This window comes from Pseudochrobactrum sp. B5, assembly GCF_001939785.1.
Lineage (GTDB): Bacteria > Pseudomonadota > Alphaproteobacteria > Rhizobiales > Rhizobiaceae > Pseudochrobactrum > Pseudochrobactrum saccharolyticum.
The window spans coordinates 458539-516209 of the sequence record NZ_MOYL01000001.1 but is presented as its reverse complement, the minus strand read 5'-3'; the positions used below and the strand labels follow the sequence as shown (position 1 = coordinate 516209).

Below are 57671 nucleotides of genomic sequence, written 5' to 3'. Positions count from 1 at the left end.
AAAACAGGGTGAGGAAAACAAGACCTAATGTTGTCCAGAGCGGGCGGTGTGTCAGCGTAAAATACTGCTTCCATGATGCAGCGGAACCGCGCATCAGCCACTCGGTCAGCATCACGACAGACAGGGTGAGGAACAGCGTTCCGGCTGTGGCAATCAATGCGCGCCAGAACCAGTGCCTGCGGGCAAAATATGCACAGAACCGGCCATTGCGCCGCGCCGCCTTCCGCTTATCCCCGTGATTCAGCGCGCTGTCAGAATAAGGGACAGTATGCGGTGCATGATGAGGGACCGGCGTTGCAAGATTGCTCAATGGGCAGCTTCCAAAATAACAGGAACTTTCCGGTTCCTGCAGCGTTACACGATGCGTCTGCCTGTTTGTCTCTGCCGGTAATTTTACCGGTCATTGCTGATAAAAAAGCAGTCACAAAGACTTCACAAAAACTTCACACAGGTGTTAGCTTTTAGGTAAACAGGCAGTCCGAAGCAAGAGATGACAAAGAGCAAAGACGACAAATTCCACCGCCGGATATGCTCCGGCACTGTTCTGCATTCAAAAAAACAAATTTGTAAAAAAACGTCACAAATAATGAAACATCGCCAGAACAATAATTCTCTATATTTTTCAAAGAGATGTAATTTTATTCGATATTTTTCCTCAGAAATATCTGGAAAAAAATTATCGCAGGCTTGTAATGTAGTTTTAAGATTTGTGATGTGTCGTGTAGGCTTATCATGCGGTGTAAACAGCCGCACGGCACTGCCGGGCATGATGTTTGCCAACTAAAAGACACGGAGCCTTTATGACAACTGCCCCGCTGAACAGTCAGATCGACTCCCCGCAGTATTTTCAGCCTGCTTTATCAGAGAATGATTTTCGTTTGCTCTTCACACAGCACCCTATTCCGATGTGGCTGTATGATCCGATTTCGCTCAAATTTTTATTGCTGAACGATGCTGCTTTTGAATTTTACGGCTATACGCCGGAGCAGATGAGCCGGATGACTGTGCTGGATATCCGCCCTGAATCCGAGCACGAACGCATGATCGCTGCCATCCACGCAGAAACTGACTTCGGAAAGCCGCAAATCTGGAAACATCTGAAAGCCAATGGCGAGACGATTGAAGTCATCACCTATGGACGGCGTACAAATTTCAACGATCAGCCTGCTATTCTCGCGATCATTCAGGATCAGACCGAAATCCGCAAAGCGCGCAATGAAATCAGCCAGACCCGCTCATTGCTCGACAGCCTGATCAAAAACCTGCCGATCGGGGTTTTCATTAAAGATATGCAGGATAGCGGGCGCTATGTTCTGTTTAATGAAACAGCCAGCGCCATTACCGGCAAAGAATCTGCGCATGTCATCGGCAAAGCCGATCATCAGGTTTTCAGTGAAGAAGATGCCCGCAATTTTATCACGCAGGATCAATATGTGATGGAGAGTGACAGTGTTTTTACTGTCGAAAATGAAATTCCGTTGCGCAGTCACAGCCGCCATGTACGGGTAATGAAACGCACAATTCCGTCGCAAAACGGAGAAAAGCCGCGTTATCTGATCGGGTTGATGGAAGATATCACGGAAGAACAGGCTCTGCAGGCGCATCTGACCTATACGGCCATGCATGACTCGCTGACAAATCTGCCGAACCGTGTCTATTTTTCGCGCCATACGACGGATTTATTCTCCAAAAAGGAAGCAATCCAGAGCCATGCCCTGCTGTTTCTTGATGTTGATCACTTCAAACATATCAATGACAGTATCGGCCATGCGGCAGGCGATGCCCTGCTCTGTCAGGTTGCGCGCCGTCTCAGCGCCTTTCTGAAACCGCAGGATTTTATTGCCCGTCTTGGCGGTGATGAATTTGCGATCATCCATCCTTTTGACCCGAAAAACCCTGATCACCGGCAGGAAATCGGCCATTTTGCAGAGGAAATCACCAATCTGTTCAGCAAGCCGTTTCATCTGGACGGCAGTCCTGAATATGTCGGCTGTACCATCGGTGTTGTCATTGCCCCCGAAGATGGTGAGGATATTGATACGCTGTTGCGCAATGCCGATCTGGCGCTTTATGCTGCCAAGGCAGACCGGCGCGGTGTCTACCGTTTTTATGAAAGATCCATGCGTGAGGCGGTCGAAAAACGCCACCGCACGGCTTTGGAATTGCATACCGCTCTGCAAAACAACGAATTTGTGCTGTTTTATCAGCCGATTTTCTCGCTGACGACAGATCTGATTACCGGTTGTGAAGCTTTGTTGCGCTGGCAGCATCCGACACGCGGACTGGTCGCACCGGATGATTTCATTCCGATTGCCGAAGATACCGGTATCATTTCTGCAATCGGTGCCTGGGTTCTGCGGCAGGCCTGTCAGGATGCCATTTCATGGCCGGAGAAAATCAAAGTTTCTGTCAATCTGTCGCCAGTACAGTTTAACAGCCGCAACATGCTGGACATGGTGAAATCCGCCCTTGAAGAAAGCGGCTTGCAGGCCAACCGTCTGGAACTGGAAATCACCGAAACAGTGCTGCTGTCCAATACCGAGCATAATACCGAATTGTTATTCGAATTGCGCAATCTGGGCGTGAGCATTGCCATGGATGATTTTGGCACCGGCTATTCGTCCCTTAATTATTTGCGCACTTTCCCTTTTGACAAGATCAAGATTGATCGCAGTTTTGTGTCCAATATTGATAATGACAAACGCAATCTGGCGATCATTCAGGCTGTGGTTTCTCTGGGCAGCGCGTTCAATATTGTAACGACGGCAGAAGGCGTGGAAACACAGGAACAGCTCACGCGCCTGAAAGACGAACAATTCGGTGAGGTACAGGGATTTTTTACCGGAAAACCGATGTCACAGCGCGATGTTTGTGACTTCATCGCGGGATATGACGGATAAAGAGACATAAAATCAAATAGTTAAGATAAATACATTTCTTTCGGAAAAAGCTCTTGACCTTCCCATCATGGGAAGCCCTATCTTCTTGTCAACATCAACAAAAGCGCTGACATGCGCCTGAAACTGACAAGAAAGGCAGGGCTTCCGCAGGCGGGACTTTCCGCATAATCAGCCCTGAAGATCATCATGACACAATCCGTTTCCTCCACTGTTCTGCTCTCTGTTGACGGTATGGGCTGCGGTTCCTGCGTGGCAAAAATTGAGAAAACCGCCAAAGCCGTTGAAGGTGTCAGCACCGTCAGCGTTGATCTGGCGAAAAAACAAGCCAGCATCGGTTTTTCGGCTCCGGCAAATGCCGCGACAATTGCCAAAGCCATTGATGCGGCAGGTTACGAAACAAAAATCCTCGGCTAAAGGCAGGAGTTTCTGTCATGACCAAACATAGTCACCCTGAGCAGACACGCTCGGGTCAGCCTGTTGTTACGCTTGATATTGACGGCATGACCTGCGCCTCCTGCGTCGGTCGTGTGGAAAAAGCCTTGCTCGCTTTGCCGGGCGTCAACAGTGCGACAGTCAATCTGGCGACACAACAAGCAACCGTGCGTTTTGCAGATAAGCCGGATGCAGGCCTTGCTGCCGAAGCTATCAAGAAAGCCGGTTACACCGCGCATATTCCGCAACCACCGGCACAAGTGGTGCTGGAAGTGGATGGCATGACCTGCGCATCCTGTGTCGGACGCGTGGAAAAGACCCTGCAATCCTCTGTCGGCGTTGCTGCAGCCTCCGTTAATCTGGTGACCAAACGCGCCAGCATCACGCTCAGTGATCCGTCAGTCACGCCGCAAATGCTGGCAGATATTGTCACTAAAAGCGGTTATCCGGCACAGCCTGTGGCAGCGGCCGCTCCTGCAAGTGGTGCGGAACGCCGTGCAGAGAAAAATGATGCCGAGATTAAAACCCTCAAGCGCGATGTACTGATTGCCGGTGCTTTGGCGCTGCCGGTTTTCATCACGGAAATGGGTTCGCATCTGTTCCCGCCGCTGCATCATTTTATTGCTGGTACAATCGGCACGCAGAACAGCTGGTATCTCCAGTTCATTCTCACAACACTCGTATTGTTTGGTCCGGGTCTGCGTTTCTTCCGTATCGGTATTCCTGCACTGTTGCGCGGCGGTCCGGACATGAACTCGCTCGTGGCTGTCGGCACATTGGCAGCATGGGGCTTCTCCGTAGTCGCCACCTTCATGCCCTCTGTCCTGCCAGCGCAAACCGTCAATGTCTATTATGAGGCAGCAGCGGTTATCGTTACGCTGATCCTGATCGGCCGCTGGATGGAAGCCCGCGCCAAAGGCCGCACATCCCATGCCATTGCCCATCTGCTCGGGCTTCAGGCCAAAACCGCTCGTGTGGTGCGTGACGGCGTGACACAGAATATTCCGCTGGAGGATGTGCGTGCAGGTGATCTGGTTCTGGTGCGTCCGGGTGAGAAAGTGCCGGTCGACGGCGAGATCACGGAGGGTACGTCTTATATTGATGAATCCATGATTACCGGTGAGCCTATTCCCGCCACGAAAAATGTCGGTGACACGGTTGTCGGTGGTACGGTCAACAAGACCGGCGCCTTCACCTATCGCGCCACCAAGGTTGGTGCGGATATGGTGATCTCGCAGATCATCCGCATGGTTGAAGACGCACAGGCCGATAAGCTGCCGATCCAGAACCTGATCGACAAGGTCACGACATGGTTTGTGCCTGCGGTTATGCTCGCAGCCTTTGTCACCTTCCTGATCTGGTTTATCTTCGGCCCTGAACCGGCCTTCACCTTTGCGCTGGCTAATGCCATTGCCGTGCTGATTATCGCCTGTCCTTGTGCCATGGGTCTGGCAACACCGACCTCGATCATGGTCGGTACCGGTCGCGGTGCGGAAATGGGTGTGCTGTTCCGCCGTGGCGATGCCCTGCAAAGCCTGCGCGATGCCGACATTATCGCTTTCGACAAAACCGGCACGCTGACCATTGGCAAACCTGTGCTGTCGCAGTTCCATACATTCGGCAATCAGAGTGCTGATGAGATGCTGGCTTTGGCAGCCGCGTTGGAATCCCGCTCAGAACATCCGATTGCGACTGCTGTGGTGCAGGCTGCGGAAGACAAGGGGCTGAAACAGCCGGAAGTCAAAGACTTTGAAGCTGTACCGGGCTTCGGCGTCAGTGGCATGGTTGACGGTCAGCCCGTCCATGTCGGCGCAGAACGTTTCATGAAAAAGCTCGGCATTGATGTCAGCACCGGTGCAGAGGCCGCAGCAGCAATGACTGCCAAAGCGCAATCCGTGCTCTATATGGCACGGGATGGTGCACTGGTCGCCGCCTTCTCCGTGGCGGATGAGCTGAAACCTACAACCAAAGCCACAATTGATGCCCTGCATAAGCTTGGCCTGAAAGTGGCGATGATTACCGGAGACAGCAAAGTCGTGGCAAATGCCATTGCTAAAGAACTCGGTATTGATGAGGTATCAGCGGAAGTTCTGCCGGATGGTAAAGTGGAAGCACTGAAGCGTCTCGCAGGTTCTGACCGTAAAATCATCTTTGTCGGCGACGGTATCAATGATGCACCGGCATTGGCTGCGGCTGATGTGGGTGTGGCTGTGGGCACCGGCACGGATATCGCTATTGAAAGCGCCGATGTGGTGCTGATGAGCGGCGATCTGACTGCTGTTGTGGATGCGATTGCTCTGTCCAAAGCGACAATCCGCAATATTCGTCAGAACCTGTTCTGGGCATTTTCCTATAATACCGCGCTTATTCCGGTTGCAGCAGGCCTGCTCTACCCGTTTTACGGCATCCTGCTCTCGCCGGTACTGGCTGCGGCAGCCATGGCATTGTCGAGCATCTTCGTGCTGACCAATGCGCTGCGCCTGCGCAGTTTCACCAGCACACGTTTATAAAAGCACCATCCTCCCAAGGCTAATGCTTTTAAACAAAACGCCGCCCGTAACAGGGCGGCGTTTTCATTGATTAGAGAATTGATTTACTTATTGTTTTACAGAATTTCCTGCGCTTTTTCCTGTCAGAATTAACTGTATCTGCGCCGATTCATTTGTTCTATTTTCAAATAAATGTTTCGAAGCACTTCCCGCTGTGCTTTACTGATCTATATTCTTCCCCATTCAATAAATAAGGGGTAGCATTGTGTTAGTTTCATTAACAGCCATCCTCTTTGCGTTCATAGGCATCGCGCTTGGTTATGGTGGCATAAAACTCGCCCTGCTGGGCGGCAGCCTTTATTACATTATTACAGCGGCCGGTTTCTTACTGACCGCCATACTGCTTTTCACCCGCCGTGCTGCGGCACTCTGGGTCTATGCCCTGATCATTCTCGGCACACTCGGCTGGGCATTTTATGAAGTCGGTTTTGACTGGTGGCCGCTCGGCTCACGCGGCGGCATTATTGTGCTGCTGGGTCTGTGGCTGTTGCTGCCACCGATCCGCAAAGCGCTCAGCCCTGCCAGCAGAGAAGTGGCACCAACGGTTGAACAGGCTCGCGCAGGCAGTGCCAGTCCTCTGCCGCTGCTGGGGGCAATCGCGGCCGCATTGATTGTTGCCGGTATCTCAATCACCAAAGATCCGCATAATCTCGACGGTTCTCTACCCACAGAAGCGGTCGCGGCAACACCGGATATGGGCAATACGGTACCGGATGGCGAATGGCATCAATATGGCCGCACGCAATATGGTCAGCGTTATTCACCGCTCACACAAATCACACCGGAAAATGTGGCTAGCCTGCAGCTTGCATGGCAATACCAAACCGGCGATGTGCGCCAGCCGCAGGATGTGACGGAAACCACCTATCAGGTGACACCGCTCAAGATTGAAGACACGCTTTATCTCTGCACGCCGCATAATATTGCCATTGCGCTGGATGCGGATACGGGCAAGGAAAAATGGCGCTATAACCCTGAGGTCAGCGCCAATACCCAGCGCCAGCACCAGACTTGCCGTGGCGTGACCTATTGGAAAGACCAGAGCGTTGCCGCAGATCAGGCCTGTTATGAGCGGGTTTATCTGCCGACATCCGATGCGCATCTGATAGCACTGGATGCCAAGACCGGCCAGATTTGCGAGAGTTTTGCTGATAAAGGTGTGCTCGATCTGACCCGTGGCATGAAATATAATCCGTCCGGCTATTATTACTCCACCTCCCCGCCAACTGCGATGGACGGAAAAATCATCGTCGGCGGCGCGGTGAATGATAATTTCTCGACGCAGGAACAGTCGGGCGTTATCCGCGCCTTTGATATTCTCACCGGTCAGCTGTTGTGGAACTGGGATTCCGGTAATCCTGATGTCACCACACCGATTGCGGACGGTGAGCATTACACCACCAATTCACCGAATAGCTGGTCGGTGTTCAGTGCCGATGAAAATCTCGGCCTCATCTATATACCGCTCGGTAATCAGGTGCCGGATCAGCTCGGTATGGGGCGCAGTGAGGCGGTAGAGAAATATTCTTCCTCCATCACAGCTCTGGATGTGAATACCGGACAGGTGCGCTGGGTACGCCAGACTGTGCATCATGATCTCTGGGATATGGACGTGCCTGCTCAGCCCGTGCTGCTCGACATTACCAATAAGAGCGGACAAGTTGTGCCCGCACTGGTAGGTCCAACCAAGCAGGGCGATATTTATGTGCTCGACCGGCGTACCGGTGAAGCGATTATTCCTGTGACCGAAGTTGCAGCCCCAACAGGTGCAATACCGGAAGACTTCTCCGCACCGACACAGCCGCTTTCCGGTCTCAGCTTCAATCCTCCGCCGCTGACGGAAGCCAATATGTGGGGGGCAACGATGTTCGATCAGCTTGCCTGCCGCATCCAGTTCCGCTCGCTGCGCTATGAGGGTCGTTACACCCCGCCTTCCCTGCAGGGTACAATTGTCTATCCCGGCAATTTCGGCGTCTTTAACTGGGGCAGCGTGGCAGTTGATCCGAAACGTCAGGTGATGTTCGGTATGCCGACCTATCTGGCCTTCACCTCACGCCTTGTGCCTGCGGATCAGATTCCGCCGAAAGGTGAGGATGAAAAAGCCAGCGAGCAAGGGTTGAACCGTAATGATGGCGCGCCTTACGGCGTATTTATGGGGCCGCTCCTGTCACCGCTTGGCATTCCGTGCCAGTCGCCGCCATGGGGCTATGTGGCCGGTGTTGACCTGCGCACAGGCAAGATCGCCTATAAACATAAAAACGGTACGGTAGAAGATATGGCACCGGTGCCAATTCCGCTGAAACTTGGCGTTCCGGGTATCGGCGGGCCGATGATTACCGCAGGCGGCGTTGCTTTCCTCGGTGCAGCGGTTGACGATTATCTGCGCGCCTATGACCTCACCACCGGTAAGCAACTCTGGCAGACACGCCTGCCTGCGGGTGGCCAGTCCACACCGATGAGCTATACCGGCAAAGACGGCAAACAATATGTGCTGATCGTTGCCGGTGGCCATGGTTCAGTCGGCACTAAAGCCGGTGATTATGTAATGTCTTACAAGCTGCCATAAGCCATACAGACATATAAAAAAGGGCGGAATTTCCGCCCTTTTTTACGTCACGCCTTGGGAGCAATTAAATCGTACAAATCGTCGAGCGGGTCAGAAAACGCACTTCACGGCCATTATCGAGCGAGAACATACCTCCCCGCCCCGGCACCACATCAATAATCAGATCCGTATGTTTCCATGCTTCATATTGCGAACGGCTGATATAAAACGGCGCACCGCCAATCTCACCCAATTGCACATCCTGATCACCGATCAGAAAATCACCTTGTGCATAGCACATCGGCGATGAACCATCACAGCAACCGCCGGACTGGTGAAACATCACAGGGCCATATTCTGCCTGCAATTCGGCAATCAGTTTGAGGGCGTCAGGCGTCGCAGTCACTTTGTTCAGCGGTGCTGTATTCGTGTTCATTTCTGCTTCAGTCATGACACCCTCCACTTTGTGATCTATTTGGTCATATCCATCACGATACGGCCTTCGATTTCACCTTTGCGCATCTTGTCGAAAATCGCGTTGATATTCTCCAGCCTGTCAGTGCTGATCGTCGCCTTCACTTTACCATCTGCAGCGAAATCAAGCGACTCCTGTAAATCCAGCCTTGTGCCGACAATGGAACCGCGCAGTGTCACGCCATTCAGCACCATGTTGAAAATCGACACCGGAAACTCACCGGCAGGCAGACCGTTGAAAGCAATCGTGCCGCCACGCGACATCATCCCCAGCGCCTGCTGGAACGCTTTTGGCGAGACCGCTGTCACCAATGCGCCCTGCGCACCGCCATCGGTCAGTTTTTTCACTTCGGCTGCCGGATCATTGCTGGTTTTGGCATTGACGGTTGCGACTGCCCCCAGTCGTCGCGCCAGATCAAGTTTGGCATCATCAATATCGACAGCCACAACATTGAGCCCCATGGCTTTGGCATATTGCACCGCCATATGGCCAAGCCCGCCGATACCGGAAATCACCATCCAGTCACCGGGTTTGGTATCCGTGACTTTCAGCCCTTTATAAACGGTCACACCAGCGCAAAGTACCGGCGCGATTTCGTTAAACTCGATATTCTTCGGCAAATGGCCGACGAAATTCGGATCAGCCACCACATAATCGGCAAAACCGCCATTCACAGAATAGCCGGTATTTTCCTGAGATTCACACAAGGTCTCCCAACCACCGAGACAATGGTTGCAATAGCCGCAAGCCGTATAAAGCCATGGAATACCAACGCGATCACCTTCCTTGACATGTTTGACACCGGCACCGACGCCGGAGACATAGCCCACACCTTCATGTCCCGGAATAAATGGCGGATTTGGTTTCACCGGCCAATCGCCTTCAGCCGCATGAAGATCGGTGTGACAGACACCGGATGCCTGAATAGCAACCTGAATTTGCCCCGGCCCAGGCACGGGGATCGGCACTTCATCAATTGTCAGGGGTTTTCCGAATTCACGTACAACAGCGGCTTTCATAGTTTTTGCCATAACAATCTCCTTTGGCAGAAAGAGAGGCACTCCTTCTGCTCCATTCATGACACCAACATTACGGAAAGTCGGCGAGCCGGATGACCGGATCACCGTGGCTGAAGCATTTCACAATCAGGCCGGATCAGCCTGACAGCCGTGGAATGCAACCACATTCAGAGCGTTTGCAACGCATCCTACTCACTGCGTTCGCTCTCATTTTTTGTTATGCATATCTCCCCCGAAACCGGTCATGACTTCGGGGGAGATCATTTCGTCAGATCAGAAGAAGCCCAGTTTCTTAGGGCTGTAGCTCACCAGCATATTTTTGGTCTGCTGGTAATGATCGAGCATTTTCAGATGATTTTCGCGCCCTATTCCGGATTGCTTGTAACCACCGAAAGCCGCGTGTGCCGGATAAGCATGGTAGCAATTTGTCCAGACGCGCCCTGCCTGAATACCACGGCCAAAGCGGTAAGCACGGTTGCCGTTACGCGTCCACACACCGGAACCAAGGCCATAAAGCGTGTCATTGGCAATCGAGAGCGCTTCCTCATCCGTTTTAAAGGTCGTGACAGAAACCACAGGACCGAAGATTTCTTCCTGAAAAATCCGCATCTTATTGTGGCCTTTGAAGACCGTCGGCTTCACATAGAAACCGCCGGCCAGATCACCGCCAAGCTGGTTACGTTCGCCACCGGTCAGCACTTCCGCGCCTTCCTGACGACCGATATCCATATAGCTGAGGATTTTTTCCAGCTGTTCCTGCGAGGCCTGCGCGCCGATCATGGTTGCCGGATTGAGCGGATCGCCCTGCACAATTGCCTCAACGCGCTTCAGCGCTTTTTCCATGAATTTGTCGTAGATTTTTTCATGGATCAGCGCACGGCTCGGGCAGGTACAAACCTCACCCTGATTGAGCGCAAACATCACAAAGCCTTCAATGGCTTTGTCGAGATAATCATCATCTTCCGCAGTCACATCTTCAAAGAAGATATTCGGCGATTTACCACCCAGCTCCAGCGTGACCGGAATAAGGTTCTGACTGGCATATTGCATAATCAGACGGCCGGTAGTGGTTTCACCGGTAAAGGCGATTTTGGCAATGCGCGGGCTGGAAGCCAGCGGCTTACCGGCTTCGAGGCCGAAACCGTTGACAATATTCAGCACACCGGCAGGCAGCAGATCGCCGATCAGTTCCGCCAGCACCAGAATAGAAGCCGGTGTCTGCTCAGCCGGTTTCAGCACCACACAGTTACCCGCAGCCAGTGCCGGTGCCAGTTTCCACACCGCCATCAGGATCGGGAAGTTCCACGGAATAATCTGCCCGACCACGCCCAAAGGTTCATGGAAGTGATAGGCGACTGTATCGTGATCGATTTCAGAAATGCCGCCTTCCTGCGCACGGATAGCACCGGCAAAATAGCGGAAATGGTCAATCGCCAGCGGCATATCGGCATTGGTGGTTTCACGGATCGGCTTGCCATTGTCCCAGGTTTCAGCCTCGGCCAGCAGTGCCAGATTATCCTGCATCCGGTCAGCGATTTTATTGAGGATCAGCGCACGTTCTGCGGCACTGGTGCGCCCCCATGCTTCTTTCGCGGCGTGGGCGGCATCGAGCGCCAATTCCACATCCGCTGCATCGGAACGGGCAATCTCGCAGAGAACCTGTCCGTTGACCGGTGAAATATTCTCAAAATAACGTCCGGATTTCGGTTCGACCCATTTGCCGCCGATGAAATTGCCATAACGTTTGGCAAATTTAGGATGAACTGTCCGGTTTACTTCAACCTTGTTCATTGTCTCTCTCCCTGTTTTTCGCTCATTATCAGCACGCTATCTCTCCTCAGATAGACATGCCTGAACTCACAAATAATGTTGCGGGAAATACGCGGCTTGTCATGAGGCCAGCGGAGCACTCATCACAAACTCTTGCCCGCAATGTCGCAAGAATGAGACAGTTTGAGAGATGGCTTTAAATTCGTGCATCCCGTCCAAAAAACATTTCACATTTTCCGGAATGCCGCGCGGCTCAGCCGTTTCGTCTGATTTGCAAACGGTTGAGCTTACGATGCAGGGTTGCACGGCTCATGCCAAGAATTTTGGCTGCCGAGGAAATTTTCCCCTCAGCCCGTGCAAGGGCGCGGATAATGACACCGCGTTCAGCTTCGGCCATATCCATATCCTGCTCAGCCAGCGTTCCGAAGAAATCGGCCGCAGGAACCGGATCTTTCAACCCGTCTTCGCCCAACCCCAGTGCCAGACGTGCGGAACGGCTGGCACCAATCACCATATCATCACGATCAATTGCCAGCAGTGCGCCGCTGTTATGCTCAGTGACAGGTGCCAGAACAATGCGGGCTTTCTGGAAATGATAGCGGAAATAATCTGTCTCAATCTTGCGTGCCGCGTCATTCACCGCAGCAAAAATCAACCCTGCATAGGCCTCAGTCAGGTCAGACCGGCAGGAGGATACATCAAGCACCGCAACAAGTTGCCCTGTATGATCGTGGATCGGGGCAACAGAGCAGGAAAGCCCAGCATTTCTTGCATGAAAATGCTGGTCACGGTGAATTGTCACTGCGCGTTGCTCGACAATACAGGTGCCAATGCCATTGGTGCCCTCACAGGCTTCACTCCAGACGGCACCCGTCCACAGTCCCCATTTATGAAATGTCTTATCGTCCGCAACAGCCCCGCGCCGCTCCACCGGCACACCAGTACCGTCAGCCAGTAATACACAACAACCGATGCCGCCAACTGACAGAAACAGACGATCCAGCACCGGTTGTGCCAGATGGGTCAGCGGCTCGACATATTCCTGCACTTCGCGCAGTTTCTGAGCGGTGATAGTTTGGGGTTTGCCGGGATCCTGTGGTTTCAACCCGTGCAGACGGGCAGACCGCTGCCATGAGGCAACGAGAGCCGAGCGCGCTGCACCGCTGCCACGAATGGCAGAGTGAACCCGCTCCGCATGAGCGCTGAAGACTGACTGACCTGCCGCGGCGGATATTTCGCCTGACTGAATGCTCATTGCTGGCTCTCCTCCAGAGCTTCACTCAGTGTCTGCACAGAGAATGGTAGTCCAGATTTATGCTGCTGTGAAGAGCATGAGGATGAGACCCAAAGGAGGAGAAACTATGGCTGTAAAAACAAACACCGCAGCCGGAAGTTTCCTGCTGCGGTGTGAAACTATAAGTGGATAATATGAAAAACGTTACGCCGCTTCCTCATGATAACCGGTTTCGGTTTTCATAAACTGATCCAGCGCCGCGATCTCGTTTGCTGTCATGACCAGCCCGCGTTTGCTGCGTCGCCAGACAATATCTTCTGCGGTCAGTGCCCATTCCTGCACCATCATATAACGCACTTCAACTTCATAAAGATCGGCGCCAAAATGCTGACCGAGATCTTTATAATCCGCTGCATTGCCCAAAATCCACTGCGCGCGCGTACCATACATGCGGAACAGTCGTGCCGCATGAGACGGTGCCAGAAAAGGATAATGCGCAGCAAATTTCGCGCTCATCCGGCCAAAATCCTGCACCGGAAAATCACCACCCGGCAATGGCGCCTTATGTGTCCATGGCGCACCTTTTTTACCGAGAAAATGCTCAATCTTCTGCATCATATGCTCGGATAAACGGCGATAGGTCGTGATTTTGCCGCCGAAAATATTAATCAGCGGTGCTTTATTCTCACCGGCATCATCCTTCAGCACATAATCGCGCGTGGCTTCCTGCGCCTTATCGGCTCCGTCATCATAGAGCGGACGGACACCGGAATAAGCCCAGACAATATCTTCGCGCTTTACCGGCTCGCGGAAATATTCACTGGCGGCAGAGCACAGATAATCGCTCTCGGCATCAGTGATTTCCACTTTCGCCGGATCACCGTGATAGTCCTGATCTGTGGTGCCGATCAGCGTAAAATCATTTTCATAAGGAATAGCAAAAATGATGCGCCCGTCATTATTCTGGAAGAAATAAGAACGATCGCCGTCGAATTTCTTACGCACCACAATATGGCTGCCCTGCACAAGACGCACATTATGCACCTCGGCCAGACCTTCCACACCGGCAAGCACACGGTCAACCCACGGGCCGGCAGCATTCACCACGAGCTTTGATGTCACCTCACTGGTTTTGCCCGAGCGCAAATCCAGCAATGTCAGATGCCAGATATCAGCTGTGCGCCGCGCAGCAATGACTTTGGTGCGGGTGCGGATTGTTGCGCCGCGTTCCTTGGCATCCATCGCATTGAGTGCCACAAAACGCGCATCATCAACCCATGCATCGGAATATTCAAAAGCCTTGGTGAACAGGTCTTTCAGCGGTGCCGCAGCCTTATCGGTTTTCATATTCAGGGTGCGGGTTGCAGGCAGCAATTTGCGCCCGCCAATATGGTCATAAAGGAACAATCCCAGACGCAACAGCCATGCCGGACGCACACCGCCGCGATGATAAGGCAGAATGAAACGCATTGGCTTGACCACATGCGGGGCATTAGCCCAGATCACTTCGCGCTCCATCAGGGCTTCACGTACCAGCCGGAATTCATAATGCTCCAGATAGCGCAATCCACCATGAATAAGTTTGGTTGCACGGGAGGATGTACCGCTTGCCAGATCTTTCATTTCGGCCAGACCGGTGCGGAAACCACGCCCTGCAGCATCGCGGGCAATGCCGCAGCCATTAATACCGCCGCCAATAATGAAAATATCGTAGTCCGTATTTGCAACCACGTCGCAAGCTCCGCCGAAAATCATGTCAATTCAATACGTAACTGCTTGAAGCACGGTAAATTGACACGGCTGTGACACATGAAAAACGGCGCACCGGAATCGTCTTCAATCCGGCATCATCCGCAATATGAAAGCAATATAGTAAAAAACGAAACTAAATCGAGCGAAAAAACGAAACTTCACACAAATAAGAAGGCGCAAAAAACTTATGCAGTCGCGAGATAAAACCTGTCAGGTTTTAAAGTTTCAAAGCTTCAATCAACTGCACATCATGATCGGCGCAAATCTGACGCAAAGACGGTTCAATGCACTGATCGGTGATGAAAGTATCAATCTGCGATAAATGCCCCATCCGCACCGGCGCGCTGCGCTCCATCTTGGTGGAATCTGCTACCAGAATAATATGACGGGCATTGGCGATAATCGCCTGCGCAACCTTTACCTCGCGATAGTCAAAGTCGAGCAATGCACCATCGGCATCAATCGCTGAAACGCCAATAATTGCATAATCCACTTTGAACTGACGGATGAAATCAACGGCCGCCTCACCGACAATACCACCGTCACTGGCGCGCACAACACCACCGGCAATAATGACTTCCAGCCCTGAATAGACACGTAAGCGACTGGCGACATTGATATTATTGGTAATCACCATCAACTGGCTATGCGACAGCAAATGTTGGCTCACGGCCTCAGTAGTCGTGCCGATATTGATGAAAAGCGATGCGCCTTCCGGTATCAATGCAGCTGCGGCCTGACCGATAGCCTGTTTTTCCGAGGCTGCGATTTGCCTGCGCGCTTCATATTCCAGATTCTCCACGCCCGAGGGAAATAAAGCACCGCCATGGGTACGGGTCAGCAATTGCGCACGGCATAAATCATTGAGATCTTTACGGATTGTCTGCGGGCTAACCTGAAATTGTTCAGCCAGATCATCAACCAGCACCTGACCTTTCAGCTTAGCCTGTTCCAGAATGGCACGATGACGCGGAGAGTGCTGCATAAAAATCTGCCTGATTTTACCCATTAAACGGACAAAACGTGCCTGATGCGGATTTATCCTCCGCGCCCGCTCTGATTGTTTTTGAACGCGGCTTCAGGAAATCCGGCTCTCGCTTCTCCTGAAACAGCTTTGCATGTCAGGATAACTAATCAGTGGCTGAACACAAGCAGATCAACCTCATATTCAAATAAGTTTGTTTTGTATCAGCATAATTCCACAGACAATTCCTTTCAGACTGACATAGCTATCCTCTCAGATATGCCTGACTTACCCGCCACAGGTGTGTCAGCTGCTTTTGCTGTGACTTGCAAATATAAAGTCAGTGCACTGACCAGATGGTAGAGGATTGAAGCCGGCACATGACCGGAGCAATGACTTCCGTTCTTATCAACGCGGTCAATCCACAAACCGCGTTTTGCCGGATGCAGATGCCAGCGAAACAAAGTGGCGATGCGCGCTTCAATTTCCGGCTTCATATCCTGACCATTATAGCCATCAAGCATGATCGCAGCTTTGATCGCCTCACATTGCTGCCAGCTGCGGCTGCCGCTATCCACCGGCCTGCCCTCACGCGACACCACATTATAGGCCAGACCTGTCGCCCGGTTTATCCCGCTGGAAATGGCATTGCTATACAAACGATGCGCCATCCGCTGTGTGTTTTGGCAACCGGTGCGCTTGGCATAATCACTTAGCAACGCTGCCCATTCAAAAGCATGACCAGGTTCTGTGTGGTCGCCCCGCTCATCCCGCACCCGCTGCCAGTTCGCAGTGAAATATTCTCCCAGACACCAATAATCACGATCAAAAAAGTAATATTCACACAGAGCTACAATCTCGGATGCACGACGGAGAAACATAAAATCTCCGCTCACCTCGTGCCATGCCAGACAGGCTTCGAGATAATGCATATGCGCATTACTGCTGAGTATAGCCTGCGGATCAGAGCGGTCAGCAAATGTTTCGTAGAAACCGCCTTTTGGGTGAGCCAATCTGGCATCCAGAAATGCAAAAGTCTCCTGCGCTAATTGCAGAGCTTGATTATGTCCCGCCTGATGAGCATAGCTCAGTGCAAGCAACATACAGGTCTGATCGTAGAAATTTTCCTGACTTTCCGCCACACTGCCATCAGCATGAAATGACTGCACCCAGCCGCCATTGCGACTGCGCCCTTTCGCCTGCATAAAGAGTAAACCGTGCGCGATCAGACCAGCAGCCTCCCCGCACCATCCCGCCTGATGACTTTTCGCAAAAGCATAAATTTGCCGCGCCATTGTCCGTGAACGTCGCAGGCCTGCAACCGGTACCCCCTGCATAGAAAGGTTCTCATAAAAACCGCCATGGCGATGATCGGTACCGCGCACAGCCCAGAGGGGCAGCGCCTGCTCAAATAACCAGTCCTGCACCTTTTGCCGGTGCATGCCAGATAGAGGAATGGGTGCTTCATAATATAATTCTGCACGATTTTGCTGCGTCAGCTGTCTGACAATGGCCTGCACCTGCTGGCTCTGTGCCAGCGGAGCCACAAAGGTTGCATCCTTGGTGGCAATAACAGCCATATCATTCAGGCCGGACACTGCGAGTAATCCGCTGTCGCTGCGGATATAGCTGTTGTTACAATCATGGGCGATCACATCACCGCTCAGCACATTGCCGCAACTATCCTGCGGTTGATGCTGGAGCAAAGAGTGCCATGAGCCGAGATCACTCCAGCGGAATGAAGCCGGTATCAGCACACGTCTGTCTGCTTTTTCCATAATTGCATGATCGAAAGAAATCGCAGGCACAGGCTGATACAGATGCTCTGGTAATCTTATCGCATTATCATCGCGCTCTGCCTTATCGAGTGCAGCCTGCACAGCCAGCCAGATATCCGGTGCATATTGCAGAAAGGCGTCCCGCATAGTGCTGGCGCGAAACAGGAATATGCCGGAGTTCCAGAAGTAATTTCCCTGCCGGATAAAGGACAATGCACTGTCATAATCCGGCTTCTCAGTAAATCGGATGATAGCATAGCCTGCCTCGGTCAGCTGTCCCGCTTCTATATAACCATAGCCGGTTTCCGGCCGTTCCGGTAAAAGCCCGAATGTAACAATTGCTCCTTGCGCAGCAGCAGGAACTCCCTGCGCTACGCTCTGCCAAAACTGCTCTGTAGTCGATATTTCATGATCTGCCGGACAAAGCAGGATCAAAGCATCATCACAGCCCGATAATGCAGACAGTGAGGCCAGTGCTGCAACCGCAGCGGTATTACGCGCCACTGGCTCTAAGATTGTCCTGATATCCCCCACATCAGACATTGCAGAAATTATTTCTGCAATTTGCTCGGAATGTGCCTGTGCACCGATCACAGAAATTCTGTTCTCGGGAGCAAATTGCAGGCGCTTTAAAGTCGCGAGCAACAGGCTCTCATCGCCGGACAGGTGATGAAATTGTTTCGGCTTGTCAATTCTGGAGAGCGGCCATAAACGTGAGCCACTGCCGCCGCACATCACAAAACTCAACAACGGCAAATTCGTGCTATTAATTCCGTTGAACTTCCCGTTTTCCCGATCAAAAGCCATAGCCAACGCCCCCGCCCAAGCTATTCAAAAAACTTAAAAACCGCCCTCAAAATTGGGTAGTTCCCCTGCCCCGAATTGTCTCAAAACATCTTTGATTGCACACAGCATGTCATTGCGCCTCTCAAGCGAGACCGGACTCTCGGCAACCACCACCAAATCCGGCTTGTTTGACGATGCACGGATCAATCCCCATGTACCGTCAGCCGCTGTGACACGCGCGCCATTGATCGTCAGAAGCTCCGTAATCTTCTGCTCTGCAAATGAACCACCCGCCTCAAACAAATTGGCAAAATAATCCTGTATCCGGCTAACCAGCCCGTATTTTTCAGTATCACAGCAGGGAATATTGAGCGTCGGCGTTGCATAGCTGACCGGCAATTGCCGGTGGAGCGCGGCCAAGCTCTGATCCGGATGGGCAGCCAACATTTCGCAAACCGCGATGGCGGTTGCCAGACCATCATCATAACCCAGTCCCAAAGGCTGGTTCAAAAACATATGGCCGGATTTTTCAAACGCCGCCAATGCGCGGCACTCCCCCATGCGGCGCTTGATATAGGAATGGCCGGTTTTCCAATATTCGACCGTTGCCTGATTGGCCTGCAATACCGGATCACTGCGAAACAATCCGCTCGATTTCACATCGACAATAAAATGCGCGGCTTTGTGCTTTTCTGAGAATTGCCGCGCCAATAGCAAGCCCATACGGTCAGCATAAATAATATTGCCCTCATGATCCGCCACACCGCAACGGTCGCCATCACCATCAAAGCCAAAAGCCAGATCAGCTCCATAGGTTCTCACGGCCTCCGCCATTGCTTTTTGCATGGGAGCGGCTTCCGGATCAGGATTATAATGCGGAAAATTCCAGTCCGGCGCGCAGTCAACTTCCACAACATCACAACCAATCCGGCGCAAAATTTGCGGAGCGAACAAACCCGCAGTGCCATTTCCGCAAGCAACAACAACTTTCAGATGGCGTTTTAAAAAGCGGCCTTTTGTTAAAGCTGCAGAATAAAGCTTTTCGATATTATTGACGGAATTATAGCACCCGCCTTTAGCCGGCTCAGCCTGATGCTCCAGAATAATTGATTTCAGCTCAGCCATATCCGCCGGTCCGAATGTGTAAGGGCGTTCACAGCCCATTTTCACCCCTGTCCAGCCATTTTCATTATGTGAGGCGGTCACCATCGCAACAGACGGCACATTCAGTGCAAATTGCGCGTAATAAGCCATAGGTGACAGCGCAAGCCCGATATCAAAGACCTGCATCCCGCCGGATATCAGGCCTTTGATAAGCGCTGTCTTAATCTCAAACGAATAGCTGCGCAGATCATGGCCGACCACAATTGCCGGTTCGATACCGCGCTGCCGCACCATATGCGCCAAACCTGCTCCGACAGCTGTTATACCTGCCAGATTAATCTCAGCGGGTTGTTCAGCACCCGCAAAGCCATACCACCAACGCGCGTCATATTCGCGAAAACCTTCCGGACGGATCAAGATTGCCTCATCCGCCGGAGACTCACTTGTAAAATATTGAATGGACTGCTCTGTATTGATCGCGGTTGATTGCATTATTTCCCCTGAAAAGAATCAAAGAACATGCATGACCTGAACGGATGTCATTCCGGACGGCTAAAACTCACTCAAAACTGTTTTGTATTCCTTCTTTGACCATAGGATCGGAAAATCATTTTTGCCAAGCGATATTTTGCAAAAACCGGACAAATCCAATAAATTTTAATCTGAAAATTTAGCCATTAAATAATTGATTATATTGATTTATTTATAAATTCATAATCAAGATCAATGCGCATATTGCGTTGAAAAACCGGCCTTTTCCGTACAAAAATCAATTCTGACAACAGTGAAAATCAGACGCAAAAAGCTCATAAATTTCAATAATAAACAGTTGTTTTGATTTTTTTGCATAATTCGCTTGCAGGGAGCAAAATGCGGCGCTATAAGCCGCCTCACGGTCAACGGAGCGTAGCGCAGCCTGGTAGCGCACCTGATTTGGGATCAGGGGGTCGGAGGTTCGAATCCTCTCGCTCCGACCATCACACCTCAAGCGGTGTTTATAAATTCCCCTATAGATTTCAGTATTTTGAACGTGGATGATTTAATCATCGCACGTTATTTTTATATTTGAGCGCCGGTACCGGCGACCACGTTTTTAACCCAAGGTTAACTACGCCAGCAAACATAGTCATTCAAAACCTGTTTGCACCACATTTTGCCGAAGTTTTTCACGTTATGATTTTCAGCATTATCACTTTGCTGTTTTGCGGATCATCTTTTTCGCAAGACGGAATGTTTCATTTCGCCCCAGAGATTGCCTGCCTGAAAGATCGCCTAAATGAAAAAATTCCTTCTTATTTTTGCTGTTTTTCTGGCTGGTTGCGCCTCTGCACCCAAATCAGTCAATAATGCCTGTGCGATTTTCGATCAGCGCGACGGCTGGGTGAATAACTGGCATAAAGATGCCAAAAAAGCCGAGCGTGATTTTGGCGTGCCGATCCCGATCATGATGGCGACGATCTACACAGAATCAAGCTTCCAGCCCTATGCGCGCCCGCCACGCACCAAGCTGCTCGGTTTCATTCCGTGGAAGCGACAGTCTTCCGCCTATGGCTATTCTCAGGCGCTGGACGGCACATGGGCACGTTATACGCGTGAAACCGGCCGTTATGGTGCGAGCCGCACCAATTTCGGCGATGCGATCCATTTTGTCGGCTGGTATCACAAACAGAGCAATATCAGTAACGGTATCTCTCTGAGCGATCCGTATAATCTGTATCTGGCTTATTATTCCGGCCATGGCGGCTATGCAAAAGGCAGCTGGCGCGGCAATGCCATGGTGCAACGCGCCGCCAAAAAAGCCACCAATATTTCGCAGCGTTATGCAGCACAGCTTCGCAATTGCGGACGTATGTAACTAGAGCGGTTTACGTCCAGATTGGATCATAGCGCTCGCTCTAGATTCTTTATTTGGTCGCATTATCACGGGCGTCAAGTTGATCCAACTTGACTGTGAAATGCTCTAGAGTGCATCCAAGTTAAACTGGAAATGCTCTGACATTTGAGCTGGTTCAGACCGGCCCGGCACCGCCATAAGCAATAAAAAACGGATTGGCATAGTCGCTGTCTGACAGCTGGTTGCGCTTACCATAGGTCAGCGGCTCATCATCCAGCGTCAGAGTCTTACCGCCTGCCGCCCGCAATACCGCATCACCTGCTGCCGTATCCCATTCCATTGTCCGGCTGAAACGCGGATAGACATCGGCCTGACCGGCAGCCAGCAGACAGAATTTTAAAGATGAACCGACAGTTACACAGGATGCGATTGCCTGTTCCTGCAAATAAGCATCTGTTTCCGGTGTATTATGGGAGCGGCTTGCGACAGCGGTTTTCTGCTCGCCGCATTCACGCACCTGCAAACGTATTGCCTCAGACAGAGCCTCCGGCTGCACGTCATATTGCCATGCACCGGCCGGTGATCCGCAATACAGCCTACCACTAACCGGCGCATAGACCACACCGCTCACGGGTATCCCGTTTTCGATCAGCGCAATATTGACTGTGAAATCACCATTGCGCAGCACAAATTCTTTTGTGCCATCCAGCGGATCAACAAGGAAAAAACGATTACGAATCTCAACAGGGCCATCACCGGCGGCCATTTCTTCTTCAGCAACCACAGGTACATCGGGCAGATAAGCGCGCAAGGCTTTGAGAATAACCTCTTCGGCAACGTGATCGGCTTCGCTCACAGGAGATGCATCCGGTTTCAGACTGATCTCACAACCAGTCTCATAAAACCGCATAATCTCGTGACCGGCCTCAAGCGCTGCCTGCTGCATCACCGCCATGAGATCATCATTGGCCAGTGACGTCTTTTCAATGCTCATGCTAAATTCCTCACGCCCGTTCAGGGCGATATATAACATTTTCCCCATCGAAGAAACATGGATCTCTGAGCGTTAAATCGACCAGCCCTCATCGACCAGACTATGCATGAGACCACGCTGATTGAGATATTTCTCGATCTCATCAGCCAGATCATCCACACTGCCTGTCTGCCCGCGCAGGTGCAGTTCCGGCGCTTCCGGTCGTTCATAAGGGGCATCAATGCCGGTAAAGTCACGAATTTCACCGGCGCGGGCTTTCGCATATAGTCCCTTCACATCTCTGGCCTCACAGAGTTCGAGCGGCGTATCGACAAAGATTTCAATGAAATCATAATCACCGGCAAGACGACGCCCCAAAGCGCGATCCTGTGCCAGCGGTGCAATCACTGACACCAGCACAATCAATCCTGCATCCAACATCAGGCGTGATGTTTCAGCCACGCGCCGGATATTCTCACTGCGCTCCTCAGCTGAAAAGCCGAGATCGCTGTTGAGGCCATGACGCAGATTATCGCCATCGAGAATGAATGTATGTTTGCCCGCCAGATGCAGACGTTGTTCCAACACTGTTGCCAGCGCCGACTTGCCGGAGCCGGACAGACCGGTAAACCACAACAGCGCCGGTTTTTGATATTTCTGTTCCGCCCGCTCCGCCGGTGTAACTTTTGCCGCCTGTACGTGAATATGCGAAGCCTTGCGCAGCGAATGATCGATCAAACCAGCGGCAACGGTAGCATTGGTCAGCCTGTCGATCAGAATGAAAGAACCGGTCGCGCGGTTTTGCCCGTAAGGATCAAAGGCCAGCGGCGCGGAAAGCTGCAAAGCAACCTGTCCGATTTCATTCATCTGCAACTGATCGGCAGGCTCCTGCGCGAATTGCCTTTCCGTATTTTCAATATCAATCCGGTAATTCAGCGTATTGACGGTCACACTGACCTGATCAGTCTGACTGCGCAGCCAATATTGCCGCCCTGCCCGCAATGGTTCCGGTGCAAACCAGACCAGCTTCGCCGCCAGACGATCACTCACCTGCGGGCGCGATTGCGGATGCGCCAGCATATCGCCGCGGGAAATATCACGCTCGTCTTCCAGCACCAATGTCACGGCCTGTCCGGCATGAGCAGTTTCAAGCTCACCATCTGCCGTCACAATATAACGGATTGCTGAACTCACACCGGAACGGGCAACCGTAATTTCATCGCCGACACTGACCTGCCCCGAGGCAATCGTACCTGCAAACCCGCGAAAATCCGCATGCGGACGGCTGACATATTGCACCGGAAAACGAAAATCCTGTTCGGTATCCGCTTTACTGTCCGTTGCCACAGTCTCCAGCCATTCCAGCAGTGCAGGCCCCTGATACCAAGGCATCTTCTCTGAGGCTGTGCGAATATTATCGCCAAAGCGTGCCGATACCGGAATGGCCTGAACAGTGCTGAAGCCCAGCCCTTGCGCAAAGGCCTGATAATCCTGCACAATCTGATTAAAAACCACCTCATCATAACCAATCAGGTCAATCTTGTTCACCGCCAGCACAATATGACGGATGCCTAACAGCGAAGCGATAAAACTGTGACGGCGCGTCTGTTCCAGCAGTCCTTTGCGGGCATCAACCAGCACAATGGCGAGATCGGCAGTGGAAGCGCCGGTCACCATATTGCGCGTATATTGCAGATGCCCCGGCGTATCGGCCACGATAAAACGCCGCTTCGGTGTTGCGAAAAACCGGTAAGCCACATCAATGGTGATACCCTGCTCACGCTCCGCCTCAAGCCCGTCCACCAGCAATGCAAAATCAATATCATCGCCTGCCGTGCCGTGATTGCGGCTGTCCTGATGCAATTGCGATATCTGATCTTCAAACAGGGTTTTGGCGTCATAGAGCAGCCGCCCGATCAGGGTGGATTTACCGTCATCAACAGAGCCACAGGTCAGAAACCGCAAATGTGATTTGTGCTCCTGCGCCTCCAGATAATCCGTAATCACTGCATCTGAATGATCTGCACGGGTGATACTATCCGTCATCAGAAATATCCTTCCCGCTTTTTCTTTTCCATGGAACCGGCTTCATCGCGGTCGATCAGCCGCCCCTGCCGCTCCGATGTGCGCGTCAGCAGCATTTCTTCGAGAATTTGCGGCAGAGTTTGTGCCTGCGATTCAATCGCGGCAGTCAGCGGATAGCAGCCCAGTGTGCGGAACCGCACCATGCGGGTTTCAATCTTTTCACCGGCGCGCAATTGCAGCCTCTCATCATCGGCCAGAATGAGCATATTATCACGCTCGACAACCGGACGGGGTGCCGCAAAATACAGCGGCACGATCGGGATATTCTCCTGATGGATGTAATGCCAGATATCGGCTTCCGTCCAATTGGACAGCGGAAACACGCGGATCGACTCGCCTGTCTGGATGCGTGTATTGTAAATATTCCACATTTCAGGACGCTGATTTTTCGGATCCCAGCTATGGGTCGCATTGCGGAAGGAAAATACCCGTTCCTTGGCGCGGGACTTTTCCTCATCGCGCCGCGCACCGCCAAAGGCAGCATCAAATCCATATTTATCCAGCGCCTGCCGCAAGGCTTGCGTTTTCATCACATCCGTATGCACGCTTGATCCGTGAATAAACGGATTGATACCGGCTTCCACGCCCTGCGCATTAATATGCACCCGAAGATCAAGCCTGTGCGCCTTGGCCTGAGCATCACGAAAGGCAATCATTTCTTTGAATTTCCATGTCGTATCAACATGGAGAAACGGAAATGGCGGCGGTGCCGGATAAAAAGCCTTGCGTGCCAGATGCAGCATTACGGATGAATCTTTGCCGACAGAATAAAGCATCACCGGCTTTGTAAAATTTGCTGCAACTTCGCGGAAAATATGGATAGCCTCGGCCTCCAGTCTTTGCAGATGGGTCAGCGGCGCGACAGACCGGCCGGACTGTCGACCAACCTGACTATCCGGGGTAAGCGGCACAAGATCCGCTACATGCAGTGCAAGGCTCATACTCAATTCCGTATTTTGTCCGGCCTTCATTTCACTCAGAGAAACGCTGTTCCGGCGATGAAACATGCGCATCATCATGCCGAAAGACCGCACAAGTGAGAAAGGATGATATCTTTAAGTTTGCCGGCGAATGTCATTTTCATTGCGCGGGAGAAGCCAGACATGGAATGCCTTTCTCCGATAACCGCAAACGTGATTTTCCGCAGCTTTCGCCGAGCTTTTGTCTTGCGCACCATCTGCCGCTCAGCATAACCTGCCGACCGGAGAGCAGACGGGGATGATTTATGGAAAAGACAGCTTGTGTGATTGCCGGAGCCGGTGTGGTTGGTCTGGCCATTGCCCGCGAAATGGCAATGCGCGGTTTTGAAACTCTGGTGCTTGAAGCCGAACATATGATCGGCACGCAAACCTCGTCGCGTAATTCCGAAGTCATCCATGCAGGCATTTATTACGAGCCGGATAGTCTGAAAGCCCGCTTTTGCGTTGAAGGTAAAGAACGGCTCTATGCCTACGCGCAAGCACAGGGCATTCCGCATAAACGCTGCGGCAAGCTGATTGTCGCCACGTCTGAAGCCCAACATAGCGCGCTGGACAAAATCGTAGCGCGTGCAGAAGCCTGCGGCGTGCATGATCTGCAACGGCTGAGTGCGGCAGAAGCACAGGCGCTGGAATCCTCCATCCGCTGTACTGCCGCTTTATTCTCCCCCTCCACCGGCATTATCGACAGTCATGCTCTGATGCTGAGCCTGCAGGGCGATGCAGAAAATCATGGAGCAACTATTGCCTTCAACACCGAAATCCTGCGTGTTGAGCAGATTGACGGCGGCTTTTCGATTACCACCCGCGACCGCGAGAGCGGTGAAGAATTCACGCTGGAAGCCGAGCGTTTTATTAATGCTGCCGGTCTTGGTGCGCAGGCTATTGCCGCAAGTATTGACGGGCTGGCGCCGGAACATATTCCGGCATTGCATCTTGCCAAAGGCAATTATTTCTCAGCATCCGGCAAAAACCCGTTCTCGCATTTGATTTATCCGGTGCCGGTAGACGGGGGCTTAGGTGTGCATCTGACACTGGATCTCAACGGACAAATGCGCTTCGGCCCTGATGTGGAATGGCTGGAGCAGGTCGCCCCGCAGACAGGTCTTGATTATTCGGTTGATCCGCAACGCGGTGACAGTTTCTATGCTGCGATCCGCCAATATTGGCCGGAACTGCCGGACGGTGTTTTACAGGCGACCTATAGCGGCATCCGCCCGAAACTGAGCGGCAGCGGCGAAACGGCAGCGGATTTCCGCATTTCCGGCAGTGACGACCACGGTATAACAGGACTTATCAACCTGTTCGGCATTGAAAGTCCGGGGCTGACCTCCAGCCTTGCCATTGCCGCTCATATCAGCACATTGGTAAAATAAAAGGCACAAATACCGGAACGATATTTGTGCCTGAAGTCGCAATTTTCAGCGTGAATATTACTCAGGAATATAATTCAATATCGGCCCGAGCCAGCGTTCCACATCCGCAACCGGCATATTTTTACGATTTGCGTAATCTTCCACCTGATCGCGTTCGACCTTGGCTACACCGAAATAATAACTGTCCGGATGCGAGAGATAGAGACCGGAAACCGAAGAACCCGGCCACATCGCATAGCTTTCAGTCAGTTCCACACCCGTGGTTGCAGTGGCATCCAGCAGGCGGAACAGAGTGGTTTTTTCCGTATGATCCGGTTGTGCCGGATAGCCCGGTGCCGGACGGATACCCGCATAAGGCTCACCCACCAGCTGATCCGGTGTGAAAGTCTCATCTTTCGCATAACCCCAGAATTCTTTACGCACCCGTTCATGCATCGCCTCCGCAAAGGCCTCCGCAAATCGGTCGGCCAATGCTTTAACGAGAATGGAGGAGTAATCATCATTGGCGCGTTCAAAACGCTCGGCGATTGCCACTTCCTCAATACCGGCAGTAACGACGAAACCGCCAATATAATCCGCCTTGCCGCTGTCCTTTGGCGCCATGAAATCGGACAGCGCCACATTCGGGCGGCCATCGCGCTTCGATAGCTGCTGACGCAGCGTGTAGAATGTATCCGTATGCTCCTGACGACTGTCATCCTTATAAAGATGAATATCATCACCCACCACATTGGCAGGCCAGAAGCCGATGACCGCACGCGGTGCAAACCATTTCTCGTCGATGATCTTCTTCAGCATAGCCTGCGCATCTTCATATAGCTGACGCGCGGCAGGGCCTTGTTTTTCATCATCAAGAATTGCAGGGAACCGGCCTTTCAGCTCCCATGTCTGGAAAAACGGCGTCCAATCAATATAGCGTGCCAGTTCTGCCAGATCATAAGTTTCAAAGACTTTGGTGCCGAGGAAAGACGGCTTCGGCGGGGTATAAGTTTCCCAGTCCAGCTTTTCGCTATTCTCACGGGCGCGCGCCAGCGGCAGGCGTTTCTTCTCCGCTTCACTACGCTCATGAGCAGCAGTGACCTTGGCATATTCCGCGCGGATGTCAGCGACATAGCCGTCTTTCTGCTCCGGCGACAAAAGCTGAGACACAACACCGACAGCACGGCTGGCATCCAGCACATAGACAGTCTGACCGCGCTGATATTTCGGGTGGATTTTCACCGCCGTATGCACACGACTGGTCGTCGCACCGCCGATCAGCAATGGCAGATCAAAGCCTTCACGCTCCATCTCTGCGGCCACATGCACCATTTCATCCAGCGACGGTGTAATGAGACCGGACAGACCGATAATGTCCACTTTCTCGTCTTTTGCTACCTGCAAAATCTTGGCCGCAGGCACCATCACACCGAGATCGATGATTTCATAATTGTTACAGGCCAGCACAACACCGACAATATTCTTACCGATATCATGTACGTCGCCCTTCACAGTCGCCATCAGAATTTTTCCGGCACTCTGGCGCTCGTCACCGCCGTTCTGTGCCTTTTCTTCTTCCATATAGGGCAGCAGAACCGCCACGGCCTGCTTCATCACACGAGCGGATTTCACCACCTGCGGCAGGAACATTTTACCCGAGCCGAACAGGTCCCCCACCACATTCATACCGGCCATCAACGGGCCTTCAATCACATGCAGCGGACGCTCGGCGCTCTGGCGGGCTTCTTCCGTATCAGCTTCAATATATTCGGTAATACCGTTGACCAGCGCATGTTCAATACGTTTCTCAACGCTCCATTCGCGCCAGCTTAAGTCTTTCTCTTTGGCTTCTTTGCCCGCTGCACCACGGAAGCGCTCGGCAATTTCCAGCAAGCGCTCGGTCGCGTCCTCACGACGGTTCAGCACCACATCTTCGCAGGCTTCACGTAATTCCGGATCAATCGATTCATAAACCGCCAGCTGACCGGCATTAACGATCCCCATATCCATGCCGACCTGAATGGCATGATAGAGAAACACCGCATGCATCGCCTCGCGCACCGGCTCATTACCGCGGAACGAAAAGGACAGGTTGGAAACACCGCCGGAAATATGCACATGCGGCAGGGTTTCGATGATCTCCTTGGTCGCATCAATGAAATCATTACCGTAATTATTATGCTCTTCGATCCCTGTCGCCACGGCAAACACATTCGGATCGAAGATGATATCTTCCGGCGGGAAACCGACCTCTTCGGTGAGGATTTTATAGGCGCGGGTACAAATCTCGACTTTGCGCTGTTTGGTATCCGCCTGACCGGTCTCGTCAAAAGCCATCACCACCACGGCAGCACCATAGGCACGCACCAGTTTAGCGTGATGGATAAAGGCTTCTTCACCTTCTTTCAGGGAGATAGAATTGACCAGCGGTTTGCCCTGCACGCATTTCAGACCGGCCTCGATCACATCCCATTTGGAACTGTCAATCATCACCGGTACACGGGCAATATCCGGCTCGGCAGCAACCAGATTGAGATAATCAATCATCACCTTCTGGCTGTCGATCAGGCCTTCATCCATATTGATGTCGATGATCTGTGCGCCATTATTTACCTGATCGCGGGCAACATCGAGCGCCGTCGTGTAATCACCGGCAGTAATCAGTTTTTTGAACTTGGCGGAACCGGTGACATTGGTGCGCTCACCAACATTCACAAACGGAATATCTTTGGTCAGCGTAAACGGTTCAAGACCGCTCAGACGCATCAGTGGTGCTAGTTTCACCGGCTTGCGCGGTTCGTATTTGCCTGTGGCTTCAGCAATCGCGGTAATATGTTCCGGCGTAGAACCACAACAGCCGCCCACCACATTGACCAGACCTTCACGCGCGAAATCTTCCATCTGCGTGGCCATCACTTCCGGTGTCTCATCATAACGGCCGAACTCATTCGGCAAACCGGCATTCGGATAGGCGCAAACAAAAGTATCTGCCACACCTGAAAGCTCTGCCAAGTGCGCACGCATCGCATTGGCACCCAGCGCACAGTTCAGACCAATGGTGAACGGACGCGCATGGCGCAGCGAATACCAGAAAGCTGTCGGCGTCTGGCCGGACAATGTGCGGCCGGAAAGATCGGTAATTGTACCGGAAATCATCAGCGGCAAACGGATGCCTTTTTCCGCAAAAACCTGCTCACAAGCAAAGACCGCAGCCTTGGCATTGAGCGTATCGAAAATGGTTTCAATAAGAATGATGTCCGAACCACCATCGACCAGACCATTGATCTGCTCGGCATAGGCAATGCGCAGATCATCAAATGTCACAGCGCGGAAGCCCGGATTATTCACATCCGGCGACAGGGAAGCCGTACGGTTTGTCGGCCCCAAAGCGCCGGCGACAAAACGGCGACGGCCATCCTTGGCTTGCGCACGCAGAGCGGCACGGCGGGCAAGTCGTGCACCATCGCGGTTCAGATCATAAACCGCCTCTTCCATGCTGTAATCAGCCTGCGCGATAGAGGTGGAAGAGAATGTATTGGTTTCGAGAATATCCGCACCGGCCATCGCATAGGCATAATGAATTTCTTCAATTGCCTGTGGCTGGGTCAGTGTCAGCAGGTCGTTATTGCCCTGCAAATGACACTCACAAGCGGCGAAGCGCTCACCACGGAAATGCTCTTCATGGAAACCCAGCCCCTGAATCTGTGTGCCCATCGCGCCATCAAGAATGAGGATGCGTTCACGGGCAGCTTTCTGCAAAGCGGCAAGCACTTCCGAACCATCCGGCTTTGCAGCGACGGGGCCAAACAGATCATCCAGTGAAGTGCTCATTATATTTCCTGCCTGTTACTCAAATAGTTTTGAGTTGATGACATAAACATATCTTTATGTCAAATGCGCAATCCCTCCATTCCTGTTTCCTCCCGCTCACCGAACGCGCCATTGCCGTTATGATTTGTGAAATCACCGGCATAAATTCGCCGCAGTTTTTCCGTGGCTTCAGCGTATATTGGAAAAAGCAAATTCCGGTTTGTATCGCGGGAATAATTACAGTCATGCAGCGTTCATCTCTCAGAGAGTACCATGCCCGATGCGCCGGATAAGCATATGTCATGAAACGCTGACAGAAGATTATTGAGTGCGCCTTCATTGAGGAGAAACAGAAATGAGAAAACTGCTTTCTTATTTTACTGCGGCGCTGACAGCGCTGACTATGAGCATTTTGTCTTTCGGCACTGCAGCGCAAGCGCAGCCGGTTGCTGCCGCTCATAGTGCTGTGTTGCAGGATATGACCGCAGCAAAACAAGGCCTGAGCCGGAATGTTCAATATTATCCGGAACGCCGCGAATATCGTGAAAGACGGCATTATGACCGCCGTTACGACCGTCGTTATGATCGCCGCTATGACCGGCCGCGCCACTGGAACCGTCCGCACTACCGGCCTTATTACAGACCTTATTATCAGCCGCAGTTCCGTTATTACCGTCCGGCACCACCACGCTATTACCGTCCGGCACCGGTTTACCGCTCCGGCCGTAATGCCCATATCAACTGGTGCTATAACCGCTACCGGTCTTACCGTGCGTCCGACAATACATTCCAGCCGAATTACGGCCCGCGCCGTCAGTGCTACTCACCTTATATCTGAGTAAGCCCCGCTGACAGAAACAAAAACGCCGCCTGAAACAGGCGGCGTTTTATTAAAGTCAAACTTTATCAGCTGATCAGGTAACATAAGAGCCGATTGAAGCCGCAACCAGACCGATCGCCACAGCAATCAATGCGCCGTAAACACGCGGCTTATCCAGCAAAACAGCGAATGCCGAAAACCATGCGACGATTGCCGCACCAAGTGCAAACAAGAAGCCGGGCTTGTCATAAACCACAAGATTTACGGTTATCAGGGCACCAATAATCAGCGCGCCGAAAACGATCATCATGCCCATGGCATATTTTTCATAATCGTCCATATGCATTTCCTATGTACCAGCCCGTGCGGGCTTAAAGCAGTTTTAAACACAGCCTGCAGTGCAATAACCGCCAGCTTGTCATCATTTCAAAGCCAGACAATCACTTTTAACGTGAATCTTCAACTGCAGATCATCATGATATCAGCAATCGCACTGCTTTTCAGGGGATTATTTCAGGCAATGGTTGATGTGAAATCAGCCGAATAGCGCATTTCGCGCAACGGGCGCACAGCCTGAGTCGTCGCATCATAGGTCGGATGCGCTTTAAAGGCGGCCAGTGCAGCTTCGTCACGGAACTCGCCATAAACAACCAGATCAATCCGGTCACACATCGGATCAACTTTGCTGTTCGCTACAACTTCAAAACATTCGGAATGGGGAATCGTCGCCAGAGCCCGTAAACGGCGACATACATCCTCCACGTCCTGATCTTTTTTGACGCTGAAAAATACAATATGCCGTATCACGAGTGTTTCCTAACCAGCCGGTTGATATGAAGAATGGTTATCTATCATATGGGCGCCGGAAAAGTCATCTTCAATTCAATGTGAAATTTGAGCGTTAAGCCGCTTCACGGTCTGCTTCCGTGCCCGGAGCCAGCCGGACTTCAAGCCCGTTCAGATCCTGCGTCATAATAATCTGGCAGGAAAGCCGTGAATTGTCTTCGACATGGAAGGTCTGGTCAAGCTGATCCAGCTCTTCATCCTGCGGATCATAGAGTTTATCCGCCCATTCCGGCGTTACATAAACATGACAAGTGCCGCAGGCACAGGCACCGCCGCATTCCGCTTTAATATTCAGGCCCCAGTCACGGATCACTTCCATAACGCGAAAGCCTTCGAGAGCCTCAAGCGTATGCCGCTCGCCCTTTTGATCGGTTACATGAATGAAAAGTGTATCAGAACTCAAAACGATGCCTTTTGAACAGCGCAGACTTGGGAGATATAATGGTAGATAATGTTTTCAGCACATAAAACAAGCTTTATTCCTGTCTCCCTGTTCCTAAACCGTGAATTGACCATAGTGAAAACTATTCAGACTGTATTGAAAACAGCTGATCTTACAGACCCTGTCGCCGCCGCCAGCTATAACCGGCCAGTCCCTGTTCGGCACCATGAATGCCACCGGCAACCGGCTGATAATAAAGACCGCTATCGTGCAGTTCTCCGGAAAGCAGACGTTGCAAAGTCCGTGCATCTTTAACGTGCAGCGTGTCAAAACCGGAGCGCAGCATCGCACTCACCTGATCAATATGCACAGCGCCTGATGCTCTGATCTCACCGGCAAATCCGTAATGAGAGCGCAGCCGTGCGGCTTTGGAAAAAGAGCGCCCGTCATTAAAGGCGGGAAAATCCAGCACCAGAATATCAATATGCGCCAGATCATCCAGCAAAGTGTCGAGCGTTTCACCGGCTTCCACCCGCACACCGATACGGATATTGCGCAGGCGATTTGGCTGTGTGTTCAGTTCTGCCCAGAGTGTCAGCGACAGCAGCACAGCTGTATGATCCGCAATTTCCTCAAGCGTCTCAACCGCTACAAATTCATCTTCGGTCAGGCCGCTGCGTGACCAGACGACAGGTAATGCAACATCCGTCATACATCTGCTCCCTTTGTTTTATCCTGCTGCAAATGCTGCTCCAGCCCACCCAGATGAATACCGCATTCGGTTTTACCGGAACCTGACCAGCGCCCTGCCCGCTGATCTTCATCATCACTGACAGGCCGCGTGCATGGCATGCAACCAATAGAGCGGTAGCCCTGCTCCACCAGCGGATGCGGCGGCAGATGATGCACCTCGCGGTAGGCTTCCAGCTGTACTGCGTTCCAGTCTTTGAGAGGATTTATACGGATATGCTGCCCTACAGCCTCGAAAGCGGGCAGGCTGTTGCGCGTAGCCGCCTGAAACTGCTTGCGCCCCGTGAACCATGCCTGAAATGGTGCAATGCCCTGTGCAAGCGGCTGGATTTTGCGTAAATCGCAACAACGGTCTTTATCTGTCAGGCACAGAGCACCCAGCGGATCATGCGTTTTCAAAGCGCTTGCATCCGGCAGTAAATCGCGGACATCCGTTAATCCCAGCTCCTGCACCAGCTGCGCCTGATAGCGTAATGTTGCCGGAAAATGCTTATTGGTTTGCAAAAACAAAATCGGCAGTGACGGCTGCGCCTGCGCAATCAGATGCAGCAAAATTGCAGAATCCGCACCGAAAGAGGATACAGCTGCCAGCCCTGCACCAAATTCCTGCACACTGGCAGCAATAATGTCCTCAGCCGGTGCCTCACCATAGAGATGATTGAGATGCTGAACCCTGTCCGCAACCCGATGATGCGTATCAGGCTGCATGGGCAGCCTCCCCGTAGAGTGCGGTTTTAAACGGCTGCGCCCCTAAGCGCCGATAGGTTTCGAGAAAACTTTCCTGCGGTGCGCTGCGGATAGTCAGATAGGTATTCACAACCGTTTCAATGGCATCCACCACATCTTCAGATGAGAAACCGCGACCGGTAATGTCACCGATAGATGTCTGCTCATCACCGGAACCGCCGAGCGTGATCTGGTACAGTTCCTCACCTTTTTTCTCCACGCCGAGAATACCGATATGGCCGACATGGTGATGACCGCAGGCATTGATGCAACCGGAGATTTTGATCTTCAGATCACCGATCTCTTCCTGCCGCGCCTGCGAACCGAAACGCTCGGAAATACGCTGCGCCACAGGGATGGAGCGGGCATTGGCCAGCGCGCAATAGTCCAGACCAGGACAGGCAATAATATCGGTAATCAGCCCTGCATTGGCTGTGGCAAGACCGGCCTGCTGCAATTGCGCATGGAGCACAGGCAAATCGGCCAGTGCCACATGCGGCAGCACCAGATTTTGTTCATGGCTGACGCGGATTTCTGCCTGCGAGTAATGCTCGGCGAGATCAGCCACAATGTCCATCTGATCGGCTGACGCATCGCCCGGAATTTCACCGATCGCTTTGAGCGAGATTGTCACCACACCATAATCAGGATGCTTATGCGGTGTCACATTACGGGAAAACCATGAGGCAAAACCCGCATCATTTTTACGTGTTGCAGCGACAAGCCCGTGCCCCTCTGCGCGTTCCGGCAAATCGGGCGCAGCAAAATAGGCATTAATGGCCGCAATATCGGCCTCCGGCAGTTTCAGATCACTGTCTTTAATCACCTGCCATTCGGCTTCAATCTGCGCCTGCAAATCTTCCAGTCCGGTTTCATGGACGAGGATTTTGATACGCGCCTTGTATTTATTATCGCGGCGACCGTGGAGATTATAGACCCGCACAATAGCGGTAATATAGGTTAGCAGATCGGCTTCCGGCAGAAAATCCCGCACCTTCTTGGCAATCATCGGCGTGCGTCCCTGTCCGCCGCCGATATAGACTGCAAAGCCGCGTTGCCCTTGTTCATTTTCTTTCAGATGCAGGCCGATATCATGCACCTGAATGGCTGCACGATCGGCCTCCGCACCTGTCACCGCGATTTTGAATTTGCGCGGCAGATAGGAGAACTCCGGATGCAATGACGACCATTGCCGCAAAATCTCGGCATAGGGGCGCGGGTCAGCCACTTCATCCCGTGCCGCACCGGCAAAATGATCGGCTGTCACATTGCGGATGCAATTACCGGAGGTTTGGATGGCATGCATCTCCACCTCGGCCAGCTCTTCCAGAATGGCGGGAATATCGGTGAGTCTCGGCCAGTTGAACTGTAAATTCTGTCGTGTGGTAAAATGCCCGTAACCACGGTCATAGACACGGGCAATATGCGCCAGCTTGCGCATCTGACGGGAGGATAAAGTGCCGTAAGGAATAGCAATGCGCAGCATATAGGCATGGAGTTGCAGATAGACACCATTCATCAGACGCAGCGGTTTGAAATGATCTTCGCTCAGCTCACCGCTCAGACGACGTGCAACCTGATCGCGAAACTGCTCCACACGGGCGAAAACAAATTCGCGGTCAAACTCATCATACCGATACATTCAACGCTCTCCCAATGCGCATTAAAATTCAACCAGCTACAGAATGCAGCCGTACAACAGGTGTGATTGTCGGGCCGGACAGACGGATGCGTTCACGCAGGCGAACCGGAAACAGTTCATTGCCACGCTCTTCGACCTCAATCAGATTGATATCCACCACCTCGTCAAAACGGCTGGCCTGCTGACCGGCCGCTTCCAGCGCTGCCACAGCTTCAGGATGACGCGCCAGCAATGCCCCGCGAATGGAACTCGCCCAATGACCATCCGCAGCAAGCCAGACCGAAACACCGTCGCTCAGACGATTGGCACTCAGAACTTTGACTGTCATTATGCTTTCTCCTTTTCACCGGCTTGCAATACCGGTGTCTGTCGCTGGGCAAGCGGGCGGGCATCTTCCAGAGAGGCACCGGCAACCGCATCGCCGATAATCACCATCACCGGCCCTCGCAGCTCTTTATGATTTTTCAGATGTGCCAGATCTTTTAAGAGGCCGTGCAGCATTACACGCTCGCTCCGTCCGGCATTTTCCACCACGGCCACCGCCGTATCTTCATGCAGACCGGCACCGATCAGGCGGCTCGCAACAGAAGCGGCAACGCTTGCGCCCATATAGACAGCAATGGTTGCGCCGCTGAGAGCGAGCCGCGCCCAGTCCGGCAGTATGTCCCCCGCCATATCGTGACCGGTGGTGAAAATCAGGGAGGATGCAACACCACGCAATGTCAAAGGCAACTGCATATCTGCGGCAGCGGCAATGGCTGAAGTAATGCCGGGCACGATCTCGAAACCGATATTGGCTGCACGCAAAGCGGCCATTTCTTCACCGGCACGGCCAAAGACCAGCGGATCACCGGATTTGAGCCGCACAACGCGCTGCCCTTCCTGAGCAAGCTCAACAAGCAGCTGATTGATCTCGCTCTGGCTTTTGCTATGGCAGCCTTTGCGCTTACCCACAGGAATGCGTACCGCATCGCGCCTGCCCATAGTAACCACGCTCTCCGGCACCAGCGCATCATAAAGGATCACATCCGCCTGCATCAGCACGCGTTGCGCACGCAAAGTCAGCAGATCTTCAGCCCCCGGTCCAGCACCGACCAGCCAGACATAACCCGCAGGGATATTCACCTCAATCAGAGCCTGATCGGCCAGCTCCCGCGCAAGGCTCAGATCACCGCGCTCAACAGCCTGTGTAATTGTGCCGTTGAAAAATACATTCCAGAACTGACGCCGCGCTGCGCCTCTCGGCAGCGTGCTTTCCACCTTGTCACGATAATCCGCAGCCAGTTGCGCCAGTGCGCCAATCTGTGGCGACAAGGCGGCGCCTATCTCGCGACGCAGTTTTTGCGCCAATACCGGCCCTGCACCTTCCGTACCGATTGCCACGGCAACCGGTGCATGAGCAACCAGTGCAGGCGTGAAGAAATCGCAGAGATGCGGCCTGTCGACCACATTGACCGGAATATGCCGTGCTTTTATCTCATCAGCGATATTTGCATCCTGTGCGGCATCACCTGTCGCCACGAATGCGAGTTTCACCTGTGCGAAATCATTATCCTGCAAAGCACCGGTGCGTAAATTATAGCCACCATCCAGCACGAACTGCACCAGATCAGCTTCCGGTGTCTCACCTTCCGGTACCACGATGCGGATTTGCGCTGTTGTTTCAGCAATCAGCCGCGCTTTGTTCAGCGCCTCTTCACCTCCGCCAACGATCAGCACTGCCGCGCTGTCCACGCGGAAGAAAGCCGGAAAAGCCGTTAATCTGGTTGGGTGAGCCGTCACAATCAGCACCTTTCAAAGGGTGGTTAAAGATTGTGCCGAGTATCGCGCATTCTGTGGCAGCTTATAAGCAACAGGCTTGTGCGCTTGACCGCTGCGCCGCATCGCTTTTGCGAGTTTTGCAAATTTCGTGAAATTTAGTTCCGGAAACTGACAGCCGCCGGAATATGCACCGGCCAGCGGCGCGGCAGCACCGCGATAAGATCAAAGCGCAGAGAAAGCCTGTCATGATCCGGCTGACGGGCAAGCCAATGATCGGCTGCGGACTCAATCCGGTACAGGTTCATAGTACTGACAGCTTCCATCGCCGCTTCAACGGAGGCACGCGCTTTGACCTCAACAATCAGCACCAGACTGCCGCGTCTGGCGATCAGATCAATCTCGCCAAAGCGGGTTTTATAGCGCCGCTCGACAATACGAAAACCTTTAAGCATCAGAGCAAAAGCGGCCAGCCGTTCCGCCCGTATCCCGCGAGAAAATGCCTGTTGCTTTTTCTCACGAGACGTACTCATTATTTTGGAGCCTTCAATATCATCAGGCGCTGATACAGCTCGCCTTTTTGTTTACCGGTCATACGGGAGGCCTCGCCGGCTGCTTTGGATGGTGAAAGCTCCTGTGCAAGCGAAAGCAACAGAGCATCAATATCCTGCTCGGTCACCGGCACGGAATTTTGCAACGGCGCACCGACCAGCAAAACCACCTCACCGCGAATACGGTCTTCGCCGTCATATTGTTCGCACAGCGCACCCAAAGTCGAGGTTGAAAAAGTCTCATAGGCTTTGGTCAGCTCACGGCACAAAGCGGCAGGGCGATCCGCACCAAAGACTGCCGCCATATCCTGCAAAGTATCCGATGCACGGTTAGGCGATTCAAAGAAAATCAGCGTCGTATCAATGGTCTTATAGGTTTCCAGCTTATTGCGGCGCTGCCCCTGTTTCGGTGGCAGGAAACCGCAAAACATGAAACTGTCGGTCGGCAGGCCGGAGGCCATCAAAGCCGCCATCACCGCAGAAGCACCGGGCACCGGCACCACTTTATAACCGGCATTGCGGGCTTCTTCGACCAGACGATAGCCCGGATCGGAAACCAGCGGCGTACCGGCATCGGAAACCAGTGCCACGCTTTTACCAGTCGCCAGTGCTTCCAGAATTTTTGGCCCAGCCTCAGCAGCATTATGCTCGTGATAGGCCATCGGGCGGCGGGCAATTGCAAAACGGTTGAGCAAAACACGGGTGACGCGCGTATCCTCGCAGGCCAGCACATCGCACGATGCCAGCACTTCCAGCGCCCGCAAAGTTATATCACCGAGATTACCGATCGGCGTGGCGACAATATAGAGCGCAGGCTCAATCGGGCGGGCACGGAAGTTCTTTTCCCCCACCACATAGCCGCGCGTTTCCTGTAGATTGTCTTCCACGTTCTATCCTTATTTTAAAGGCTTATGCAGTCAGTTCTGCAACCAGCGTATTGAGCAGCAAAGCACCATCCGGCGTTGCCCGCAAGAAACGCTCATCGCGCAGTTCCAGCAATTTTTGCTCCAGCAACTGTTCCAGCCGCTGCGGGTTCAGACCATGGCCGGTCAGCTTCTGATAGCGGTTGAGATCAACACCTTCTTTCAGGCGCAGTCCCATCATCAGGAATTCATCGCCTTCCTGTTCCGCTGTCAGATATTCTTCTTCAATAATACCGTGACCGGAGGCCTCAACCTTATCCACCCATGTTTCAGGATGTTTTTCGGTAATGGTCACTGTGCGTGTGCCATTCTCACGGAAACGCCCATGCGCACCGGGACCGACGCCGACATATTCGCCATAGCGCCAATAGACCAGATTATGCTGGGACTCACGCCCTGCAACCGCATGATTGGAAATCTCATAGGCAGGCAGACCAAGCTCTGCCGTCACGCGCTGCGTCTCTTCATAAAGTGCTGCGGCATGATCCGGCTCCGGAGTGGTCAGTTTGCCAGCTTTCCAGAGATTATAGAACTGCGTGCCTTCTTCAATCGTCAGCTGATAGAGCGACAAATGATCGGCTGCGAGGGCTACCGCCTCACGCAATTCCGCATTCCAGTCGGCAATCGTCTGGTCAGGGCGGGCATAGATCAAATCAAAAGACAAACGCGGGAAAATCTCACGCGCCAGACCGATCGCCACTTTCGCCTCGGCAACAGAATGCAATCGTCCGAGACGCTTGAGATCACGGTCATTCAGTGCCTGCACACCGAGCGATACGCGATTGACACCGGCAGCGCGGTAGCCGCGAAAACGGTCGGCCTCCACACTGGTCGGATTGGCTTCCAGCGACACTTCAATATTGTCAGCAACGGACCAGTATTTGGCGATTCCATCCAGCAGCGCGCCGACAGTCTGCGGCTGCATCAGTGATGGCGTGCCACCGCCCAGAAAAATACTGGTAACCGTGCGTGGCCCTGTCCGCTCGCGCAAAGTCGCCATTTCACGCAGAAAGCTCTGCGCAAAACGCGGCTGATCCACCGGCTGATGCCGCACATGCGAGTTGAAATCGCAATAAGGACATTTGGCCATGCAGAACGGCCAATGCAGATAAATGCCGAAAGCATGATCCCCGTCTGCCTGTAAGATGGGCAGCGGGTTCACACTATTTGCATTAGCGACGGCAGACAGAGACTGCATTATTTAACTTCCGCCGTGGCAAATTTTGCTTCGGCAAACAATTTGAATGCGCGGGCACGGTGCGACAAGGCATGCGCATCACCCGGCTTCCAGCCGTGTTTTTCCGTTGCAGTCATTTCACCGAATGTCTTGTCATAACCATCCGGCAGGAACAGCGGGTCAAAGCCGAAACCGTCATTGCCGCGTGGCGTTACAATCTGGCCTTCAACTTCACCGCGGTAATATTCCGCGTGACCATCCGGCCAGCACAGGCAGATCACAGAGACAAAGCGGCCTTTACGCTGTTCCGGCTGCATCGCACCTGCGGCTGCAAGCTTATCGATGACTTTGCCCATCGCCATATTGAAATCGCGGCTGCCATCCGGCAGTTCTGCCCAATTGGCTGTGTACACACCAGGCTCACCGCCCAGCGCATCCACCATCATGCCGGAATCATCCGAGAGAGCAGGCAGGCCGGTTGCTTCAGCTGCAGCGAATGCTTTGATATAAGCATTTTGTTCAAAGGTTGTGCCGGTTTCATCCGGCTCAGGCAGGCCAAGCTGACCGGCAGACTGCGTATCAAAACCAAATGGCCCGATCAGATCGGCAAACTCCTTGAGCTTACCCGCATTGTGACTTGCGACAACCAGTTTGCCTTTGTTCAGCTCTCTCATCAGTTTATCCATTATTCCATAATTTGGGTTCAGCGAATTCCAGTGAATTGCCGGAAGGATCGCGGATGTAAAGTGAGCGCGCGCCATTCGGCCAGTCAAATTCGCGCTCAACCTCGATACCATGTTTTTCCAGATGTTGCTTCCAGTCTGCGATTTCCTCGCGGCTGGCTGCAAAACACATATGGCCTTCACCGGTTGTACCATGGCTCGGGACAGGCAGCGCCCCTTCCGGTGCCGGTTTTACCGTCTCTTTGGCGTCGAAAATCAACAATACGCCCTCGCCGCAGCGAAAAAATGCATTGCGATGATTATAGGGCAATGCCAGTTCCAGCCCCAGAATATCGCGGTAGAACTGCACAGCCTCTTCGATATCGCGCACATAAAGCGCGGTTTCAAGGATCTGTTTCGGTTTCAGCTGCTCGTTCTGCATTATGAATTTCCCACCATCATCATTGTTACGGAAATGCTCCGGCCCGTTATAACAGGTTCCGGAACATTCTCCGCTCACGATCGGGTGAATTATCCAATTAAACTATTGGATAATTCAGAATGCATTCAGAGCCGCCTGTTGCCGAATTAAGAAACAGCCATTTTCTGCAGGTCAACCAGACGCTTGATGCCGTTGCGTGCCAGTACCATCAGCGCCGCAAACTCTTCATCCGAGAATGGTTCACCTTCGGCTGTGCCCTGCACTTCAACAATACCGCCGCGACCGGTCATCACGAAATTCGCATCGGTCTGCGCGGATGAATCTTCCGGATAATCCAGATCAATCACCGGCACGCCTTCGTAAATACCGCAGGAAATTGCAGCAACATGATCCTTGAGAACCTTGTCGACCTTGACCATCTGGCGGGCTTCCATCCAGCGCAGGCAATCATGCAATGCAACCCAACCGCCGGTAATTGCCGCAGTACGGGTGCCGCCATCAGCCTGAATAACATCGCAATCGACGGTGATCTGATATTCGCCCAGAGCCTGCATATCGACAACAGCGCGCAAGGAGCGGCCGATCAGACGCTGAATTTCCTGTGTGCGGCCACCCTGCTTACCGCTGGCGGCTTCACGACGCATACGATCGCCGGTTGAGCGTGGCAGCATGCCATATTCTGCTGTGACCCAGCCCTTACCGCTGTTGCGCATCCAGCCCGGAACTTTTTCTTCAAGACTTGCGGTGCAAAGCACATGGGTATCGCCGAATTTCACAAGGCAGGAGCCTTCTGCATGTTTGGAAATACCGCGTTCAAAAGAGATTGCACGCATTTCGTCCGGAGTGCGTTTGGATGGACGCATGGATTTTCCTTTTAAAACAAGACTGCATCGCCAATGAGCGGCAGCCTGACTGTAATCTGATGACACCTTTGAAAGGCAGTTATCCTGCTTCTAAGCCTGTAGTCGCCAAATTTAAAGGAAAATCGAAGGGGAAACATGCAAAGGGCATCTCCCGCCCTTTGCCCACGCTGCACAATAGCCTATATATTGCTCATAAACGGAGCCAATGAACCTATGATAAGACCGGATCGTGCTGACACTCTGCATGCCCCTTTACAGGTGCTGGATCAGCGATCACGCGATATTTTCCAGCGCATTGTTGAAAGCTATCTGAATGACGGCGAGCCGGTCGGTTCGCGTAATTTGTCACGTCTGCTGCCTTTGTCTTTGTCTCCGGCAACCATCCGTAATGTGATGAGTGATCTGGAACATCTGGGACTGGTCTATTCACCACATATTTCTGCCGGACGCATGCCGACCCAACTGGGTCTGCGCTTCTTTGTCGATGCCTTTATGGAGGTCAGCGACCTTCCCGCTGATGAACGCAGCAGTATTGAACATCAGGTACGTGCCGCCGGTCAAAATAACTCTGTCGAGCATGTGCTAACCGAAGCCAGCCAAATCCTCTCCGGCCTGTCACGCGGTGCCGGTCTGGTACTGGCGACTAAGGCCGAAGGCGCACTGAAGCATATTGAATTTGTACGGCTTGACCCGACCCGTGCTTTGGCGGTGATGGTCACGCAAAGCGGCGACGTGGAAAACCGTGTGCTTGATCTGCCTGCAGGTGTTACCTCTTCTCAGCTGATTGAAGCCTCGAATTTTCTGAACGCCCATATTCACGGCAAAACCCTTGCCGAAGCCCGCAATCAGATTGCAACTTTGCAAGAGGAAACCCGTCAGGCGCTCGACAGCCTCTCCCAGCATCTGGTGGAACAGGGGCTGGCAGTGTGGAGCGGTGCATCCGGTGACCAGCAAACCCGTTTGATTGTGCGCGGACGTTCCAATCTTCTGGAAAACATCTCCGCGCAGGATGATCTGGAGCGGTTGCGCCTGCTGTTTGACGATCTGGAAACCAAAGAAGGCATGATCCAACTGCTGGATCTGGCGGAAGCCGGTTCCGGCGTGCGGATTTTCATCGGCTCGGAGAATAAACTTTTCTCCCTGTCCGGCTCTTCACTGGTGGTTGCGCCCTATCGCGACTCCGAACAACGGGTCATCGGCGCGCTTGGCGTGATCGGCCCGACAAGGCTCAATTATGCCCGTATCGTGCCGATGGTGGACTATACGGCCTCGCTGGTTTCCCGCCTGTTACGGGGTTAAAACCGGTTTCACCCTGTTAATTTGCCGCGCCACAGAGCGATGGCCTTGATTTTCAGTACACAAACATCGATATCCCAGACAATATGATTCAAGACGGAAGAGAATAATGGCTGACGAAAAGAAAAACGGCGAAACCCCAGATCTTGGCCAGCGCGACCTGAATAATCCGCGTGACCGCGATGCTCTGAAGCGTGCCGCTGATGATTTTCTGAAAGCGCGCAAGGATGAAGCAGTGGCTGAAGCTGCAGAAGATGATGCTGCCGCTGAAGATGCCATCAACCCGCTTGCCGAATTGCAGGTGGAAAATAATGCGCTGAAAGACCAGATGCTGCGTCTGGCTGCCGATATGGAAAATCTGCGTAAACGCACTGCCCGCGAAATGCAGGATGCAAAAGCCTATGCGGTGACCAATTTTGCCCGCGATATGCTTTCGGTTTCCGACAATCTGCGTCGTGCGCTGGATGCTATTCCGACAGATGCGCTTGCTGAAGACACAGGCCTGAAAGCTCTGGCTGAAGGCGTGGAAATGACTGAACGCGCAATGATCAATGCGCTGGAACGTCATGGCGTAACCCAGCTGTCGCCGGAAGGTCAGAAATTCGACCCGAATTTCCATCAGGCGATCTTTGAAGTACCGAATGCTGAAGTGCCGAATAATACGGTCGTTCAGGTCATGCAGACCGGCTATGCCATCGGCGACCGCGTTCTGCGTCCGGCCATGGTCGGCGTATCACGCGGCGGCCCTAAAGAATAAAATATTCTGACATTGCGGCTTAACATCAGTCTCAGTCGCTCAGTGTAAAGACAAAAACGGACGCAGGGCTTTCCTTGCGTCCGCTTTTTATTGGGCTGAATTTTCATAAAATTGCGCTACACAGACATAAGCAATCCGGTGCGATTTGCTTAGATAAGGGAGGACAAGACATGACATTTATCGATTTTATCGACTATGCCGGTGTCTTTGTCTTTGCCGCAACCGGTGCGCTGGCAGCCTCGCGCTGCCGTCTTGATATTATCGGCTTCATCTTTCTTGCCAATATGACCGCCGTCGGCGGTGGTGCCCTGCGCGATCTGATGCTCGGTAATACACCGGTCAACTGGGTGCGTGAACCGCTCTATCTGCTGATCGGCACCAGTGCGGCTGTTCTGGTCTATTTCACCGCACACCGTGTTGAATCGCGTTATCGTATTTTGCTCTGGCTTGATGCGATCGGTATGGCGATGTTCAGCGTGATGGGCGCAGAAAAGGCACTGCATCTCGGTTTCAATGCATGGGTTGCTATTGTTGCCGGTATTTTCACCGCAACAATGGGCGGCGTTTTGCGCGATGTCGTGGCAGGGCAGCCATCTGTATTGATGCGCCGTGAAATCTATATTTCCGCAGCACTTGCCGGTGCCTGTACGTTTGTGGCGCTGAGCGCACTCAATGCGCCGATCACCTTCTCTGTGCTGGCCGGTACCGGCATCGCTTTTCTGATCCGCGGCGGCGCTTTATATTACGGCTGGGTATTGCCTGCACACAAAGCGCGGCGCGGACGCACAGAAGAAGAACTCAAACGCGACGGCATTGTGCGCGACGAATAAAAACGGGAAGTGATACTACCCGTTTTATTTATCCATTCAGCTGGCTTTGATAAGACCCGCCTGCGCAGCAATATCTTTCAGATTATTCTGCGGACGCGGGCCGATTTGCTGGATAACAATACCGGCAGCCAATGAGCCGAACGCACCGCATTCTTTCAGCTGATAATCATTGGTATAGCCATAGAGAAAACCGGCGGCATAAAGATCGCCTGCACCGGTTGTATCGACCAGCGCATCAACTTCAATCGCCTGCACCTCCACGGTTTCATCACCCCGCAGAATGATCGAGCCCTGTTCGGAGCGGGTCACTGCAGCCAGTTTGCAATCGGCACGCAAGGCTTCAAGCGCACTCTCAAAAGATGAGGTCTGATAGAGCGATTTAACCTCCGCCTCATTGGCAAAAACAATATCGACAGTACCAGAGCGCATCAGATCCAGAAACTCATCACGGTAACGATCCACACAGAACGGATCGGATAGGGTCATAGCCACTTCACGGCCATGCTCATGGGCGATTTTAGCCGCCAACAAAATTGCTTCTTTGGCGCGTGGCGGATCCCACAAATAGCCTTCAAAATAGACTAGCTTGGATGTGCTGACTTTAGAGCTTTCGATATCTTCAATACCAAGCTCCACGCAGGCACCGAGATAGGTATTCATGGAACGCTCGCCATCAGGCGTCACAAAAATCATGGAACGCGCGGTCGGTACGCCTTCCTGCAATGGCGCCGTATCAAACGCCACACCCTGACTACGAATATCATGTGTAAAAATCGTGCCGAGCTGATCCATCGCCACTTTGCCAAAATAGGCAGAGCGACCGCCCAGACTGGCCACACCTGCCGCAGTATTACCTGCGCTGCCGCCCGACGCTTCAATCGCAGGGCCTTTGCGGCTGTAAAGCAGCTCGGCTCTTTCGCTGTCGATCAAATTCATAGCACCTTTGATAATGCCGTTATTGACCAGAAAATCATCTTCGGTGCGGGAAATAATATCAACAATTGCATTCCCGATGCATAACACGTCATATTTGGCGGCAGAAATGGCTTTTACTCCCATAAAAACTTCGCGGCGGATGACCGGAACTCAGCCCTCACATCCATTGCGGCACCAGTTCTATCTATGGAATATGTTTTTTGCCAGTGGAGAAAAGCGTTTTCATTTTCATCAATACAGCGGGCGATCTGTAAAAGCTCATCTTGTTGCCCCTGTACAGGCTCCCTATCTATCGGAAAAAGAGCGCATCCCGAAAAGTGTAAAGCGGTTTTCGGATAAGATGCGCGCCAGACAAAAAAGACGGAGCCCCGATGATCCTCACCGCCGCACTTAATGCCCTCTACCGCCTGCCCTCACCGGAGTTCCGCTCAGTCTTGTGGAAATCGCTCGGCCTGACCCTGCTGGCGCTGATCGCATTATGGGCACTGGCACGGCAGTTCTTTTTCTGGCTGGCATGGCCGTGGTTTGAAAATATGCTGCCTGCCATGCCGGACTGGACAAGCTGGCTCGGCCTGTTGGCCGCGATTGCCGCCGGTTTTGTGCTGGCGCTGTTGCTCGCCTTTCTGATCGCACCGGTGACTGCATTGATTGCAGGTATGTTTCTTGATGATGTGGCAGAGATTATCGAGCGCGAAGATTACAGCAATGAACCGGCCGGCACACCGATGCCGGTTGGCCGTTCCCTCGTCTATTCGCTCAAATTTCTGGTAGTGGTCATTCTCGGCAACTTGTTCGCATTGCTGATGCTGCTCATTCCGGGCATTAATCTGATCGCCTTTTTCATCGTCAACGGCTATCTTCTCGGACGTGAGTTTTTTGAATTTGCAGCCATGCGCTATCGCGGCGAGGATGGTGCCAAAGCCTTCCGTGAAGAAAACCGGATTACAGTTTTCCTTGGTGGTCTGGTGATTGCCGGATTTATGGCGATACCGCTCATCAATTTGCTGACACCGCTTTTCGCCGCTGCCATGATGGTGCACCTGCATAAAGCCCTGAGCGGCAAGAAACCGCTTGCCATCAACCGTCATTAATTGAGAGAACCATGCACATTGCCTGCCTGCATACGGCCGCCAGCAATATTGAAATTTTCGGGAAAGCTGCCTCAGCCTTGCAGCTTGATGCCGGAGATATCAGCCATGCGGTTCACTGTGAATTGCTGGAAGCAGCAGAAAAGCAGGGAGGCATTACGTCAGCCATTGAAACGGCAACTCTGCATATCATCCAAAGCCTGATGACCGAAGCCGATGCAGTTCTTGTGACCTGTTCAACCCTTGGTGCAATCGCTGACAATGCCCGCACCGGTTTTGCCAAGCCGGTTCTGCGCACAGACCGTGCTTTGGCAGAGCAGGCTCTGGAGAGCGGTTTATCTGTGAGTGTTCTGTGCACTGCCCCGACAACACTGGAGCCGACGACAGAATTATTCCGTCAGGTCTTTGCCAATGCGCAGGTCGCACCCGATATCAGGCTGATTGACGGCGCATGGGATTTATTCCGTGCCGGTAAGATCAAAGCCTATGAAAGAGCAATCGCAGATGCTGCGAACGCCGCTCATGATACAGGCAGCCAGCTGGTAGTTCTGGCGCAGACCTCTATGGCAAATGCCGCTGAACTTATCCGCAACAAGACACACGTGCTTGATGCACCAACTGCCGCCCTGCGCCAGCTTCTGCACCGCGCTTAATCTGCGATCCGTAGCAAGGGTGCCGGAATCGTATTGGTTTTCTGCGCCGATTTGCAAATATCGGCGATCACGCAATTAACGCAATCCGGCGTGCGGGCCTTGCAGACATAGCGGCCATGCAGGATCAGCCAGTGATGGGCATGCATCATAAATTCTGCCGGAATGATCTTCACCAGCTTGGCTTCGATCTCATCCGGTGTTTTGTAAGGCGCAAGACCGATCCGGTTGCCGATACGCAGAATATGCGTATCCACCGCCATTGTCGGCTGACCGAAAGCCATATTCAGCACGACATTCGCGGTTTTGCGCCCCACCCCCGGCAAAGTCACCAGCGCATCACGGTCACCCGGCACTTCACCGCCGAAATTATCAATCAGCGCCTGAGACAATAAAATTGCGTTCTTCGCCTTATTGCGCCACAGGCCGATGGTGCGGATATAATCGCCGACAACCTCTTCACCCAGATCGACCATTTTTTGCGGTGTGTCAGCAATGGCAAACAAAGCCCGCGTTGCTTTATTCACGCCCGCATCGGTTGCCTGCGCCGACAGCATCACCGCCACCAGCAGCGTGAAAGTGTTGACGTGCTCAAGCTCGCCTTTCGGCTCCGGACGCTGCACGGAAAACCGCCGGAAAATCTCATGGATTTCTGCCGGTGTGTAAAGCGTGCCGCTGACACGACGCTGAGATTTTGCGGGAATCTGGGTCTGGTTGTTCTGCATGGCATTTATATAGTAAGCTATAAGCAAGAAGCCTATCTGCAAGCTTGCCGCAGGCTGGAGTGCCGTGCTCTTTTTCGGGAGCACAAAACTTGCTCTAGCATTTTGTGCTGCCGAGCTTTTACCAACGATATGCGACCCCGAGAGTTATTGCCATGAATGCACCCTACCATCCGGACGGTGCTGATCCGGACGCCTATGGCGCACAGTTTTTCAAAGCGACCCTGCTTCCCTACCGTTCGCTTTCACCGCGCGGTTTTCAGATCATGATTTTAAGCCTGCTGCTGCTCTGGGCTTGTATCGGCATGGTTTTCATGCAGATCGGCGCATTGCCAGTAGTCGGGCCAGTAGTCGGATTGTTCGGACTGGATATTGCCCTGATCTATCTGGCGTTCCGGCTTAATTATTATGCCGCCAGACAACGGGAAGAAATTACGGTTTCACGCGAACAGTTACTCATCAGGCAAGTCTCCGCTTCAGGACGTATCCGCGCATATCAGTTTAATCCTTTCCGCACACGGTTTCACATTACCCGTAAAGATGATATCGGCATTATCCAGATGCAGCTGCATAGTGATGGCAGAACTTTGGATATTGGCAGATTTTTGCCGCCCGATGACCGCGAGAGCTTTGCAAGTGCTTTTTCCAACGCCCTGACACGCAGCCGCCGCTGACGATCGGGTTTAAATACCGGATGTTTTATGATTACGATTATCGGCTCGATTAATTTTGACCTCATCGCCCGCAGTCCGAAACTGCCGGAGCCCGGTGAAACCCTCACAGGCAGAAACTTCTCAACAGCCGCCGGCGGCAAAGGTGCCAATCAGGCACTCGCTGCCGCACGCGCCGGTGCATCCGTGCGTATGGTCGGTGCTGTTGGTGATGATTCCTTCGCTTCGCAGGCCGTTGCATTGCTGCGTGCCGACGGCGTGGATCTGACCCGTGTCGCCACACGCGGCGATGCCACCGGTATTGCGCTCATCACTGTTGAAGACAGCGGTGAAAATACCATTATCGTTATTCCGGGCGCCAATGGTCTGGTTACACAAGACGATGTAAACACCGCTGATCTGGATGGCGGTTATCTGCTGCTGCAAATGGAAATTCCGCTACCGACACTGGAAAAAGCCATCGCTGCATCGGAAACCAGCGACACAACCTGCATTCTCAATACCGCGCCCTGGCGTGATGATGCCGCAAGCCTGCTGCCGCGCGCCGATATTATTATTGCCAATGAAACGGAATTTGATCTGGCCAGTGTTCAGCTTGAATTGTCCGGCGATGACCGTCAGGCCAGAATGATCGATTTTGCCGAACATTATGGCCGTACCATTATCGTAACGCTGGGTGCGCAGGGCATTATGGTGGCAACACCGGATGAGCATTACAGCCTGCCTGCCCTGAAGGTTAAACCCGTTGATACGGTTGGTGCCGGTGACACATTCTGCGGCTATCTCGCGGCCGGTCTCGACAGCGGCCTGTCTTTGCGTGATGCCTGCCAGCGCGCTGCAAAGGCAGCATCGCTCGCATGCCTGAAAGCCGGTGCTCAGCCTTCCATTCCTTACGCGGCAGAAGTCCAGTAAAAGAAAAGGCCGGAGCAATCTCCGGCCTTTTTTATCGTCTCTATATTTAAAGCGTTGCGATACGCTCGGTCAGCAATGTGAAGAAACCTTCGTGGTCAACATCGCGCATCACGATTGCATTTTTCGGGCGTTTGGTAACACCCCACCAGTCGATTACCGACATACCGAGGCAAAGCTCAGACGCGGTTTCGATCTCAACATTGCAATGACGGCCTGAATAGAGTTCCGGCTTCAGCAGATAGGCAATCACATTCGGATCATGCAGCGGTCCGCCGTCTGTACCGTATTTTTCCTCATCAAAGCGTTCGAAAAACTCCAGCATTGCCACACAGGCATCCCCCACCTTGTTACCAAGCGAGCGGAAAGCCTCAATACGTTTTGCGGTTGTCAGCGCCTTATGGGTAACATCCAGCGGCATCATCACAATCGGCACACCGGAGGCATAAACGACTTTCGCCGCTTCCGGATCCACATAGAAGTTGAACTCAGCGGTTGGCGTGATATTGCCGCCTTCAAAGAAACCGCCGCCCATCAGCACGATTTCCTGAATGCGGGAAGCGATTTCCGGTGCCTTGTTCAGCGCCAGTGCAATATTGGTCAAAGGTCCGAGAACGCATAGCGTGACTGTGCCCGCAGCTTCATGCAACAAAGTCTCAATGATGAAATCCACACCATGTTGCTTGTGCAATTTCATCACCGGCTCAGGCAGATCAGGGCCATCGAGACCGGTGCGGCCATGGACTTCCTCTGCGGTGACCAGCGGGCGAACCAGCGGCTTGGACGCGCCTGCAAAAACCTTTGTCTGCGGCTTGCCTGCCAGTTCGGCAATTTTCAGAGAATTATGCTGCGTCAGAGGCAAAGGCACATTACCGGCCACAGCAACAATACCCAGCACATCCAGCTCCGGACTTGCCAGTGCCAGCAGGATTGCCAATGCATCATCCTGCCCCGGATCTGTGTCGATAATAATTTTGCGGGCCATCAAAGCCATCCCTTTCATCAAAAAATCTGCGCATGCTGTCATGTGAACTCATGAGCTTTCAGGCGCACTATAAATGCAGTGAAATTATTTTCAGCACGAATCTTGAACGATAACGCACATATCAGCTGTTGCTCTTGAAGTGGAGCTTTTCTCAAGCCATATAAAGAACAGGAAAACGCCGCTACGGGTTTTCCCCAAACGGTCGCTCTTAAGGACTGAACAATGACCAGACTTACACCTTTCTCCAGCCCGCTGCTGCTGGGTTTCGATACGATGGAAAAAACGCTGGAACGGATTGCTAAATCCGGTGACGGCTATCCGCCATATAATATCGAAAGACTGCGCAGCTCTGCGCAGGATCAGGAACAACCGGTTCCTGAGAAATTGCGCATCACGCTTGCTGTTGCCGGTTTTTCTGATGACGATCTGGAAGTTACGACTGAAGATAACCAGCTGGTTATCCGCGGACGGCAGACTGATGAATCCGAGCGGGAATATCTGCATCGCGGCATTGCTGCACGTCAGTTTCAGCGTGTTTTTGTGCTGGCAGACGGTATGCGCGTGGTCAACGCGGAACTAAAAAACGGATTATTGTCGATTGATCTCGACAGACCGGAACCAGAACGCCTCGTCAAGCGTATTAGTATAAACGTGAAAGAGTGACCGTTCTCAGGATTATAAAAGAACTGTAAAGGGTTCATTGTTATAATCAGCTCCGTGGTTGCAGTTTTATCGGCTGATAAATGCAACTGCAAATGCTCTCGAAAGGCAGCGTCAATTTTGAGCTGCCAGGACAGGAGGCCTAAAATGACTGCTGACAAACACATTTTTACAGAATTCGAATTTGCCCATCTCGGCGAAGGTGAAATCGCCTATTTGCGCAAAGTTCGCTCCGAAGATTTGTCACGGCGCTTCCCTGCATTACCACCAATGGCGCCGGGCATGGAACTCTGGGCTCTCTTCGGCGCCAGCGGAACCCCTATCATGCTTTCCGATATGCGCGCCACAGCATTGGCCGGAGCACAGGAACATGAACTCCACACAGTGATGCTGCATTAAGCGCATCCTGAAAAGTGAAACCGGTAAACACATTACAACCCGCCTGTATCACAGGCGGGTTTTGTTTTTATTCCCGCCTCATGAAAAATGCCGCGCTGCACAAGGCAAACACGGCATTTTAAATTCCACTCAACCCTGCTTACTCAGCAGAATTATCAGCTTTTCAGGCCGCATTGGATGCAGGTGGTGCAATCAGAAACGAATGCAGAGCCTGCGCATCAACGGTGCCGCGCAATTTGGCAACCATGTCCGGGTCGCGCAGCAAACGCGCAATGCGGGACAGTGCCTTCAAATGATCGGCGCCGGCATTTTCCGGTGCAAGCAACAGAAAGACCAGATCAACCGGCTGGTCATCCAGTGCTTCAAAATCCACCGGCTGCTCAAGACGCGCAAAAACACCGGTAATTTTACTGATATTCGGCAGTTTGCCATGTGGTATCGCGATGCCGTTGCCAACACCGGTAGACCCCAAACGCTCACGCTGAGTCACAGTTTCAAAAACTTCTCGCTCAGAAAGACCTGTGAGTTCAGCAGCCTTCTCAGCCAAGATCTGCAATAATTGCTTCTTGGAGCTTGCCTTCAGCGAAGGGATAATCGCCCCTGGCTGAATCAGATCGCTAAGATCCATTTTCTCCATTCCTTCTCTCATGCGGAGTAATCATCTCCGTAACCGGGAGGTGCAGTGATCTACTGCCCATTCAACAGATACTCAAGTCAAATTCGCGATTCTACTCACACTTTTCACGCATCAAATCCGTAACGCATTGATTTCAATCATAAATAAAAATTAAAAAAAGATTACAACACGCATTCACTGACGCCTGCTTCGCGGCATTCCGCTCAAGGTACACCAGTAACACAAAAATTCCTATCTCTAGATATCGTGAATAACAGCTGCAACCACGCAGAAAACAGGGCAGAAAACACTATTTGATTTTTTATATGTTATTTCAGTGAGTTAAAATATGAAAAAAATTTCAAGTTTTTTGGTTGATGTATAAATGCATCCGGAAACGGGACAGGCAACCCACTCATCGCTTCAATATTCTGTTCCGGAAAAGCAAAACCCCGCTATCTGTGGATTCGCAAATAGCGGGGCTTGTCAGTTCAGCCTTAAACGCGGGCTGCCTGTGCGACTCTGGACGGATCAATCCAGCCAATATTGCCATCCGGACGACGATAGACAATGTTGACTTCTTCACTTCCTGCATTGCGGAAGACCAATACAGGATGCTCTGTCAGATCAAGCTCAACAACGGCAGATGCAACACTCAGCGTGCGCAGGGAAACGGATGATTCCGCGACGATCGTCGGCGCATAATCCTCAGGAAGATCATGATCTTCGTCGGGAGCCGGTTCCATCACGCTATAGGCGATATTCTGATGATTGTTGCGCGCTGACTGAACCAGAGAGCGGGACTTGAGGCGACGCATATAGCGGCGCATCCTTGTCTCCAGCTTTTCAGCCGCTGCGTCAAAAGAAAATTGCGGATCCTGCGCTTCTGCAGAAGACTGCAGAGTCGCTCCGGTATCCAGATGCAAAGTGCAATCCGTAGTAAAACGGGAACCTGATTTAACGACTGTAATTGTACCGGAAAAGCCACCTTCGTAATATTTGCTAACAGCATCACGGACACGGTCTTCAATTCTGATGCGGAAAGCATCACCGATGTCCATATGTTTACCCGAAACGCGGAGACTCATGTGGCAGTACCTCGCTGTCTATATTCGAACACCTCAATCTAACCACAAGCGAAGGCATTGCGCAAAGCGAACTGACATAAAATAAAATAAACTTTGCATGTGCCAAAAGAATATGCGGACAGCTCTTTGATTGACACAATCAGTCACTATATAAGCGCCTGTCGAAAATTCCGGCGAAATAAACGCCCGTCATCAAAATCATCAACGATTTCAAATAAATTCGGGAGCAGAAACTGCTCCCGGGATTCGCTGACCTGTAGCTCTTAGCGTAAAATTCTGAACTTACAGAGTAAACTGATCGCCCAGATACAATCTGCGTACGTCGGGATTGGCGACGATCTCTTTCGGACGGCCATGGGTGAGCACCTGTCCGGCATGGATAATATAAGCGCGGTCAATCAGGCCGAGCGTTTCACGTACATTGTGGTCGGTAATCAAAACACCGATGCCGCGGCTGGTGAGGTGGCGCACAAGCTGCTGAATATCCGCAACCGCAATCGGATCCACACCGGCAAAAGGTTCATCCAGCAGCATAAAATTCGGGCGGGATGCCAGTGCACGGGCAATTTCGAGACGACGGCGTTCACCACCCGACAGTGAAATCGCCTGCGCCTTGCGCAGATGCGTGATATGGAATTCTTCCAGCAGCGCATCGAGTTCAATGGCACGCTTTTTGCGGTCTTTTTCGACCACTTCCAGCACGGCCTTGATATTATCTTCAACCGACAGACCACGGAAAATCGAAGCTTCCTGCGGCAGATAACCAATGCCGAGCCGTGAACGGCGATACATCGGCATGGATGTTACGTCAAAACCGTCGATCTCAATCGTACCGCTGTCGACCGGCACCAGACCGGTCACCATATAAAAGCAAGTGGTTTTACCGGCACCGTTCGGGCCCAGAATACCGACAGCCTCACCGGCACGCACACCAAAGGACACACCATTCACAACCTGACGGCCGCGATAGCTCTTGCTGATGCCTCTGGCAACCAGCGTTCCTTTAAGCCGTGACAATTCCTGAGGCGGACGCTGTCCTTCCGCACCGGCAGACTGCGCCTGCAAATTGCCCGCAGCATCGGCCGCGGCATTATCGGGAGCATGATCGGTTTGGGCGTTTAAAGAGGACAATAGAAATCCAGACCAGTTCTTAAAGCCGGTGCCTGCATTCAAAGCACAAGCAAAATTAAATTTATCAGCTCAGTTGCAGACCAGAACAGCTCTGATCTGCAATTTTTTACTCGGCTTTAGGGGACAGAATAATGGAGACGCGGCCGGACTGTCCTTTACAGCTTTCCAGATAGGCTTTGCCTGTCTGGGTATTGGCTGTCAGCTTGCAACCGGTGGCAATATTATCACCATCAGACAGCACAACTTTCTGGCCGGTCAGCACCATTGTCTGCGCTTTGGCATCATAAGTGCCGGCATCGCCGGTTGCGACCTGTGTACCGGATTTCAGATAGACTTTTCCGTCCACTTCAATCTTCTCAATGCCGCCGGCATCCAGACCAGCGCCGCTCAGGCCACCGATACCGCCTTTGGCTTTATCAGCACCGGCTTTATCGCCGCCGTCTTTTGTTTTGCCGGTATGAACCTGCATACGACCGGCACGCAGGAGAATATCGCCCTGTTTGACCGAAACATTACCGGTGAGAATGATAATGCCCTCTTTGTCGCGCACTTCCATTTTACCGGCATCAATCGACACAGGTTCTTTGCTGTCAGATAATTTCAATCCGTCAAGGGGAACACCCTGCTGCGCCTGAGCACCTGAAAGGCTCAAAGGCAAAGTCAGCAAACCGGATATGAAGAGGGCGGCGATCTGCTTCACGCCTGTCAGGCGCAGCGCAGACTTGCCCGAAACTGTATTCTGTGAGCCTGTTTTCAGCTCGCTGCCTGCCTGTTGCCGCATCATATTCATTCCCTCGAAAATCACCCTTGTTATAAATCGCAAGTTTGAGAATAAAACAACAAACTTCTGAATATATTCTTGCCGCCGGACCATAAGTCCGGCCGGAATATACGCAGTCTGCCAACACATCTATAACAGGCGTATTACTTATTGGTGTAAATCACTATCACACTCTGTTCAACGACGAAACAAAGACTGCTTTACGGGCGCAGCACAGGTGCTGCAATCAGCTGCCCTTTTTCGCTGCGGAGACGGTTTCCTTAACAGGCTCAATGGTCAGCTGAACCTGATCATCAAACACCATCACCTTGCCGTTTTCCTTAATGAGCATTTTATTCGCGCGGATATGTGCGTTTTTTGTGCGGATATCGACCGGCTTATCGGTCGACATCTCGCCACTCGACACATTCACATTGGCAGAGCCCAGCTTGGCTTCCATGCCATCGGTTGTCTTCACCGTAAACGCATTATCAAACTGCAAATGACCGTTATTGCTGTCATAGACGCCGGATGCCGCATCAATCTCGGCGCTGTCTTTATCACCGACAGGCAATTGCGCTTTGATTCCTTCCAGCGCAACCACGCCGTTCTGTTTGGCATCCTGCACAGCGCGCTCGGCAACCATCGAAAACGGACGCTTATCCTTGGTGTAGCCTTTAAGCTGCGGGCCGGTCATCACCAGCTTGCCGCTTTCAGACGGATCAAGCTCAACTTTCACCGGTGAGGGAGGCGTAGCCAGAAATGTGTACCATGAGAAAACCGCAGCAACGCCGAGAGCAACAACCGGCAAAGCGGTTTTCAGAACGCGCACGCGCATGCTGTGTCTCTTCGCAGCGTGAAACACAGCGGTACTTTTATGTGACGCTCCGAAAACCATCTTATGGTCTGACACAGTCCAAAACTCCTGAAACCGGCAATTTGCCAGCTGCCTACACGTAAGGTATTAATATTTATCGGTGAAATGCACGACTATTCTGTATAGTGCGCTCAAATCGCTTTTTATTGTGGTATAAATGGGATGATACCGCGTCCAAAACAAGCTGCATTGCTGCAGTTGTGCGTTCCGGAGGTTTAACTCAGATCACTTTTCAATGATATGAGGTTAAAAAACCTGATAATACCATGTTCAGGTCTTCCTCGGATATTATCCCCGCTTCCAAAATACATTCTGTTTATGCGACATATAAAGACATCATATAAGCCCAAGAACGGACATATCTCATGACTTATACTGCCGATGCAGTGCTTGAACGTCGTCGAATTCGCCGTAAGCTGACTTTCTGGCGTGCTGTCACTTTGCTGCTTGTTGCGGCAATGATACTCTTCGCTGCGCTTTACATCAACGGCAGCAAGTCTTCCCGCAATGCGCCTCACATTGCAAAAATTTCCATTACCGGCACCATTTATAACAATGAAGAGCTTTTGAAACGTCTCAAAGATGTCGCAGAGAGCGATATGGTGAAAGGCGTCATTCTGGATATCAGCTCTCCCGGCGGCACCACGACCGGCGGCGAAGTGATTTATGATGCCGTGCGCAAAATCGCCGATAAAAAACCGGTGGTCTCACAGGTCGGCACACTGGCAGCATCTGCAGGCTATATGATTGCCATCGCCTCAGATCATGTGATCGCCCATAAGACATCAATGATCGGCTCGATCGGCGTGCTGTTTCAATATCCCGATATCAGCGCGTTGCTGGATAAAGTCGGTGTGAAATTTGAAACCATCAAATCCAGCCCGCTGAAGGCCGAGCCGAATTTCTTCTCTCCGGCCAGCGAAGAAGCCAAGGCCATGATCGATAACACAGTCAAAGACACTTATGACTGGTTTGTCGGTCTGGTTAAAGAACGCCGTCCGATGATTACAGCCGACAAGCTCCCTGCTTTGACCAACGGTTCGGTCTATACCGGCCGTCAGGCATTGCAGCATAAGCTGATTGACGCGATCGGCGATGAGGAAACCTCTGTTGCATGGCTTGAGACCAAAGGCATCGACAAAGAGCTGCCGGTTATCGAGTGGAAAGCTGAAAGCTCATCCTATAATGACCTGCTTTCCTCTGCTGCTATGAAATTATTGTTGCGGAACATGGGCTTGTCCGATCAGGCCGGTGCACTATTTGATGAACAGATCGGTCAGCGTATCTTCCTTGACGGCATGCTTTCAGTTTGGCACGGTAGCAACGGAGAAAAACCGCAATAATACCCGTAAAATGCGTTTAACATTAAAGATAATGCGTATTTTCAGATAGTTATGCTATGAAATATTAAT

General features: G+C 52.3%; 52 protein-coding genes and 1 tRNA gene (1 of these 53 running past the window's edge). 18 read left to right on the top strand and 35 right to left on the bottom strand.

Annotation, left to right across the window (positions count from 1 at the left end):
- On the bottom strand, positions 1 to 310 hold the 5' end (the start) of the coding sequence (locus tag BKD14_RS02355) for an LTA synthase family protein (RefSeq protein ID WP_075654117.1). 1784 nt of this gene lie to the left of the window's left edge; the window shows 310 of its 2094 coding nt (coding positions 1-310); its start codon is at positions 308 to 310; its stop codon lies beyond the left edge, outside the window.
- Between the two features lie 490 nt (positions 311 to 800).
- On the opposite strand from BKD14_RS02355, the gene BKD14_RS02350 reads away from it, so the two are divergent.
- The 4 genes from BKD14_RS02350 (at position 801) to BKD14_RS02335 (ending at position 8447) form a co-directional block, all read left to right on the top strand.
- Entirely contained in the window at positions 801 to 2900 is a 2100-nt protein-coding gene (locus tag BKD14_RS02350) for a bifunctional diguanylate cyclase/phosphodiesterase (protein WP_075654116.1), read from the top strand.
- Between the two features lie 186 nt (positions 2901 to 3086).
- A complete protein-coding gene (locus tag BKD14_RS02345) occupies positions 3087 to 3314 on the top strand; it encodes a heavy metal-associated domain-containing protein (RefSeq protein WP_075654115.1) in 228 nt (75 codons plus the stop codon).
- A gap of 17 nt (positions 3315 to 3331) precedes the next feature.
- Positions 3332 to 5842, top strand: a complete 2511-nt coding sequence (locus BKD14_RS02340; protein ID WP_075654114.1) for a heavy metal translocating P-type ATPase — start codon at positions 3332 to 3334, stop codon at positions 5840 to 5842.
- 244 nt (positions 5843 to 6086) lie between these two features.
- A complete protein-coding gene (locus BKD14_RS02335) occupies positions 6087 to 8447 on the top strand; it encodes a glucose/quinate/shikimate family membrane-bound PQQ-dependent dehydrogenase (RefSeq protein ID WP_075654113.1) in 2361 nt (786 codons plus the stop codon).
- A gap of 64 nt (positions 8448 to 8511) precedes the next feature.
- Here BKD14_RS02335 and BKD14_RS02330 read toward each other — a convergent pair whose 3' ends face one another.
- The 8 genes from BKD14_RS02330 to BKD14_RS02295 all read right to left on the bottom strand — a co-directional run bounded on the left by BKD14_RS02330 (position 8512) and on the right by BKD14_RS02295 (position 19800).
- A complete protein-coding gene (locus tag BKD14_RS02330) occupies positions 8512 to 8877 on the bottom strand; it encodes a DUF779 domain-containing protein (protein WP_022710747.1) in 366 nt (121 codons plus the stop codon).
- A gap of 20 nt (positions 8878 to 8897) precedes the next feature.
- Positions 8898 to 9932, bottom strand: coding sequence for a zinc-dependent alcohol dehydrogenase (locus tag BKD14_RS02325; RefSeq protein WP_028233590.1), 1035 nt, complete (start codon positions 9930 to 9932; stop codon positions 8898 to 8900).
- A 261-nt stretch (positions 9933 to 10193) separates the two neighbouring features.
- Positions 10194 to 11711 (bottom strand): aldehyde dehydrogenase, encoded by a 1518-nt coding sequence (adh, locus tag BKD14_RS02320; protein ID WP_075654112.1) that lies wholly within the window; start codon positions 11709 to 11711, stop codon positions 10194 to 10196.
- Between the two features lie 232 nt (positions 11712 to 11943).
- The gene (locus BKD14_RS02315) at positions 11944 to 12945 is read right to left on the bottom strand and encodes a GAF domain-containing protein (protein WP_075654111.1); all 1002 of its coding nucleotides are present in this window, start codon (positions 12943 to 12945) and stop codon (positions 11944 to 11946) included.
- A 183-nt stretch (positions 12946 to 13128) separates the two neighbouring features.
- On the bottom strand, positions 13129 to 14655 hold the full coding sequence (gene glpD, locus BKD14_RS02310; protein WP_022710743.1) for a glycerol-3-phosphate dehydrogenase: 1527 nt from the start codon (positions 14653 to 14655) through the stop codon (positions 13129 to 13131).
- A gap of 238 nt (positions 14656 to 14893) precedes the next feature.
- Positions 14894 to 15661, bottom strand: coding sequence for a DeoR/GlpR family DNA-binding transcription regulator (locus BKD14_RS02305; RefSeq protein WP_028233589.1), 768 nt, complete (start codon positions 15659 to 15661; stop codon positions 14894 to 14896).
- A gap of 230 nt (positions 15662 to 15891) precedes the next feature.
- Positions 15892 to 18225: an AGE family epimerase/isomerase gene (locus BKD14_RS02300; protein WP_075654110.1), complete on the bottom strand. Its 2334-nt coding sequence runs from the start codon at positions 18223 to 18225 to the stop codon at positions 15892 to 15894.
- A gap of 33 nt (positions 18226 to 18258) precedes the next feature.
- Positions 18259 to 19800: a phosphomannomutase/phosphoglucomutase gene (locus BKD14_RS02295; protein WP_083646753.1), complete on the bottom strand. Its 1542-nt coding sequence runs from the start codon at positions 19798 to 19800 to the stop codon at positions 18259 to 18261.
- Between the two features lie 408 nt (positions 19801 to 20208).
- On the opposite strand from BKD14_RS02295, the gene BKD14_RS02290 reads away from it, so the two are divergent.
- Together BKD14_RS02290 and BKD14_RS02285 are read left to right on the top strand one after the other, a co-directional pair.
- A tRNA-Pro gene (locus tag BKD14_RS02290) sits at positions 20209 to 20285 on the top strand.
- Positions 20286 to 20584: 299 nt separating this feature from the next.
- Positions 20585 to 21163, top strand: a complete 579-nt coding sequence (locus BKD14_RS02285) for a membrane protein (protein WP_022710739.1) — start codon at positions 20585 to 20587, stop codon at positions 21161 to 21163.
- A gap of 154 nt (positions 21164 to 21317) precedes the next feature.
- Here BKD14_RS02285 and cysQ read toward each other — a convergent pair whose 3' ends face one another.
- From cysQ to cysD, 3 genes are all read right to left on the bottom strand, one after another.
- A complete protein-coding gene (gene cysQ, locus BKD14_RS02280) occupies positions 21318 to 22136 on the bottom strand; it encodes a 3'(2'),5'-bisphosphate nucleotidase CysQ (protein ID WP_075654109.1) in 819 nt (272 codons plus the stop codon).
- Positions 22137 to 22208: 72 nt separating this feature from the next.
- Positions 22209 to 24161, bottom strand: coding sequence for a sulfate adenylyltransferase subunit CysN (gene cysN, locus BKD14_RS02275; RefSeq protein WP_075654108.1), 1953 nt, complete (start codon positions 24159 to 24161; stop codon positions 22209 to 22211).
- Positions 24161 to 25141, bottom strand: coding sequence for a sulfate adenylyltransferase subunit CysD (gene cysD, locus BKD14_RS02270; protein WP_083646856.1), 981 nt, complete (start codon positions 25139 to 25141; stop codon positions 24161 to 24163). The genes cysN and cysD overlap by 1 nt, the downstream gene beginning before the upstream one ends.
- 284 nt (positions 25142 to 25425) lie before the next feature.
- On the opposite strand from cysD, the gene BKD14_RS02265 reads away from it, so the two are divergent.
- The gene (locus tag BKD14_RS02265) at positions 25426 to 26553 is read left to right on the top strand and encodes an NAD(P)/FAD-dependent oxidoreductase (RefSeq protein ID WP_075654107.1); all 1128 of its coding nucleotides are present in this window, start codon (positions 25426 to 25428) and stop codon (positions 26551 to 26553) included.
- 57 nt (positions 26554 to 26610) lie between these two features.
- Here BKD14_RS02265 and metH read toward each other — a convergent pair whose 3' ends face one another.
- Entirely contained in the window at positions 26611 to 30363 is a 3753-nt protein-coding gene (gene metH, locus BKD14_RS02260; RefSeq protein WP_075654106.1) for a methionine synthase, read from the bottom strand.
- 334 nt (positions 30364 to 30697) lie between these two features.
- Between metH and BKD14_RS02255 the strand changes: the two genes are divergently transcribed.
- On the top strand, positions 30698 to 31180 hold the full coding sequence (locus BKD14_RS02255) for a BA14K family protein (protein WP_075654105.1): 483 nt from the start codon (positions 30698 to 30700) through the stop codon (positions 31178 to 31180).
- Between the two features lie 76 nt (positions 31181 to 31256).
- On the opposite strand, the gene BKD14_RS02250 is transcribed toward BKD14_RS02255, so the two are convergent.
- The 14 genes from BKD14_RS02250 to rph form a co-directional block, all read right to left on the bottom strand.
- A complete protein-coding gene (locus BKD14_RS02250) occupies positions 31257 to 31502 on the bottom strand; it encodes a hypothetical protein (protein WP_022710731.1) in 246 nt (81 codons plus the stop codon).
- Positions 31503 to 31675: 173 nt separating this feature from the next.
- Entirely contained in the window at positions 31676 to 31969 is a 294-nt protein-coding gene (locus BKD14_RS02245; RefSeq protein WP_022710730.1) for a Dabb family protein, read from the bottom strand.
- Between the two features lie 94 nt (positions 31970 to 32063).
- Entirely contained in the window at positions 32064 to 32411 is a 348-nt protein-coding gene (locus BKD14_RS02240; RefSeq protein ID WP_022710729.1) for a 2Fe-2S iron-sulfur cluster-binding protein, read from the bottom strand.
- Positions 32412 to 32562: 151 nt separating this feature from the next.
- Positions 32563 to 33102, bottom strand: a complete 540-nt coding sequence (locus tag BKD14_RS02235) for a DUF934 domain-containing protein (RefSeq protein ID WP_075654104.1) — start codon at positions 33100 to 33102, stop codon at positions 32563 to 32565.
- Complete coding sequence (locus BKD14_RS02230) at positions 33099 to 33848, bottom strand: phosphoadenylyl-sulfate reductase (protein ID WP_075654103.1); 750 nt, start codon at positions 33846 to 33848, stop codon at positions 33099 to 33101. The genes BKD14_RS02235 and BKD14_RS02230 overlap by 4 nt, the downstream gene beginning before the upstream one ends.
- Positions 33838 to 35508, bottom strand: a complete 1671-nt coding sequence (locus BKD14_RS02225; protein ID WP_075654102.1) for a nitrite/sulfite reductase — start codon at positions 35506 to 35508, stop codon at positions 33838 to 33840. Before BKD14_RS02225 ends, BKD14_RS02230 begins: the two co-directional genes overlap by 11 nt.
- A gap of 28 nt (positions 35509 to 35536) precedes the next feature.
- Positions 35537 to 35836 (bottom strand): DUF2849 domain-containing protein, encoded by a 300-nt coding sequence (locus BKD14_RS02220; protein ID WP_022710725.1) that lies wholly within the window; start codon positions 35834 to 35836, stop codon positions 35537 to 35539.
- A complete protein-coding gene (gene cysG, locus BKD14_RS02215; RefSeq protein ID WP_075654101.1) occupies positions 35836 to 37299 on the bottom strand; it encodes a siroheme synthase CysG in 1464 nt (487 codons plus the stop codon). The genes BKD14_RS02220 and cysG overlap by 1 nt, the downstream gene beginning before the upstream one ends.
- Before the next feature lie 125 nt (positions 37300 to 37424).
- Positions 37425 to 37799: a YraN family protein gene (locus BKD14_RS02210; RefSeq protein ID WP_075654100.1), complete on the bottom strand. Its 375-nt coding sequence runs from the start codon at positions 37797 to 37799 to the stop codon at positions 37425 to 37427.
- Complete coding sequence (gene rsmI / locus BKD14_RS02205; protein ID WP_075654099.1) at positions 37799 to 38704, bottom strand: 16S rRNA (cytidine(1402)-2'-O)-methyltransferase; 906 nt, start codon at positions 38702 to 38704, stop codon at positions 37799 to 37801. The genes BKD14_RS02210 and rsmI overlap by 1 nt, the downstream gene beginning before the upstream one ends.
- Positions 38705 to 38726: 22 nt before the next feature.
- Positions 38727 to 39938, bottom strand: a complete 1212-nt coding sequence (gene hemW / locus BKD14_RS02200) for a radical SAM family heme chaperone HemW (protein ID WP_022710721.1) — start codon at positions 39936 to 39938, stop codon at positions 38727 to 38729.
- Positions 39938 to 40591 (bottom strand): RdgB/HAM1 family non-canonical purine NTP pyrophosphatase, encoded by a 654-nt coding sequence (rdgB, locus tag BKD14_RS02195; RefSeq protein ID WP_028233583.1) that lies wholly within the window; start codon positions 40589 to 40591, stop codon positions 39938 to 39940. Before rdgB ends, hemW begins: the two co-directional genes overlap by 1 nt.
- Positions 40592 to 40595: 4 nt before the next feature.
- A complete protein-coding gene (locus tag BKD14_RS02190) occupies positions 40596 to 41006 on the bottom strand; it encodes a VOC family protein (RefSeq protein WP_075654736.1) in 411 nt (136 codons plus the stop codon).
- Positions 41007 to 41167: 161 nt separating this feature from the next.
- Positions 41168 to 41884, bottom strand: coding sequence for a ribonuclease PH (rph, locus tag BKD14_RS02185; protein WP_022710718.1), 717 nt, complete (start codon positions 41882 to 41884; stop codon positions 41168 to 41170).
- A 213-nt stretch (positions 41885 to 42097) separates the two neighbouring features.
- Here rph and hrcA point away from each other — a divergent pair, with 213 nt between their 5' ends.
- From hrcA to BKD14_RS02170, 3 genes are all read left to right on the top strand, one after another.
- Positions 42098 to 43183 (top strand): heat-inducible transcriptional repressor HrcA, encoded by a 1086-nt coding sequence (hrcA, locus tag BKD14_RS02180; RefSeq protein ID WP_075654098.1) that lies wholly within the window; start codon positions 42098 to 42100, stop codon positions 43181 to 43183.
- A 106-nt stretch (positions 43184 to 43289) separates the two neighbouring features.
- Entirely contained in the window at positions 43290 to 43937 is a 648-nt protein-coding gene (grpE, locus tag BKD14_RS02175; RefSeq protein ID WP_022710716.1) for a nucleotide exchange factor GrpE, read from the top strand.
- 170 nt (positions 43938 to 44107) lie between these two features.
- Positions 44108 to 44767: a trimeric intracellular cation channel family protein gene (locus BKD14_RS02170; protein ID WP_022710715.1), complete on the top strand. Its 660-nt coding sequence runs from the start codon at positions 44108 to 44110 to the stop codon at positions 44765 to 44767.
- A 36-nt stretch (positions 44768 to 44803) separates the two neighbouring features.
- On the opposite strand, the gene BKD14_RS02165 is transcribed toward BKD14_RS02170, so the two are convergent.
- Entirely contained in the window at positions 44804 to 45826 is a 1023-nt protein-coding gene (locus BKD14_RS02165; protein WP_075654097.1) for an adenosine kinase, read from the bottom strand.
- 248 nt (positions 45827 to 46074) lie between these two features.
- Here BKD14_RS02165 and BKD14_RS02160 point away from each other — a divergent pair, with 248 nt between their 5' ends.
- The gene (locus tag BKD14_RS02160; protein ID WP_075654096.1) at positions 46075 to 46794 is read left to right on the top strand and encodes a sulfate transporter family protein; all 720 of its coding nucleotides are present in this window, start codon (positions 46075 to 46077) and stop codon (positions 46792 to 46794) included.
- Between the two features lie 11 nt (positions 46795 to 46805).
- The gene (locus tag BKD14_RS02155; protein WP_075654095.1) at positions 46806 to 47444 is read left to right on the top strand and encodes an aspartate/glutamate racemase family protein; all 639 of its coding nucleotides are present in this window, start codon (positions 46806 to 46808) and stop codon (positions 47442 to 47444) included.
- Here the strand turns inward: BKD14_RS02155 and nth are convergent.
- Positions 47441 to 48166, bottom strand: coding sequence for an endonuclease III (gene nth / locus BKD14_RS02150; protein WP_075654094.1), 726 nt, complete (start codon positions 48164 to 48166; stop codon positions 47441 to 47443). The genes BKD14_RS02155 and nth overlap by 4 nt on opposite strands.
- Before the next feature lie 152 nt (positions 48167 to 48318).
- On the opposite strand from nth, the gene BKD14_RS02145 reads away from it, so the two are divergent.
- Positions 48319 to 48837 (top strand): DUF2244 domain-containing protein, encoded by a 519-nt coding sequence (locus tag BKD14_RS02145; RefSeq protein WP_075654093.1) that lies wholly within the window; start codon positions 48319 to 48321, stop codon positions 48835 to 48837.
- Between the two features lie 27 nt (positions 48838 to 48864).
- The gene (locus BKD14_RS02140; protein ID WP_075654092.1) at positions 48865 to 49746 is read left to right on the top strand and encodes a ribokinase; all 882 of its coding nucleotides are present in this window, start codon (positions 48865 to 48867) and stop codon (positions 49744 to 49746) included.
- 46 nt (positions 49747 to 49792) lie between these two features.
- Here the strand turns inward: BKD14_RS02140 and BKD14_RS02135 are convergent, their stop codons facing one another.
- Positions 49793 to 50728: a nucleoside hydrolase gene (locus tag BKD14_RS02135; protein ID WP_028233580.1), complete on the bottom strand. Its 936-nt coding sequence runs from the start codon at positions 50726 to 50728 to the stop codon at positions 49793 to 49795.
- A gap of 222 nt (positions 50729 to 50950) precedes the next feature.
- Here BKD14_RS02135 and BKD14_RS02130 point away from each other — a divergent pair, with 222 nt between their 5' ends.
- Both BKD14_RS02130 and BKD14_RS02125 read left to right on the top strand, forming a co-directional pair.
- Positions 50951 to 51391, top strand: a complete 441-nt coding sequence (locus BKD14_RS02130) for an Hsp20 family protein (RefSeq protein WP_022710706.1) — start codon at positions 50951 to 50953, stop codon at positions 51389 to 51391.
- Positions 51392 to 51535: 144 nt separating this feature from the next.
- Positions 51536 to 51787: a DUF1150 family protein gene (locus BKD14_RS02125; protein WP_075654091.1), complete on the top strand. Its 252-nt coding sequence runs from the start codon at positions 51536 to 51538 to the stop codon at positions 51785 to 51787.
- Between the two features lie 163 nt (positions 51788 to 51950).
- Here BKD14_RS02125 and ptsN read toward each other — a convergent pair whose 3' ends face one another.
- The 5 genes from ptsN to lptC form a co-directional block, all read right to left on the bottom strand.
- Positions 51951 to 52415 carry a PTS IIA-like nitrogen regulatory protein PtsN gene (gene ptsN, locus BKD14_RS02120; RefSeq protein ID WP_028233579.1) on the bottom strand — a complete coding sequence of 155 codons (465 nt, stop codon included), beginning with the start codon at positions 52413 to 52415 and terminating at the stop codon, positions 51951 to 51953.
- A 485-nt stretch (positions 52416 to 52900) separates the two neighbouring features.
- Positions 52901 to 53491: a ribosome-associated translation inhibitor RaiA gene (raiA, locus tag BKD14_RS02115; protein ID WP_075654090.1), complete on the bottom strand. Its 591-nt coding sequence runs from the start codon at positions 53489 to 53491 to the stop codon at positions 52901 to 52903.
- Positions 53492 to 53773: 282 nt separating this feature from the next.
- Entirely contained in the window at positions 53774 to 54556 is a 783-nt protein-coding gene (gene lptB, locus BKD14_RS02110; protein ID WP_051139016.1) for an LPS export ABC transporter ATP-binding protein, read from the bottom strand.
- 172 nt (positions 54557 to 54728) lie between these two features.
- Entirely contained in the window at positions 54729 to 55406 is a 678-nt protein-coding gene (locus BKD14_RS02105) for an LptA/OstA family protein (protein WP_238481547.1), read from the bottom strand.
- A 223-nt stretch (positions 55407 to 55629) separates the two neighbouring features.
- Positions 55630 to 56280 (bottom strand): LPS export ABC transporter periplasmic protein LptC, encoded by a 651-nt coding sequence (gene lptC, locus BKD14_RS02100; RefSeq protein ID WP_075654089.1) that lies wholly within the window; start codon positions 56278 to 56280, stop codon positions 55630 to 55632.
- A gap of 344 nt (positions 56281 to 56624) precedes the next feature.
- On the opposite strand from lptC, the gene sppA reads away from it, so the two are divergent.
- Complete coding sequence (gene sppA / locus BKD14_RS02095; RefSeq protein ID WP_075654088.1) at positions 56625 to 57602, top strand: signal peptide peptidase SppA; 978 nt, start codon at positions 56625 to 56627, stop codon at positions 57600 to 57602.
- Positions 57603 to 57671: the final 69 nt, after the last annotated feature.

Bases quoted from the DNA above. Each gene is read 5' to 3' on its own strand.
- BKD14_RS02340 (WP_075654114.1), top strand. From the start codon at position 3,332: ATGACCAAACATAGTCACCCTGAGCAGACACGCTCGGGTCAGCCTGTT.
- BKD14_RS02325 (WP_028233590.1), bottom strand. From the start codon at position 9,932: ATGGCAAAAACTATGAAAGCCGCTGTTGTACGTGAATTCGGAAAACCC.
- BKD14_RS02220 (WP_022710725.1), bottom strand. From the start codon at position 35,836: ATGACAGTCAAAGTTCTGAGTGCCAATCGTCTGAGCGACGGTGTTTCG.
- sppA (WP_075654088.1), top strand. From the start codon at position 56,625: ATGACTTATACTGCCGATGCAGTGCTTGAACGTCGTCGAATTCGCCGT.
- BKD14_RS02345 (WP_075654115.1), top strand. From the start codon at position 3,087: ATGACACAATCCGTTTCCTCCACTGTTCTGCTCTCTGTTGACGGTATG.
- BKD14_RS02350 (WP_075654116.1), top strand. From the start codon at position 801: ATGACAACTGCCCCGCTGAACAGTCAGATCGACTCCCCGCAGTATTTT.
- adh (WP_075654112.1), bottom strand. From the start codon at position 11,711: ATGAACAAGGTTGAAGTAAACCGGACAGTTCATCCTAAATTTGCCAAA.
- BKD14_RS02155 (WP_075654095.1), top strand. From the start codon at position 46,806: ATGCACATTGCCTGCCTGCATACGGCCGCCAGCAATATTGAAATTTTC.
- BKD14_RS02285 (WP_022710739.1), top strand. From the start codon at position 20,585: ATGAAAAAATTCCTTCTTATTTTTGCTGTTTTTCTGGCTGGTTGCGCC.
- BKD14_RS02225 (WP_075654102.1), bottom strand. From the start codon at position 35,508: ATGTATCGGTATGATGAGTTTGACCGCGAATTTGTTTTCGCCCGTGTG.
- metH (WP_075654106.1), bottom strand. From the start codon at position 30,363: ATGAGCACTTCACTGGATGATCTGTTTGGCCCCGTCGCTGCAAAGCCG.
- rph (WP_022710718.1), bottom strand. From the start codon at position 41,884: ATGCGTCCATCCAAACGCACTCCGGACGAAATGCGTGCAATCTCTTTT.
- grpE (WP_022710716.1), top strand. From the start codon at position 43,290: ATGGCTGACGAAAAGAAAAACGGCGAAACCCCAGATCTTGGCCAGCGC.
- nth (WP_075654094.1), bottom strand. From the start codon at position 48,166: ATGCAGAACAACCAGACCCAGATTCCCGCAAAATCTCAGCGTCGTGTC.
- BKD14_RS02145 (WP_075654093.1), top strand. From the start codon at position 48,319: ATGAATGCACCCTACCATCCGGACGGTGCTGATCCGGACGCCTATGGC.
- BKD14_RS02265 (WP_075654107.1), top strand. From the start codon at position 25,426: ATGGAAAAGACAGCTTGTGTGATTGCCGGAGCCGGTGTGGTTGGTCTG.
- BKD14_RS02125 (WP_075654091.1), top strand. From the start codon at position 51,536: ATGACTGCTGACAAACACATTTTTACAGAATTCGAATTTGCCCATCTC.
- BKD14_RS02170 (WP_022710715.1), top strand. From the start codon at position 44,108: ATGACATTTATCGATTTTATCGACTATGCCGGTGTCTTTGTCTTTGCC.
- BKD14_RS02330 (WP_022710747.1), bottom strand. From the start codon at position 8,877: ATGACTGAAGCAGAAATGAACACGAATACAGCACCGCTGAACAAAGTG.
- BKD14_RS02135 (WP_028233580.1), bottom strand. From the start codon at position 50,728: ATGGCCCGCAAAATTATTATCGACACAGATCCGGGGCAGGATGATGCA.
- cysN (WP_075654108.1), bottom strand. From the start codon at position 24,161: ATGACGGATAGTATCACCCGTGCAGATCATTCAGATGCAGTGATTACG.
- rdgB (WP_028233583.1), bottom strand. From the start codon at position 40,591: ATGAGAGAGCTGAACAAAGGCAAACTGGTTGTCGCAAGTCACAATGCG.
- BKD14_RS02160 (WP_075654096.1), top strand. From the start codon at position 46,075: ATGATCCTCACCGCCGCACTTAATGCCCTCTACCGCCTGCCCTCACCG.
- ptsN (WP_028233579.1), bottom strand. From the start codon at position 52,415: ATGGATCTTAGCGATCTGATTCAGCCAGGGGCGATTATCCCTTCGCTG.
- BKD14_RS02230 (WP_075654103.1), bottom strand. From the start codon at position 33,848: ATGCAGCCTGATACGCATCATCGGGTTGCGGACAGGGTTCAGCATCTC.
- BKD14_RS02255 (WP_075654105.1), top strand. From the start codon at position 30,698: ATGAGAAAACTGCTTTCTTATTTTACTGCGGCGCTGACAGCGCTGACT.
- BKD14_RS02315 (WP_075654111.1), bottom strand. From the start codon at position 12,945: ATGAGCATTCAGTCAGGCGAAATATCCGCCGCGGCAGGTCAGTCAGTC.
- BKD14_RS02300 (WP_075654110.1), bottom strand. From the start codon at position 18,225: ATGGCTTTTGATCGGGAAAACGGGAAGTTCAACGGAATTAATAGCACG.
- BKD14_RS02250 (WP_022710731.1), bottom strand. From the start codon at position 31,502: ATGGACGATTATGAAAAATATGCCATGGGCATGATGATCGTTTTCGGC.
- BKD14_RS02210 (WP_075654100.1), bottom strand. From the start codon at position 37,799: ATGAGTACGTCTCGTGAGAAAAAGCAACAGGCATTTTCTCGCGGGATA.
- BKD14_RS02165 (WP_075654097.1), bottom strand. From the start codon at position 45,826: ATGGGAGTAAAAGCCATTTCTGCCGCCAAATATGACGTGTTATGCATC.
- BKD14_RS02130 (WP_022710706.1), top strand. From the start codon at position 50,951: ATGACCAGACTTACACCTTTCTCCAGCCCGCTGCTGCTGGGTTTCGAT.
- lptC (WP_075654089.1), bottom strand. From the start codon at position 56,280: ATGGTTTTCGGAGCGTCACATAAAAGTACCGCTGTGTTTCACGCTGCG.
- BKD14_RS02295 (WP_083646753.1), bottom strand. From the start codon at position 19,800: ATGCAATCAACCGCGATCAATACAGAGCAGTCCATTCAATATTTTACA.
- hemW (WP_022710721.1), bottom strand. From the start codon at position 39,938: ATGCAGTCTCTGTCTGCCGTCGCTAATGCAAATAGTGTGAACCCGCTG.
- BKD14_RS02105 (WP_238481547.1), bottom strand. From the start codon at position 55,406: ATGATGCGGCAACAGGCAGGCAGCGAGCTGAAAACAGGCTCACAGAAT.
- BKD14_RS02305 (WP_028233589.1), bottom strand. From the start codon at position 15,661: ATGCAGCACTCTCCGCGTCATCGTGCCATTCTGGAACAGGCTAAGCTG.
- BKD14_RS02235 (WP_075654104.1), bottom strand. From the start codon at position 33,102: ATGACGGATGTTGCATTACCTGTCGTCTGGTCACGCAGCGGCCTGACC.
- cysQ (WP_075654109.1), bottom strand. From the start codon at position 22,136: ATGAGCATTGAAAAGACGTCACTGGCCAATGATGATCTCATGGCGGTG.
- raiA (WP_075654090.1), bottom strand. From the start codon at position 53,491: ATGAGTCTCCGCGTTTCGGGTAAACATATGGACATCGGTGATGCTTTC.
- hrcA (WP_075654098.1), top strand. From the start codon at position 42,098: ATGATAAGACCGGATCGTGCTGACACTCTGCATGCCCCTTTACAGGTG.
- cysD (WP_083646856.1), bottom strand. From the start codon at position 25,141: ATGAGCCTTGCACTGCATGTAGCGGATCTTGTGCCGCTTACCCCGGAT.
- BKD14_RS02140 (WP_075654092.1), top strand. From the start codon at position 48,865: ATGATTACGATTATCGGCTCGATTAATTTTGACCTCATCGCCCGCAGT.